The 56615-nt window shown below is 64.3% G+C and carries 51 protein-coding genes (1 of these 51 only partly in view); 18 read left to right on the top strand and 33 right to left on the bottom strand.

Going from position 1 to position 56615, the window contains the following annotated elements; genetic code table 11:
* Positions 1 to 178 precede the first annotated feature (178 nt).
* The 23 genes from CCOS865_RS19555 to CCOS865_RS19445 all read right to left on the bottom strand — a co-directional run bounded on the left by CCOS865_RS19555 (position 179) and on the right by CCOS865_RS19445 (position 25040).
* The gene (locus tag CCOS865_RS19555) at positions 179 to 2623 is read right to left on the bottom strand and encodes a TonB-dependent siderophore receptor (RefSeq protein WP_119143858.1); all 2445 of its coding nucleotides are present in this window, start codon (positions 2621 to 2623) and stop codon (positions 179 to 181) included.
* Positions 2624 to 2779: 156 nt separating this feature from the next.
* Positions 2780 to 3640 carry a dihydropyoverdine dehydrogenase gene (gene pvdO / locus CCOS865_RS19550; RefSeq protein WP_208644554.1) on the bottom strand — a complete coding sequence of 287 codons (861 nt, stop codon included), beginning with the start codon at positions 3638 to 3640 and terminating at the stop codon, positions 2780 to 2782.
* 190 nt (positions 3641 to 3830) lie between these two features.
* Complete coding sequence (locus tag CCOS865_RS19545) at positions 3831 to 6269, bottom strand: TonB-dependent siderophore receptor (RefSeq protein ID WP_119143856.1); 2439 nt, start codon at positions 6267 to 6269, stop codon at positions 3831 to 3833.
* 94 nt (positions 6270 to 6363) lie between these two features.
* Positions 6364 to 7320 (bottom strand): FecR domain-containing protein, encoded by a 957-nt coding sequence (locus CCOS865_RS19540; protein WP_244216141.1) that lies wholly within the window; start codon positions 7318 to 7320, stop codon positions 6364 to 6366.
* Entirely contained in the window at positions 7317 to 7844 is a 528-nt protein-coding gene (locus CCOS865_RS19535) for a sigma-70 family RNA polymerase sigma factor (RefSeq protein WP_119143854.1), read from the bottom strand. The genes CCOS865_RS19540 and CCOS865_RS19535 overlap by 4 nt, the downstream gene beginning before the upstream one ends.
* Before the next feature lie 87 nt (positions 7845 to 7931).
* Positions 7932 to 8402, bottom strand: a complete 471-nt coding sequence (locus CCOS865_RS19530; protein WP_119143852.1) for a DUF4265 domain-containing protein — start codon at positions 8400 to 8402, stop codon at positions 7932 to 7934.
* An 83-nt stretch (positions 8403 to 8485) separates the two neighbouring features.
* Positions 8486 to 9715: a hypothetical protein gene (locus tag CCOS865_RS19525; protein ID WP_119143850.1), complete on the bottom strand. Its 1230-nt coding sequence runs from the start codon at positions 9713 to 9715 to the stop codon at positions 8486 to 8488.
* A gap of 404 nt (positions 9716 to 10119) precedes the next feature.
* Positions 10120 to 11079: a PDR/VanB family oxidoreductase gene (locus CCOS865_RS19520; RefSeq protein ID WP_119143848.1), complete on the bottom strand. Its 960-nt coding sequence runs from the start codon at positions 11077 to 11079 to the stop codon at positions 10120 to 10122.
* A 22-nt stretch (positions 11080 to 11101) separates the two neighbouring features.
* A complete protein-coding gene (locus CCOS865_RS19515) occupies positions 11102 to 12136 on the bottom strand; it encodes an aromatic ring-hydroxylating oxygenase subunit alpha (protein WP_119143846.1) in 1035 nt (344 codons plus the stop codon).
* A gap of 20 nt (positions 12137 to 12156) precedes the next feature.
* Positions 12157 to 12384 (bottom strand): recombinase-like helix-turn-helix domain-containing protein, encoded by a 228-nt coding sequence (locus tag CCOS865_RS19510; RefSeq protein WP_119143844.1) that lies wholly within the window; start codon positions 12382 to 12384, stop codon positions 12157 to 12159.
* Between the two features lie 10 nt (positions 12385 to 12394).
* Positions 12395 to 13363 carry a VOC family protein gene (locus CCOS865_RS19505; protein ID WP_119143842.1) on the bottom strand — a complete coding sequence of 323 codons (969 nt, stop codon included), beginning with the start codon at positions 13361 to 13363 and terminating at the stop codon, positions 12395 to 12397.
* Entirely contained in the window at positions 13360 to 14850 is a 1491-nt protein-coding gene (locus CCOS865_RS19500) for an aldehyde dehydrogenase (RefSeq protein ID WP_119143840.1), read from the bottom strand. The genes CCOS865_RS19505 and CCOS865_RS19500 overlap by 4 nt, the downstream gene beginning before the upstream one ends.
* Positions 14851 to 14859: 9 nt before the next feature.
* Positions 14860 to 15663 carry an aspartate dehydrogenase gene (locus CCOS865_RS19495; RefSeq protein ID WP_119143838.1) on the bottom strand — a complete coding sequence of 268 codons (804 nt, stop codon included), beginning with the start codon at positions 15661 to 15663 and terminating at the stop codon, positions 14860 to 14862.
* Positions 15664 to 15673: 10 nt separating this feature from the next.
* A complete protein-coding gene (locus CCOS865_RS19490; RefSeq protein WP_119143836.1) occupies positions 15674 to 17356 on the bottom strand; it encodes a thiamine pyrophosphate-binding protein in 1683 nt (560 codons plus the stop codon).
* Positions 17349 to 18146 (bottom strand): SDR family oxidoreductase, encoded by a 798-nt coding sequence (locus CCOS865_RS19485; protein WP_119143834.1) that lies wholly within the window; start codon positions 18144 to 18146, stop codon positions 17349 to 17351. Before CCOS865_RS19485 ends, CCOS865_RS19490 begins: the two co-directional genes overlap by 8 nt.
* A gap of 1 nt (position 18147) precedes the next feature.
* Positions 18148 to 18975 (bottom strand): IclR family transcriptional regulator, encoded by an 828-nt coding sequence (locus CCOS865_RS19480; RefSeq protein WP_119143832.1) that lies wholly within the window; start codon positions 18973 to 18975, stop codon positions 18148 to 18150.
* Complete coding sequence (locus CCOS865_RS19475; RefSeq protein ID WP_119143830.1) at positions 18972 to 19832, bottom strand: alpha/beta fold hydrolase; 861 nt, start codon at positions 19830 to 19832, stop codon at positions 18972 to 18974. The genes CCOS865_RS19480 and CCOS865_RS19475 overlap by 4 nt, the downstream gene beginning before the upstream one ends.
* A 4-nt stretch (positions 19833 to 19836) precedes the next feature.
* Complete coding sequence (locus CCOS865_RS19470) at positions 19837 to 20376, bottom strand: cupin domain-containing protein (protein WP_119143828.1); 540 nt, start codon at positions 20374 to 20376, stop codon at positions 19837 to 19839.
* Between the two features lie 15 nt (positions 20377 to 20391).
* Positions 20392 to 21159, bottom strand: a complete 768-nt coding sequence (locus CCOS865_RS19465) for an SDR family oxidoreductase (protein WP_119143826.1) — start codon at positions 21157 to 21159, stop codon at positions 20392 to 20394.
* Positions 21156 to 21932 (bottom strand): ABC transporter permease, encoded by a 777-nt coding sequence (locus CCOS865_RS19460; protein ID WP_119143824.1) that lies wholly within the window; start codon positions 21930 to 21932, stop codon positions 21156 to 21158. The genes CCOS865_RS19465 and CCOS865_RS19460 overlap by 4 nt, the downstream gene beginning before the upstream one ends.
* Before the next feature lie 28 nt (positions 21933 to 21960).
* The gene (locus tag CCOS865_RS19455) at positions 21961 to 22962 is read right to left on the bottom strand and encodes an ABC transporter substrate-binding protein (protein WP_119143822.1); all 1002 of its coding nucleotides are present in this window, start codon (positions 22960 to 22962) and stop codon (positions 21961 to 21963) included.
* Positions 22963 to 22995: 33 nt separating this feature from the next.
* Positions 22996 to 23847 (bottom strand): ABC transporter ATP-binding protein, encoded by an 852-nt coding sequence (locus tag CCOS865_RS19450; protein WP_119143820.1) that lies wholly within the window; start codon positions 23845 to 23847, stop codon positions 22996 to 22998.
* A 308-nt stretch (positions 23848 to 24155) separates the two neighbouring features.
* Positions 24156 to 25040 carry a DMT family transporter gene (locus tag CCOS865_RS19445; RefSeq protein ID WP_119143818.1) on the bottom strand — a complete coding sequence of 295 codons (885 nt, stop codon included), beginning with the start codon at positions 25038 to 25040 and terminating at the stop codon, positions 24156 to 24158.
* Between the two features lie 165 nt (positions 25041 to 25205).
* Here CCOS865_RS19445 and aceK point away from each other — a divergent pair, with 165 nt between their 5' ends.
* Positions 25206 to 26921, top strand: coding sequence for a bifunctional isocitrate dehydrogenase kinase/phosphatase (gene aceK, locus CCOS865_RS19440; protein ID WP_119143816.1), 1716 nt, complete (start codon positions 25206 to 25208; stop codon positions 26919 to 26921).
* A 6-nt stretch (positions 26922 to 26927) separates the two neighbouring features.
* Here the strand turns inward: aceK and CCOS865_RS19435 are convergent, their stop codons facing one another.
* Complete coding sequence (locus CCOS865_RS19435; RefSeq protein WP_119143814.1) at positions 26928 to 27797, bottom strand: DUF6279 family lipoprotein; 870 nt, start codon at positions 27795 to 27797, stop codon at positions 26928 to 26930.
* Between the two features lie 130 nt (positions 27798 to 27927).
* Between CCOS865_RS19435 and CCOS865_RS19430 the strand changes: the two genes are divergently transcribed.
* Complete coding sequence (locus CCOS865_RS19430) at positions 27928 to 28764, top strand: CvfB family protein (protein WP_119143812.1); 837 nt, start codon at positions 27928 to 27930, stop codon at positions 28762 to 28764.
* On the opposite strand, the gene CCOS865_RS19425 is transcribed toward CCOS865_RS19430, so the two are convergent.
* Together CCOS865_RS19425 and CCOS865_RS19420 are read right to left on the bottom strand one after the other, a co-directional pair.
* Positions 28765 to 29145, bottom strand: coding sequence for a hypothetical protein (locus tag CCOS865_RS19425; RefSeq protein WP_119143810.1), 381 nt, complete (start codon positions 29143 to 29145; stop codon positions 28765 to 28767).
* A 253-nt stretch (positions 29146 to 29398) separates the two neighbouring features.
* The gene (locus CCOS865_RS19420; RefSeq protein ID WP_119143808.1) at positions 29399 to 30871 is read right to left on the bottom strand and encodes a right-handed parallel beta-helix repeat-containing protein; all 1473 of its coding nucleotides are present in this window, start codon (positions 30869 to 30871) and stop codon (positions 29399 to 29401) included.
* Between the two features lie 243 nt (positions 30872 to 31114).
* On the opposite strand from CCOS865_RS19420, the gene CCOS865_RS19415 reads away from it, so the two are divergent.
* The 3 genes from CCOS865_RS19415 to def all read left to right on the top strand — a co-directional run bounded on the left by CCOS865_RS19415 (position 31115) and on the right by def (position 32951).
* Positions 31115 to 31294 (top strand): CsbD family protein, encoded by a 180-nt coding sequence (locus tag CCOS865_RS19415; protein ID WP_119143806.1) that lies wholly within the window; start codon positions 31115 to 31117, stop codon positions 31292 to 31294.
* Between the two features lie 164 nt (positions 31295 to 31458).
* Positions 31459 to 32415 carry a YihY/virulence factor BrkB family protein gene (locus CCOS865_RS19410; RefSeq protein WP_119143804.1) on the top strand — a complete coding sequence of 319 codons (957 nt, stop codon included), beginning with the start codon at positions 31459 to 31461 and terminating at the stop codon, positions 32413 to 32415.
* Positions 32415 to 32951: a peptide deformylase gene (gene def, locus CCOS865_RS19405; RefSeq protein WP_119143802.1), complete on the top strand. Its 537-nt coding sequence runs from the start codon at positions 32415 to 32417 to the stop codon at positions 32949 to 32951. Before CCOS865_RS19410 ends, def begins: the two co-directional genes overlap by 1 nt.
* Here the strand turns inward: def and CCOS865_RS19400 are convergent.
* Complete coding sequence (locus CCOS865_RS19400) at positions 32906 to 33274, bottom strand: GNAT family N-acetyltransferase (protein WP_415842572.1); 369 nt, start codon at positions 33272 to 33274, stop codon at positions 32906 to 32908. The genes def and CCOS865_RS19400 overlap by 46 nt on opposite strands.
* 485 nt (positions 33275 to 33759) lie before the next feature.
* Here CCOS865_RS19400 and CCOS865_RS19395 point away from each other — a divergent pair, with 485 nt between their 5' ends.
* Positions 33760 to 34017 (top strand): DUF2790 domain-containing protein, encoded by a 258-nt coding sequence (locus CCOS865_RS19395; protein ID WP_119143798.1) that lies wholly within the window; start codon positions 33760 to 33762, stop codon positions 34015 to 34017.
* On the opposite strand, the gene CCOS865_RS19390 is transcribed toward CCOS865_RS19395, so the two are convergent.
* Positions 34018 to 35379, bottom strand: a complete 1362-nt coding sequence (locus tag CCOS865_RS19390; protein ID WP_244216140.1) for an aminotransferase-like domain-containing protein — start codon at positions 35377 to 35379, stop codon at positions 34018 to 34020. It lies immediately after the preceding gene.
* Positions 35380 to 35455: 76 nt separating this feature from the next.
* On the opposite strand from CCOS865_RS19390, the gene CCOS865_RS19385 reads away from it, so the two are divergent.
* The 7 genes from CCOS865_RS19385 to CCOS865_RS19355 all read left to right on the top strand — a co-directional run bounded on the left by CCOS865_RS19385 (position 35456) and on the right by CCOS865_RS19355 (position 40280).
* The gene (locus CCOS865_RS19385; RefSeq protein WP_119143796.1) at positions 35456 to 36421 is read left to right on the top strand and encodes a threonine dehydratase; all 966 of its coding nucleotides are present in this window, start codon (positions 35456 to 35458) and stop codon (positions 36419 to 36421) included.
* Between the two features lie 72 nt (positions 36422 to 36493).
* Entirely contained in the window at positions 36494 to 36826 is a 333-nt protein-coding gene (locus CCOS865_RS19380) for a type II toxin-antitoxin system HicB family antitoxin (RefSeq protein ID WP_119143794.1), read from the top strand.
* 85 nt (positions 36827 to 36911) lie between these two features.
* On the top strand, positions 36912 to 37556 hold the full coding sequence (locus CCOS865_RS19375; RefSeq protein ID WP_119143792.1) for a LysE family translocator: 645 nt from the start codon (positions 36912 to 36914) through the stop codon (positions 37554 to 37556).
* Positions 37557 to 37710: 154 nt separating this feature from the next.
* Positions 37711 to 38136 carry a YybH family protein gene (locus tag CCOS865_RS19370; protein ID WP_119143790.1) on the top strand — a complete coding sequence of 142 codons (426 nt, stop codon included), beginning with the start codon at positions 37711 to 37713 and terminating at the stop codon, positions 38134 to 38136.
* 57 nt (positions 38137 to 38193) lie between these two features.
* Positions 38194 to 38538, top strand: coding sequence for a YciI family protein (locus tag CCOS865_RS19365; protein ID WP_119143788.1), 345 nt, complete (start codon positions 38194 to 38196; stop codon positions 38536 to 38538).
* An 18-nt stretch (positions 38539 to 38556) separates the two neighbouring features.
* Entirely contained in the window at positions 38557 to 39048 is a 492-nt protein-coding gene (locus CCOS865_RS19360; protein ID WP_119143786.1) for an SRPBCC family protein, read from the top strand.
* Positions 39048 to 40280 carry an RNA polymerase sigma factor gene (locus tag CCOS865_RS19355; protein ID WP_119143784.1) on the top strand — a complete coding sequence of 411 codons (1233 nt, stop codon included), beginning with the start codon at positions 39048 to 39050 and terminating at the stop codon, positions 40278 to 40280. The genes CCOS865_RS19360 and CCOS865_RS19355 overlap by 1 nt, the downstream gene beginning before the upstream one ends.
* Positions 40281 to 40428: 148 nt before the next feature.
* On the opposite strand, the gene CCOS865_RS19350 is transcribed toward CCOS865_RS19355, so the two are convergent.
* Both CCOS865_RS19350 and CCOS865_RS19345 read right to left on the bottom strand, forming a co-directional pair.
* Positions 40429 to 40899 (bottom strand): MaoC family dehydratase, encoded by a 471-nt coding sequence (locus CCOS865_RS19350; RefSeq protein WP_119143782.1) that lies wholly within the window; start codon positions 40897 to 40899, stop codon positions 40429 to 40431.
* Between the two features lie 33 nt (positions 40900 to 40932).
* On the bottom strand, positions 40933 to 41877 hold the full coding sequence (locus tag CCOS865_RS19345; RefSeq protein WP_119143780.1) for an alpha/beta hydrolase: 945 nt from the start codon (positions 41875 to 41877) through the stop codon (positions 40933 to 40935).
* Positions 41878 to 42080: 203 nt separating this feature from the next.
* Between CCOS865_RS19345 and fadD2 the strand changes: the two genes are divergently transcribed.
* Together fadD2 and fadD1 are read left to right on the top strand one after the other, a co-directional pair.
* The gene (gene fadD2 / locus CCOS865_RS19340) at positions 42081 to 43769 is read left to right on the top strand and encodes a long-chain-fatty-acid--CoA ligase FadD2 (RefSeq protein WP_119143778.1); all 1689 of its coding nucleotides are present in this window, start codon (positions 42081 to 42083) and stop codon (positions 43767 to 43769) included.
* 278 nt (positions 43770 to 44047) lie between these two features.
* Positions 44048 to 45745, top strand: coding sequence for a long-chain-fatty-acid--CoA ligase FadD1 (gene fadD1, locus CCOS865_RS19335; protein ID WP_119143776.1), 1698 nt, complete (start codon positions 44048 to 44050; stop codon positions 45743 to 45745).
* 57 nt (positions 45746 to 45802) lie between these two features.
* Here fadD1 and CCOS865_RS19330 read toward each other — a convergent pair whose 3' ends face one another.
* Positions 45803 to 47110 carry an NAD(P)/FAD-dependent oxidoreductase gene (locus tag CCOS865_RS19330; RefSeq protein WP_119143774.1) on the bottom strand — a complete coding sequence of 436 codons (1308 nt, stop codon included), beginning with the start codon at positions 47108 to 47110 and terminating at the stop codon, positions 45803 to 45805.
* Positions 47111 to 47140: 30 nt separating this feature from the next.
* Complete coding sequence (locus tag CCOS865_RS19325) at positions 47141 to 48505, bottom strand: glutamine synthetase family protein (protein WP_119143773.1); 1365 nt, start codon at positions 48503 to 48505, stop codon at positions 47141 to 47143.
* Between the two features lie 508 nt (positions 48506 to 49013).
* Between CCOS865_RS19325 and hrpA the strand changes: the two genes are divergently transcribed.
* Both hrpA and CCOS865_RS19315 read left to right on the top strand, forming a co-directional pair.
* Positions 49014 to 52919 carry an ATP-dependent RNA helicase HrpA gene (gene hrpA, locus CCOS865_RS19320; RefSeq protein ID WP_119143771.1) on the top strand — a complete coding sequence of 1302 codons (3906 nt, stop codon included), beginning with the start codon at positions 49014 to 49016 and terminating at the stop codon, positions 52917 to 52919.
* A 171-nt stretch (positions 52920 to 53090) separates the two neighbouring features.
* A complete protein-coding gene (locus CCOS865_RS19315) occupies positions 53091 to 54212 on the top strand; it encodes a beta-ketoacyl-ACP synthase III (RefSeq protein ID WP_119143769.1) in 1122 nt (373 codons plus the stop codon).
* A gap of 206 nt (positions 54213 to 54418) precedes the next feature.
* On the opposite strand, the gene CCOS865_RS19310 is transcribed toward CCOS865_RS19315, so the two are convergent.
* Entirely contained in the window at positions 54419 to 55663 is a 1245-nt protein-coding gene (locus CCOS865_RS19310; RefSeq protein WP_119143767.1) for a putative porin, read from the bottom strand.
* A gap of 242 nt (positions 55664 to 55905) precedes the next feature.
* On the opposite strand from CCOS865_RS19310, the gene CCOS865_RS19305 reads away from it, so the two are divergent.
* Positions 55906 to 56615: the 5' portion of a GNAT family N-acetyltransferase gene (locus CCOS865_RS19305; protein ID WP_119143765.1), read on the top strand. 418 nt of this gene lie beyond the right edge of the window; only the first 710 of its 1128 coding nucleotides appear in the window; its start codon is at positions 55906 to 55908; its stop codon lies beyond the right edge, outside the window.

Below are 56615 nucleotides of genomic sequence, written 5' to 3'. Positions count from 1 at the left end.
TTGAGGCCGCGTCTCCGAGTTTGTGGTTTTCAAAGATGAACCCAGGTGAGGCCACACTGAAAGGGTTGATTCTTACCGCGTGTTTTGGCCTTAAAAGTAAACGGCGTTGTCCTTTCGAATAACGCCGTACGGTAGGTCGTGGTTTCGCGTCAGGCGGGCAGGCCTGTAACGTGATGACTTAAAAATCGTAACGCAGGTTCATGGTGGCATTACGTGGGTCACCGTAGTGACCGACACTGCCGCCAATCCCCGAATAATATTTCTCGTCGAAGATGTTGTTCAGATTCAGCGTGGCTGCCAGTTTATCCGTCACTTGGTAGCGCGCCATCACGCTTGCCACGCTGTAGTCGTCTTGAGTGGCTCTGGCATTGAGGCTGCTGAAGTAGAGGGAGGTGCTGGAATTCCAGGACACCCCACCGCCCACAGTCAGCTTGTTCCAGTCGCCGGGCAGCCGATACGTATTCCAAAATCGGAAAGTGTCCATTGAAAGCTGAGTCAGCTGGCGCACGCCATCAGCATCTTCAGTACGCGCATGGCTATAACCGGCCTGCACCTGCCAGCCAGGCAGGACCTCACCCGAGATCTCCATGTCAATACCTTTGGTCTCGGTGCCCTTGGCTGCCTTGTAGGCGGATTCATCGAGTGTGCCATCGACAATCGCATCACCGTCCTGCACCGCCAGGTTGTCCCGCTTAATCAGGAACAACGCGGTATTCGCATTCAGACGGCCGCCATAGAACTCGCCTTTCCAGCCAACTTCATAGTTGCTGCCCACGACCGGCTCAAGGATGGCACCGCTGCGATTACGTTGTGATTGCGGCTTGAAGATATCGGTGTAGCTGGCATAGACCGATTGCTCTGGAGTCAGGTCGTAGGTGATGCCGGCGTACGGAGTGACTTCGCCGCGCTCATGCATGCTGGTGTATTGCGGCGCGTAATAGTAGTTGTAGTCATAGTCGGACGTGCGGGCACCGACAATGACATTCAGATCATCCATGATATTGAATTTGAACGCCGCATAGCTACCGCGTTGGCGGCTTTTGATGTTGAAGATCTCACCGATCTCGCCGGTTTCGGTAGGCCGTGGCAGGTAGTTATCCCATTCATAGAAATTGACCGAAGTTACGCCGATGTCATAACCGGTGTGGTCATTTTTGTAATCTTGGTAGTTGAAGCCGGTTATGAACTCATGCGTTCGCCCAAATAGGGAGAAAGGGCCCTGCAATGTCAGGTCCAGACCCCGTTGCGTTTGTTCGGCTACCGCGTTGTAGCGAAGCATACGGGCGGCTCCCGTTTCTTCGTTTATCCAGGCACGGCCTGACGAGGTCTGATAGGACCCGTTGTAGTTTTCGCGGTCGGAATCCATGTAGTTCGCGGCCAGCTTGAGTTGCCAGTCATTGGCGAACTTATGTTCGGCAGCCATGAAGTAGTTGGTGGTTTCCAATTCATCGTACATCCACCGAGCACCGGAGCTGGTCGATCGAGAGAAATCGGTCTGCTTGCCGTTGGTGAAGAGCAATGGCACGCCAGGGGACCCGGTGCCCTTGAACTTTTGGTAGTCGACCCCAAACCGCACCAGTGTGCTGTCGCTCAGGTCGGCTTCCAACACGCCATAGAGAATATCTTTATCCTGCTTGTACCAGTCCCTGAAGCTGCCGTTCTTTTGTTTGGCCGCCACCAAGCGCCCACGCACCGAGCCATCGTCGTTTAGCGGACCAGACACATCGGCCTCACTGCGATAGAAATCCCAAGAGCCGACGCTGCCCTGTATATGTGATTGGAACTCGCGCGTCGGGCGCTTGCGGATGAGGTTTACTACACCACCAGGTTCGCCTGCGCCGGTCATAAGCCCAGTTGCGCCGCGGACGACTTCGACCCGGTCGTACAACGTCATGTCGAGCAAGGTGCTAGGCATGTTCCGCGTTTGGTTTTCTTGGGTCGTGGTAACACCGTCGAGCTGGTAAGTGTTGATGGCACTACCGCGTGAGTAGATGTTGTAGCGCAGACCACCATCCTGAGACATGGTGATGCCGGGCGTCTGGTTGAGCACATCGGTCACGCTGTTGAGCTGTTGATCGTCCATTCGCTGGCGGGTGATGACACTGACCGATTGTGGGGTTTCACGAATCGAGAGGTTCATCTTGGTGGCGGTATTGGTCGAGCCGGTTGTGTAGGAGCCGGTTCCTTCGGTCGTTGCTCCCAAACCCACGCTGTTCACATTGGTCGCGGAAAGCTCCACTTGGCCGTCCCCCGCGGCCGCCCCTGTCACAGTTACAGTATTGCCATCGATCTGATACCGCAGCCCGGTCCCTTGTAAAAGCACACGCAGAGACGACTGCAAGTCATGACGCCCCTTTACTGCTGTAGAGCGCAAGCCGCCGATGTCTTCGGGGCTATACAGCAACTGCGTATCGGTTTGCTTTGCCAACGCCTGCAACGCCGAGTTCAGCGACTGTGCAGGAATATCCAGGGTCCATTCCTGCGCCTGCACTTGTGCAGCCACCGCCATGGACAGCGCCAGGCCCAGGCCGACTTTCGACAGGGCGCGTTGCGGGCGCATCGCGTGGCGGATCAGCAGGGCTTTGGCCAAGGGGTGGAGCACGCTGTGATGCGGGAGAGACATGATTATTTTCTCGTTGGCAGAGGTGTTTTTTTCTATGTGATCTATAAGACGCAACAAGGCTTGAAAACCGGAACGATTCCCATTGACTAAAAAGTTGCAGCGCCCCCAGGCGACGCTCGACCAGCTGTAACTTTCAATCCTGAGGGGTGCCTCTGGTCACAGTTCGCGGGCGACCCGGAAGCCGAGGAAATCACCGCGGGTGGTTTTCAAGCGGTCGTTGCGGTTGCCCGAGCGGGAGAAGATCGGTGGCTCGCCCCAGTCGTTGCCGCGCATGTGCGCGCGGATGCATTGCGGGTCCTGGATCCAGGCGCTGCCATCGGTCGGGGCGCCGTCGTAGCTCTCGTGGTAGCAGTCGGCAACCCACTCGTAGACGTTGCCGTGCATGTCGTACATGCCAAAGGCGTTGGGCGGGTAGCTGCCCACTGGCGCGGTGAAGGTGTAGCCATCGCGTGGGCCGTAGGTGTTGGCGTGCTGGGTTATCTCGTACTTGCCGGGCGCGTCGAACGGGAACGGGAAGGGGCCGCTGGAGCCTGCGCGTGCGGCGTATTCGCGCTCGGCTTCGCTGACCATGCGGTAGGGCTTGCCGGTGTGCTTGGCGAGCCACACGGTGTAGGCCTGGACTTCGTCGTAGTCGACGCACACCGCTGGCTGGCGGGCGCTTTGCTTGTAGGTGGGTTTGCTGGCTTCGCACCAGCGGCCTGGGCGGTCGTCGCCGCTCTTGATGACGGTGCCGGTGGCCTTGATATAAGCGTCCAGTTCGCCGGCGGTGACGGTGTAGCGGCTCATGGCGAACGGCTTGTTGAAGGTCACGGTGTGCAGCGGGCCTTCGTCGGGCTGGCGGCCGGGCTCGTCATCCGGGGCGCCCATGACGTAGCTGCCGGCAGGCAGTACGACCATCTCGGGGCAGTCCTTGCAGTCCTGGAATACCTCACCGGGCTTGGCCGCGTGGGCGTAGGCGCTGAGGAGCAGCAGGCAGGTGATTTGCGCTGGGCGGTAGAGCCAAGCTGATGCGTTCATCGGTGGTCCTCGAAACAGGTGAATGCACGCGGCTAAGGGCCGGTGCTTCGCAGTTCAGACGAGTCGAGGCGGTGAAAAATTAACCAGTGACTGGGTCACGGATCGTGATTGATCCTGAAAAACGGCGCTCTGCTGAGGGGAACGCCGTTTTTCAGGAGGCGGTTACAAGGTTCCGGTTAGGTGGCTCAAATCAGAAGTCGTAACGCACATCCAGCGTGGCGTTACGGGGTTCACCGTAGTGGCCGTAGCTGCCCGCCATGCCGGAGTAGTACTTCTCATCGAACAGGTTTTTTACGTTCAATGTGGTCGAAAGATGGTCATTGACCTGGTAGCGGGCCATGAGGCTCGCCACTGCGTAGTCATCATCCTTGGCCTTGGCATTTTTGACGTCGGTGAACGTCAGGGACTTGCTGGAATCCCAGTTGACGCCACCGCCCACGGTCAGTTTTTCCCACTCACCCGCAAGCCGGTACGTCGTCCACAGACGGAACGTGTCCATGGGTAATTGGGTGGTCAGACGCTTCCCATCGGCGTCTTCGGTCCGGGCATGGCTGTACCCCGTCTGCACATTCCAGCCGGGTGCGATCTCTCCTGCAATTTCAAGATCGAAGCCTTTGGTCTTGGCGCCGTCGACTGCGCGGTAGGCCGATGAGCCTGAAGGCGTCGTCTGTCCTGGGTCGATTTCCGCCAAGTTGTCTCTCTCAACCACGAACACTGCAGCGTTGGCATTCAGCCGGCCATTGTAGAACTCACCCTTCCATCCCATTTCGTAGTTCTTGCCGACCACCGGCGCAAGCACCTGGCCATCTTTGTCTTGAGAAGACTGGGGCTGGAAGATGTCGGTGTAACTGGCGTAGACCGACTGTTCGGGCGTTAGGTCATAGACCACGCCAGCGTACGGTGAGACTTCACCCGTTTCACGCATATGGCGGGGTGTATTGAGGCCGGAGATACGCGACGTGAAGCTGTAGTCGTAGCTGTAATTTGACAGCCTTGCGCCCAACAGCAGGTGAAGCTCATCGGTCAGGTTGAATCGGTTGGCTACGAAATACCCGCTTTGCCGTGTCTTGATATCCAGCAATACCGAGGGTCGATAGCTGTCACGTGCCAGGTAGTTGTCCCATGTGTAGAAGTTGAAATTGGTATTGCCGCCGCTCAGAGAGTCGTGGTTGTTCTCGTAATCCGAGTAGTTGTAGCCGACGACAAGATCATGAGAGCGCCCAAACAGGTCATAGGTGCCCTGCACATTTACATCCACACCTTTCTGGACCTGATCTGCCGAGATTTTTGCCCGCTCGGCACTGGCACCGCCAGTCTGCTGATCCAGGTAGGTCGCGCCAGATGTGCTGCGATACCAGCCCAGGTCAGCATCTCGGTCTACGTCCATGTAATTGGTCACGACCCTGAGCTTCCAGTCGTTGGTCAACTGTTGCTCGAGCGTCGCGGTGTAGTTCATGGTCTCGAAATCATCGTACATCCACCGAGCGCCGGAGCTGGTGGAGCGCGAAAAATTGGTCTGTTGGCCATTGGTGTAGAGCAGGGGAACGCCGGGAGAACCCGTTGAACGGTATTTCTGGTAATCGACGCCGAAACGTACAAGGGTCGTATCGGTCAAATCGGCTTCGACGACTCCGTAGACAATCTCTCTCTTCTGGCCGTACCAGTCCATAAAGGTATGGTTATCTTGCTTGGCTGCGACCAGGCGGCCCCGGATGTTGCCGGTTTCGGTCAAAGGGCCGGACACGTCCGCCTCGCTGCGGTAGTTATCCCAGGCGCCAACAGTGGCTTTGACATAGGATTTGAATTCGCGAGTCGGCTTCTTGCGTATCAGGTTGATCACGCCCCCAGGTTCACCTGAACCGGTCATAAGCCCCGTAGCACCTCGAACGACCTCGATTCGGTCATACAAGGCCATGTCCAGCAATGTGCTGGGCATATTGCGGGTCTCATTTTGCTGACTGGTGTTCACGCCATCGAACTGATAGCTGTTGATGGCGCTGCCACGGGAATAGATATTGAAGCGCTCCCCACCATCCTGGGACATGGTGATGCCCGGGGTCTGGTTAAGCACATCCGTGATACTGGCAAGGTGCTGGTCGTCCATGCGCTGGCGCGTGATGACACTGATCGACTGCGGCGTCTCCCGAATCGACAGATTCATCTTGGTCGCCGTACTGGTCACCCCAGTGGTATACGACCCAGTTCCCTCAGTCGTTTCCCCCAACCCTTTCGACTGAATCGTCGTCGCCCCCAGCTCAACCGCTCCATCCTCCCGCGCCATCTCGATGATCTGATACCCACCATCCCCCAACGCCACCGCCCGCAACCCACTGCTGGCCAGCAACTGATTCAACGCCGCCGCCGGCGTATACCGGCCATGCAACCCAGGGCTGGCTTTGGTCGCCAGCACCCGTTGATCAAACACGATGTTCAAACCCGTAGCCCGGCTCAACTGCGCCAGGGCGCCGTCCAGCGTTCCGGTCTGGATATCGATCTGAATCGCGCTGACGACCGGCTCCGCAGCCTGCACATGGCTGGCAACCAAGCCCAGGCTCAGGCATAAAACGGCGTCACGTACGGCTCGGTTGAGGTTACGCGCAGGGGCAAAAAAGGTGTTTCGCTGAGTCACGACAAGGCTCTCGAAATGGGAGGTGAGTGGACATTCGAAGAGCTATGCCGTCTCAGGATCGAAATCCCCTCAGTGCGCCTGAAACTTTTTCTCCTCAGGCCGGCGCCAGGCGTACCCAGTACCGCGTCAGGCGATGCAGCTGCAAGCGATGCGAGTCGGCGATCAGCTCCACGGCCTGCTCTGGCCGGTCGGTGCTGAAGTTGCCGCTGATGATCATCTGCGCGATCTGCGGGTCGCAGCCCAGGTAGCCGACGCGGTAGCGCCCCAGCTCCTTGAGCACGTCGCCCAGGGGCAGGTCGCGGGCGATGAACATGCCATCGCGCCAGGCACTCTGCTGCGGGTCGGGCGGCGGCAGGCGCAGCGCCTGTGTGGCAGTGATACGCCAGCGCTCGCCCTGCTGGACGGTCAAGGGTTCGGCGCTCGCGCTGCGGCTCACGCGCACCGCGCCGTCGGCCACCGACAGGCAGGTCGCGCCGTCCTGCAGGCGTACCTCGAAGCGGGTAGCGAAGGCCTCGAGCAGGCACTCCGGGGTCTGTAGGCGCAGTGGGCGCTGATCCGCACCGCACTCCAGCGCGACTTCGCCGCGCAACAACGTCAACAGGCGCTGGTCGGCCGCGAAGTCGACGCTGATCGCGCTGTCGGTGTTGAGGTCCAGGACACTGCCATCGTCCAGGGTCCAGCGCCGGTGTTCGCCGATTCGGGTGCTGTAATCGGCTACCAGCCGCTGCCACGGGGTGTATTGCCGGGTACCCCAGGTGGTAACGCCAACGCCGGCCAGCACCGCCAGCAGCTTCAAGGCTTGTCGGCGCTGCAGGCGACCCTCGGGCAGCTTGCTCAGGGTTTTCAGCGCGACGGCCTTGGGCAGGCCGGCGAAGTGGCCGCTCAGGCTCTGCATGCGCTGCCAGGCCTGGCGGTGCACGGGGCTGGCCGCCAGCCAGTGCTCGAAGGCTTGCTGGGTGGCGCTGTCGGGAGTGTTGAAGGTCATCTTCACGGACCAGTCGATGGCCTCGTCGACGACCTTGCCCTGCAGCTCGGTCAGGGGCGTGCTCACAGTGCCTGGGCCTCGAAGGTGGCGCTGTAGCAATGGCGCATGGCCTGGACGATGTAGCGCTCCACGGTCGCCACCGAGATGCCCAGCCGCTCGGCAATCGCCGGGCACTTCAGCCCTTCCAGCTGCGCCAGCAGAAAGGCCTGGCGCACCAGCGGGCGCAACGCGTCGAGCATGCGGTCGATGGTCATCAGGGCCTCGAGGGCCAGCAGGCTGGTCTCGGGTGACAGCGTGTGTTCTTCGGGCAGCTCTGCCACGGCGTCCAGCCAGGCGCGCTCGATATCACGGTGGCGCCACAGGTCGATCACCAGGCCGCGGGCGATGGTGCGCAGGTAGGCGCGCGGCTGGGTCAGCGGGCCGGACATGCGCCGCTGCATGACCCGCATGAAGGTGTCCTGCGCCAGGTCGGCGGCATCGGCGGAGTTGTTCAGGCGGTTGTATAGCCAGCCGCGTAACCAGGCGTTGTGTTTGAGGTACAGCGATTCGATGAGCGCAGGGTTATCGAGGCTGTTATCGAGGCTGGGCATGCCGGATCCTGTGGCTGTCCTAATTGATAAGCCGTCTCATTATCATCGCGTCGCGCGGGATTGGGAAGCCTCGTTGTTGCCCTGTTTTCACCGAAACTCGTCGGCTATGGCGTGGCGCAGCACGCCTTCCTCGAACTCCAGCGTACCGGCCTCGCGCTGGGTCAGCAGGTAGTAGAGCAGGGTGTCCAGCGAAACCGTGGGCGGCACTTCGACCGCGAGCATCTTCACCGCCTGTTCCGCTTCACTCGGGCAGCCGAACTCGAGCAACGCTGCGCGCAGCGGCTCGAGGCTGTCCGGGGTCTTGGCCAGGACCCGGAACACCGAGGCGCCGCCGCTGTGCTGCAGGCGCTCGAACCAGGTGTGCTCGCCGTCTTCGCGGGTACTGATTAGGTCGCCGGGGGCAATGCCGTAGGCGTAGAAGGGAATGCCGTCGAGCCGATAGCCGCCTTCGACTTGTTCGGCCCAGAGGCCTTCGACCGATGCCGGTGGATAGCCTTGTGCGTCCTGCTCCAGGCGGAACAGGACTTTCTTGAAGTGGGGCGTGCTGTCGAGGGTCATGGTCGGGTCTGGGTGGCGATGGGCGTGTGGGCTCCTGTGTATCGTAAGGGGGTTTGGCGACGGTGTCTGCCCGCGATGGCGATCTAGAAGTAGTAGCCGATGTTGATGTTGGTCCGGTAGTACCAGTCGTTGCTGCCGACCGAGCTGGTGCTGGTCCAGCCGGTGCCATTCTCTGCACCGCCGAACGGGTTGGCGTTGCGCGCCCAGGTCAGGTCGACCCAGGCCATGATCGGCATGGCCAGGAACTGCGCGCCGACGGTGAACATCTGTGAATCATCCCAGCCGCGCTGGTCTTTCATCATCCGGCTGTAATCGGTGTACAGCTTGATCTTCTTCAGCTGGCCGAGGCTCGGGGTGTACACGTCATAGCCGAGGTTGACCGCAGCGATTGTGGCCTTCGAGGCGATCAGATAGGCCGGGGTCAGGCCGTTCCCTCCCATTAGGACCGAGTCATTGCTGACTCCTGCGGGGTTTTGCGGATCGTACTGATAACGGATGGCCTGGCCGGTCAGGGTCCACGGCCCGCGATTGACCAGGGCATGCACGCCGCCCGCCCAATAGTCGCCATCGTCACGGGTGGTGGCGTTGTACAGCTCGGCGGCCGCCAACGAGGCGCCGATTTCGGTCTTCCAACCGTCGCCGCTGAAGGTTCGGGTGATGCGCGCGTTGAGCTGGTTGCGCTTTTCGTTGTCCTGGCGGGCCTGGGTGAAGGGCACGGCGTTGTCGTCAAGGTCGGCGTAGCGGCCGACTTCGGGTGAATAGCGCAAGCTGGACGGCAGCATGCGCGGGAAGTAGCCCAGTTGCAGGTCCCAGGCCTGGTCCTTGTAGCTGTACTTGAGGCCCGTGCCGGCACTGACGCCATAACCCATGAAGAACGGGATGTGATAGCTCCAGCCGAACTGCGGATACGGCTCCAGGCCGAACGGCTTGAACGGTGCGCCGAGTTGCAGGTTGGACTGGGGGTTGAAGCGATAGCCGATGTAGCCGCGGTCGATGGAGCGCTTGCCGTCATCCTGGAACCAGTAGCCGACGTCGCTGAACAGTTGGCGGTGAGTGGCCTGGACGTCGATGCGCAAGGTGTCGAAGAGCATCCGGCCGTTGTTCTCGGTGGTGTCCCAGTGTTCATCGCGGTAGTTCACCCGCAGGGCACCGCCGATGTCCAGGCTGCTCTGGCCGTCGTCACTGCGCCAGGCGATATGCGGGATGGGCTTTTTCACCGCGGGCGGCTGGTCGGGGGCGGCCGGGCCGGGTTCGGCGGCGAAGCTGGCACAACTGCTGACGATCAGACCGAGGCTTATCACATATCTGTTCATACCATGCCCTGCAAGGTTGGGTGGTTTCTGCAGGCAACAGCGGGCCCTCGCCCTTGATCGGGCGTTGCGTGAGAACCTTGGGTGCCAGCGGATAACGGGTGAGTGGGTTTTATTGTTTTAGGGGTGAGACGCTGTTTTAAATGGGGTTGCCTGAGTGATAGAGCAGGTTCTGTGCCAGTCTGGTTTGCATATAAAATTACCAACTAAAACAATTATTTATATTTGAAACGGGTGATTTTGTGCCGTACCCGAAACGGCGGCTGGAGGCAGTTACGGAAGTGCCCAGGGATTGTGCGTAAGTGCACGCTACGGGGCTTCATCGCGGGGCAGGCGGAGGTTACCCAAGGCAAAAAAAACCGGCCCAAAAGGACCGGTAAATAACACGCGTGAACCCTACAGCCAGTTCAAAGGTCGAGCACCAGGCGCCGACTCTTGCACCCCGAAACACACACCATCATCGACCCGTTCGCCGCGCGCTCAGCCTTGGTCAACACGCCATCACGGTGGTCGATGTCGCCCTCCAGGACCTTGGTCTCGCACGACCCGCAGACCCCTTCGCGACAGCTGTACTCGATATCGCAGCCGGCCTCGAGCAGCACATCGAGCAGGTTCAACCCAGGTTCCACATCCAGGGTCTTGCCTGACCTGCTCAGCTCCACGCTGTAACGGTCCTGGGCATCGTCCGAGGGTGGCAGCTCCGCCGCCGTGAAGCGTTCGATATGCGCATGCGGGTAACCCAGGTTTTCACAGGCCGCCTCGAAGGCATCGAGCATCGGCGTTGGCCCGCAGCAATAGAAGTGCGTGTCACTCGGCCGCCCCGCCAGGTAGCCCGCCAGGTCTGGTAGGGCGTCCTTCTCGTCGTTGAAGTGGTAGATCACCTTCGCCCCGAGCCCGCTGATCTGCTCCAGCAACGCCGCCTCGCGACGCGAACGGGCGCAGTAGATCAGCTCGGCCGAGCGGCCCTGCGCGAGCAACTGGCGGAACATGCAGTAGATCGGCGTGATGCCGATCCCGCCCGCCACCAGCACGCTGTGGCTGGCGCGGGTGTCGAGGGCGAAGTTGTTGCGCGGCTGCGAGATCTTCAGCTCGCTGCCCACGCGCAGTTGCTCGTGGACGAAGCGCGAGCCGCCGCGGCTGTTGCGATCGCGCAGGATGCCGACCACATAGCGGCCCGGTTCGCTCGGCGCGTTGAGCAGCGAGTAGCTGCGCACCAGGCCGTTGGGCAGGTGCAGGTCGATGTGCGCGCCGGCCTCGAACGGCGCAAACACCGTGTCGCCCCAAGGGCGCAGCTCGACGCTGATGATGCCGTCGGCTTCATGACGCAAGGTATGCACCAGCGCGCTGATGGTGGAAGAGTTGGACATCGGTCACCTCAGGGTCAATGGCTCAAGGCAGTTGTTTGGCGTCGATCAGGGCCAGTTGCTCCTTGGCCTTGCCCTTGAAGTAGCGGCGCAGGCGGACTACCCCGAGGTCGTGCTGGTAGAGGTTCTCGCGCTGGTTGGCGTCGAACTCCATGAACTCCAGCAGCACCCGGTCCTGCTCCAGCACCGCCCAGTGGCGCGCCTCCAGGCGGTTCTTGTAGAGGAACCGCCAGGTGTCGCGCTGCCAGCCGGTCAGCGGCCGTGCGCGCCAGTGGAACACCGCCGACAGGGCGCGGCTGCTCGGCGTGTAGCTGCCGATGATGGTGAAGTTGCCGCCCGGGCCCCCGGTCTTCGGGTAGGGGATCTCCAGGCGCAGCCAGTGGCAGCCGTTGTCGAGGAATTCGGTCCAGTCGAAGTTGACCCCGCGCTGGCCTTCCTTCTCGAAGACGAAGCCCTGCTCGGTATCGCGGGTGACGAACTTGGCGGTCGCCTCGCCCTCGCTCATCGAGTGCGACATCTTGTGCAGGTAGGTGCCGTGCATCGGGTCCATGACGTTGTCGAGCACGTAGCGGTAGTCGCCTTTCCACTCCGTGTAGCAGAGGAAGCTGCTCCACGCGGGCGAGGTCAGCTGCTCGGGGAGGACCAGGTCCGGTGGCGTGTCCAGGTGCGCATCGCTGGCGTTGAACAGGAAGATCGCGCCCGCCGCCTCGCGGGTATGGAACATCCGCGTCGGCCGGCTGCCTTCCAGCTTGCAGCCAGGGCTGCCCGGGACCTTGGTCACGGTGCCGTCGCAGCGCACTTCGACGCCGTGGTACGGGCACTGCAGGCGGTCGCCCAGCACCGGCCCCTGGGACAGCGGTGCGCCGCGGTGCGGGCAGTGGTCTTCAAGGGCGTGGACGCTGCCGTCGTTGTCGCGCCACAGGGCGATCTTGTAGCCCAGGCGGCGAATCGAGACGGGTTTGTCTGCCAGCAGTTCCGACGGCAGGACCGGGAACCAGAGGTCTTTCAGGCCATTGGCCAGGTGTTGCTCAACAGGGTCGACGGTTATGTGCATGTTCATCGTGTTCTACCTCCGGAGGGTCATTCGCCCAGCCGAGCCATCAGGGTTTTGTAGGCGTCCGCGGTCCACTCTCCGGTGGTCAGCGGGCAGGGTGGGCCGGCCAGGTTGAGGTGGGCGAGCAACTCGCCCAGCTCGCTCACGCCGTTGCCGAAGGCGCGCTCGATGGAGTCGCCGAGCAGCTCCTCGAACGGCGTATTGGCGCGTTTGCGCGCCTGGTGCGGCTGCAGGTAAACCTCGGGTGTACTCATGGGAGCGACCTCAATTGTTGTTCGGCTTGTCGGTGAGGAATTTGCCTTGCGGCGCGTCGACGTGTTGCTGGCGGCGGGTGTTGCCATCGATGCCACCGGCGATCGCCCATTCGGCGAACACCGTCGGCCCGGGTTCGAACTCGCGGGGTTGCCAGTCGCCGGTCAGTTGGTCTTCGTCGGCGTAGTACTCGACCAGGGCGCCGGCCGGGTTCTTGAAGTACCAGAAGAACGCCGACGACACCGGATGGCGGCCAGGGCCGATTTCGGTGGACCAGCCGCAGCGCGAGATGTGCATGCCGCCGCCGAACACTTCGTGCAGGTCGCGCACGGTGAAGGCGACGTGGTTGAGTCCAGCGCGCGGGGCCGGCAGCTGGAGCATGAACAGGTCGTGGTGGCCGCCTTCCTCGGCGGTGCGCAAGAAGGCCCCGCGGTTGGGGTAGCGGTCCGAGGCCTGGAAGCCGAAGCGCTCGTGGTAGAACGCCTCGCAGGCGTTGACGTCCTTGACGAAGAACACCACGTGGCCGACTTCGATCGGCGTGGCGCGCTCATACACCGGTGCCGGCTTGTTGATCCGGCCCTTGCTCTGCCAGGTGTTGTGGCCGCTGCATTCGAGCTCCAGCGGGCGTTTGCGGGTCACTTGCAGGCGGATCGCCAGGCCGTTGGGGTCGGTGCAGCCGATCCGCCCATCGCCTTCGACAAAGCCTGGGTCGTTGGCGATGCGCTGGCTGTACAGCGCCAGGTCGGCCGGGTCGGCCACGCCCCAGACCACTTCGCGCACGGTCGAGCCGGGCTCGATGGCTGCCGGCAGCCCTGGCTTGTCGAGGGCAGCGAGCACTACCCGGCAGCCATTGAGGGTTTCGAAGATCACCTCGTCTGGCTGTTCGCTGACCTTGTTCAGGCCCCAGTCGGCGAAGAACCGCACGCAGCTGTCGAGGTCCTCCACGCCGTAGGTGACTTCGTCGATACCGAGAACGCTCATTGCCCTGCCTCCACGCCGGCCCACGCCAGCGGTTGTGGGTTCATGCCCCAATAGAGGCTCTTCTGTTCCATGTACTGGAGGATGCCCAGGCGGCCTTTTTCGCGGCCCAGGCCGCTGTCACGCCAGCCGCCGAACGGCGTCGAAATGGAAAACTGCTTGTAGGTGTTGATCCACACCGTGCCCGCCTGCAGCCTGCGCCCCAGGGCCCAGGCGCGTTTGTAGTCGCGGCTCCAGATCCCGGCGGCGAGGGCGTACAGGCTGTCGTTGGCCTGCTCCAGCAGATCCTCTTCGGTGTCGAAGGGCAGGGCCACCAGCACTGGGCCGAAGATTTCTTCCTGGCAGACCTGCTGGTGATTGCCCAGGCCTTCGAGGATGGTCGGCGGGTAGAAGTAACCCTGCTCGAACAGCCCGCCGCGGAGCCGCTCGCCGCCCAGGCGCAGGCGGCCACCTTCGGCCAGGCCGAGGGCGACATAACGCTCCACCGATTCACGGTGGCCAGCGCTGATCAGCGGGCCCATCTGGGTCTGCTCATCGGCCGGATCGCCCACCCGCAGTTGCGCGGCCGCGGCGGTCAGGCGGGCCATGAAGGGTTCGTACAGGCTGCGCGCGACGAACAGCCGCGAGCCGGCGATGCAGGCCTCGCCCGAAGAGCTGAAGATGCCGTACAGCACCCCCGCCACGGCGTGATCGAGGTCGGCGTCTTCGAGCACGATGGTCGGCGATTTGCCGCCCAGCTCGAGCGACACCGGCATCATCTTGTCGGCGGCGATATGGGCGATGTGCTTGCCGGTGCGGGTGCCGCCGGTGAACGACACGCGCTTGACCAGCGGGTGACGGGTCAGCGCATCGCCGAGCAGCGAACCCTTGCCCGGCAGCACGCTGATCAGCCCTTTCGGCAGCCCGGCCTGTTCGCAGAGACGCGCCAGTTGCAGGGCCAGCAGCGGGGTGATTTCAGCCGGTTTGATCACCACCGCGTTGCCACCGGCCAGGGCCGGCGCGACCTTTTGTGCCTCGCTGGCGATTGGCGAGTTCCACGGGGTGATCGCCGCGACCACGCCCATCGGCTCGTACACGCTCATGCTGACGAAATCGCCGCGTGACGGGGTGATGGTTTCTTCCAGCGTTTCACAGGCCGCGGCGAAAAACTGGAAGGTCCCGGCTGCACTGGCGACCAGGGCACGGGTCTCGCTGATCGGTTTGCCGTTGTCCTGGCGCTGCAGCTGGGCCAGCTCTTCGGCCTGTTCGCGGATCAGCGCGGCGATGCGGTACAGCACGGCGGCGCGCTCATGCGGTTTACGCTGGGCCCAGCCGCTGTGCACGAAGGCCTGATGGGCGCCTTGTACGGCGGCCTCGACGTCGTCCAGGCTAGCGGCGTTGAGCCAAGCCACGGGCTCGCCGGTGGCCGGGTAGTGCGTGGCGTAGCGCTCGCCGCCGCCCAGGCGCCAGGTGCCGGCGATGCAGATGGGTAAGCTCTGTTCCACAGTCATGGCAGTCCCCTAGATGGAAATGGCGTGTGCGTGGTTGCCCAAGGCACGGACCACGCTGTAGACGGTCAGCGCCGAGGTCTTCGGATTGGCCTGCAGCGGCTTGCCGCGCAGGCTCATCTCGAAGCCGCCGAAGGCGCCCTTGGCCGCGAACTGGTGAACGTTCTCCTCGCTCGATGGGTCGGCGATCAGCGTCACCCGCGTGCGGTCCAGGCCAAGCCCTGCCAGCGACAGGGTGGCAGCGACGTTGGCGTTCTTCGGGTACAGCCGCGCGGCTTCACGGGCGCTGCCTTCGAAGATCACCGTCGGCTCGCTGAGCGTGTCCAGGTCACAGACCTGCTCGGCCGGGGTGTGCTTCCAGGCCCGCGCCGGCTTGCGGCCGACATAGGCGACCGAGTCGAGGCCGCCGAGCTTGGCTGCCGACAGTGCATCGATGCCGCCGATGGCGCCGGGCAGCAGCTCGATGCGGGTATTGCCGCGCGCCGCTGCGGCTTCCAGGCGCTCGACCAGGCCGACCTCCGACAGCGCGCCGACCGAGACGATCAGGCAGGCGATGCCGCGCTCCAGCGCTGGCAGCACATGCTCTTCGATGGCCTTGTGGCCGGCGCACTCGACCAGCAGGTCGGGACGTGCCTCGGCCGGCAGGGCAGTGAGCACCTGCGGCGGCTGGCGCAAGCTGGCCAGGCGCTGGCGCACCAGGTCTTCGGAACCGGCCGAGGCGATCACCGCGTCGACGCACAGCTGCGGGTCTTTCTCCAGCAGCTCGAGCACGCCGACGCCAATCGCGCCGCAGCCAATCATGGTGATGTGCAACATGACAAAGTCCTCAGGCGGTGGCTTTCTGCGCCTTGGTTTCGCTGTTGGGCGGGCCGGCGAACTGGGTGGCGAAGCCGCCGACACTGAGCATGTCGACCTCCAGCAGGAACGGCCCGCGGTCGTTCAGGGCACCCTCCAGCACGCGGCCAAAGTCCTGCATGTCGCTGACCAGGCCATGGCGCAGGCCGAGCGAGTCGGCGAGCTTGCTGTAGTCCGGCGTGTGCAGTTCGACATAGGCGTGGCGGGCGCCGTACACGGCGTCCTGGATATTGCGGATGACCCCGTAGCGCTGGTCGTTCATCAGCAGGATGACCACGTTGGCGTTTTCCTGGACCAAGGTCGCCAGCTCGCCGAGGTTGAGGATGAAACCGCCGTCGCCGGCCAGCGCGAAGACCTTGCGCTCGGGCGCGTTCTGCGCCGCCGCCACCGCCGCGCCAATGCCCATTGCCAGGCCCTGGCCGATACCGCCACCGAGGGCGTGCACGCCGGCCAGCGGGTGATACAGGTTGAGCAGGCGGTTGCCCCAGATGCTGTTGGACAGGGTCACGTCGCGCACCCAGGTGAAGTCGCGGCCGGTCTGCGCCTGCAACTGTTCGACCATGGCCGAGTACGGGCCGAGGTCGGCGACCAGTTGCTGGCGCGCCTGGCTGCGCACGGCCTTGAGTTCGGGAAGGAAGTTCGGGTCGATGTTCAAGCGGCCCTCGAGCCGGTCGGCCAGGCCATCCAGTGCCAGCGCCGCATCGCCGCAGATGAACAGGTCGCTGGGGTAGCTGCGGCCTTCGGTGGCCGGGTTGACGTCGATGCGCAGGGTGGTGCGCGGCAGCTTCAGGGCGTACTTGAAGGTCTCGTTGCTGCGCAGGCGCGAGCCGGCCACGACCAACGCGTCGCAGGTCTGCATGAAGCCTTCGACCAGCTTGTTCTGCGAGAACGCGCCGAGGCAGCGCTCGTCGTCTTCGTTGACCACGCCGCGGCCCTGGGTCGAGGTGATCACGCCGACGCCCATCGCCAGCAGGCGTTTGACCTGTGCCCCGGCATGCCGGGCGCCGCCGCCGAGCCAGAGCAGCGGGCGGGTGGCGCTGGCCAGGCGCTCGGCAACCAGGTCGAGGGCTTCGGCCGCGGGGGGGGCGACCGGGATCGGCAACGGCGAAAGGTCGCTGGGCATGGCGATGTAGGTCGACTGGATATCGATCGGGATCTCGACGCTGACCGGGCCGGTGGGCGCGGTCAGGGCGGTCTGCACGGCCAGCTTCAGGGTGCTCAGCGCGGTTTCGACGCTGCGTACGCGGAAGGCCGCCTTGGACACTGCCTTGAGCATGGTCAGCTGGTCGCGCGCCTCGTGGATGTAGGCCAACTCCTGGTCCAGGTACGGCGTTTCGATCTGCCCGGTGAGGTGCAGCAGCGGGGTGCCGGCGGTGAGTGCTTCGACCATCGCCCCGGCGGCATTGCCAGCTGCGGTGCCGGTGGAGGTCAGGCACACGCCGAGGCCACCGCTGCTGCGTGCGTAGGCATCGGCCATGTTGGTCGCCCCGGCCTCGCCGCGGGCCATGACGAAGCGGATGTTGCCGCGTACGGCAAAGGCATCGAGGATCGGCATGTTGTGGATCGAGATCACGCCGAACGCAGCCTTGACCTCGCATTGTTCGAGAAACGCAGTGATGACAGCACCCACGGTGACAGTGTTTTCATTACGCATGGCGGGACAGGCCTCCGGATACATCGATATGACTGCCAGTGGTGTAGGCCGACAGCGGTGAAGCCAGGAACAGAATGGCCTGGGCCGCTTCTTTCGGCAGGCCGAGACGGCCCAGGGGGATGTGTTTGCGTTGGGCGAGCTGGGCGGTCCATTGCGACCAGTCCAGCGCGCGCTCTTCTCGGGCTTCGAAGCGGCGGCGCCATTGGCCGGACTCGACCAGGCCGATCAGAATGCCGTTGACCCGGATGGCGTCAGCGGCGAACTCGAAGGCCATCGACCGCACCAGGTTTTTCAGGCCGGCGCGGGCTGCCGAGGTGGCGACCATGTGCGGCTCGGGCTGGTTGGCCAGCAGCGAGTTGACGCAGACGATCGAGGCGTTCGGCTGCCCCTTGAGTTGGCTCATGAAGGCGCGCACCGGGCGGATCACCGAGAAGAACTTGAGCTGCAGTTCGTCGTTCCAGGCGTCGTCGGTGGTGTCGGCGAAGGTCGACACGCGGCCTTGGCCGGCGTTGTTGACCAGCGCCTGGGCGGGGCCGAGGGCGGCCTGGCTGGCGGCAGCAAAGGCACTCAGCGAATCGGCGTCGAGCACGTCGCACACCTGGGCCAGCAGTTGCGCCTGGGGGAAGCGTTCACGCAGCTGCGCTTCGGCACTGTGCAGGCGGGCCTGGTTGCGCCCGCAGAAGGCCACCCGCGCGCCGGCTTCGAGCAGCAGCTCGACGCAGGCATAGCCGATGCCGGACGAGCCACCGGTGACGATCACCGTGCTGTCGTGGAGTTGGTAAGGGTTCATCTCAATCCCTCATCAAGGCAGTGACCCGGCCGTGGCCGGCATTGGGCGTGTAGTTGAGCAACCGCGACAGCTCATCGGCGCTGCCGCGCACCTGGCCGAGCAGGTTGTCGAAATTGACGTGGCCGATCTGCACGGTGGGGATGGTCAGGCCCAGTGCGGCGACCACCTGGCCGCTGGCGTCGCGCACCGGCGCGGCGACCGTGGAGATGGTCGATTCGAAAAAGCCTTCGCCGTTGACGTAACCGCGCAAGCGGTCGGCCTGGACCAGGTCGAACAGCTCCAACACGGTTTTCGGCGTGCACGGCGAGTACCGCTCCAGGTGTTCTTCGGGGTACAGCTCGCGCAGTTCGGCCAGGCTCAGGTCGGCCAGCAGGATGCGCCCGAGCACGGTGGCGTGGGCCGGCAGGCGGGTGCCGACGGTGACCGCGCTGGAGAACACCGAAGGCGGCGAGACCTTGGCCACGTAGACGATCGAGCGGCCATCGCGGACCACCAGGTTGCTCGGGTAGTTGAGGTGATCGCAGAGCCGGGCCAGCAGCGGTTGGCCGAGCTCGGTCAGCTCCAGCGAGGCGAGGTATTCAAAGCCCAGGCGCAGCACCGACATGCCCAGGCGGTACTCGTTGCCGCTGCGGGTGACGAAGCCCATGGTTTCCAGGGTGGTCAGCAGGCGGAAGATGGTCGAGCGCGGCAGCGACAGCCGGCGGGCCAGCTCGGGTGCGGTCAGGGTGCGGTTCTGCCGGCTGAATTCACACAGCAGGAGCAGGCCGCGTTCCAGGCCAGGGACGATGTACTTGTCCTGGTTTTCCTTCAACGAATCCGTATCGTTCATAGCACGCTACCTGTGAGAGAGGCCTCCAGTGCCCGGGCCAGCAGCCCGGTCACCGTTGCCGGTTGTTCGATGGCGCAGGCATGGCCGGCGCCGTCTATCAAGTTGAAGGGCGCCGCCAAGGCGTGCGCCAGGGCCTGGCAATCGTCAGGCCGGGTAATCCCGTCGGCGCTGCCGCAGTGCACGTCGCAGGGCACCGTTTGCGCGCTGTAGCGCAGCAGGTAATCGCCGCACAGCAGCTCGATGGCCTGGCGGTAGCCGTGGGGCTGCAACCGCGCCATGTTCCACTGCACCCAGGCCAGCGCGGTGGCGCTGGCGCTTGGCGAGAGCAGGTGAGCGCTGCGTTCAGCGGCCAGTTGCGCGATGCCCAGCTGCTCCAGGCTGTGCAGGCGTTTGTCACGCACTACATGGCCCTGGGCGGCCTGCTCCGGCGCGCCGTAACCGCGTGCCGGGCTGAGCAGCACCAGGCGGCTGAGGCGCTGCGGATGCGCCTTGGCGAACGCCATCGCGGTCAGCGCGCCGAGCGAGTGGCCGACCAGCAGGCAACGCTCGATGCCCAGCACGTCGAGCATCTGCAGCAGGCGCCTGGCGTAGTCCTCGGCGCTGGGCTTGGCCATCGGCAACGGTGCCGACTGGCCATAGCCTGGCGCTTCCCAGGCAATCACCCGGGCCCGCTGGCTCAGGTCCATGGCCACCTGCAGCCAGCTGGCCGCGCCCGAGCCGATGCCATGCAACAGCACCACGGCCTCGCCGCGGCCGGCCTCGCGCAGTGCCTGCACGCCGTCGTCCAGGCGCAGCAGGCGCTCGGCGAAGTGCTGGTCGAGCAGCGGCGCGAGCAGGTTGTCGGACACCGGCGTCATCGGCTTACCCGCGCTTGATCGAGGCCAGCGGGTGCGCTGGCGGGTAGGTCGGGGTGACCGGCTTCTTGGCGCCGAGCATCACGCACATCAGCGCGTCTTCGTCGCCGACGTTGATCTCTTCGCGGTACACCCCTGGCGGCACCGAGATCAGGTCGCGGTCGGTGAGAATGGTCTCGAAGCGTTCGCCGTCTTTTTCGATGACCACCTTGAGCTTGCCGCGCAGCACGAAGAACACTTCCTCGACGTCGGTGTGCAGGTGCGGCGGGCCTTCGTGGCCGGCCGGGATGACCATGGTCGAGAAGGTGAAGTGCTCGGACGGGATGGTGTTCATGTCGGTGTTGACGCCGGTGCCGCCGGTGCCCACGTAGCGCATTTGCGCGCGGCGGAACTTGGGGTCGTGGTCGGCCTGGAATTTGAGCGCATCCCAGTCGTAGCGACGCGTCTCGTAGCGGGCGATGCGGGTCTGCATCCAGCTGGCCAGGTCGGCGTCGGCCGGGCGCTCCCAGGTTTTCGGGGTGTCGGGTTGAACGTTAAGGTCGGTCATGAACGGTCTCCTTGCTCAGGGCATGACGAACCCGCCGTTGACCGGCAGGGTTTGTCCAGTGATGAAGCGCGACAGGTCGGACAGGGCGAACAGCACCGCGCCACTGACGTCATCGGGCAGTTGTGGGCGCTGGATCGCGCGTTGTTCGGTGTACAGGCGGTGGCGCGCCTCGGGCACATAGGCGGTGGCTTCGACCAGCACCAGGCCAGGGGCGATGGCGTTGACGGTGATGTTGGCGTTGCCCAGTTCGCGCGCCAGGCTGCGGGTCATGGCGATCACCGCGCCCTTGCTGGCGACATACGCGAGCAGGTTCGGCGCGCCCCACAGCGGGGTGTCGGAGGCCAGGTTGATGACCGCGCCGCGGCCGCTTTCACGCAGCGCGGGCAGGGCCGCGCGGGTCATCAGCCAGGTGCCGCGGACGTTGACTTGCATGACCTGGTCCCAGGTCTCGATGTCCAGCTCTTCGCAGCTCTTGCCGCCGGAATTGGTGATCGAGGCGTTGTTGACCAGGCCGTCGAGGCCGCCCAGGCGCATCAAGGTGCGCTCCATGCAGGCGTCGATCGACTCGGGGCTGGCCAGGTCGAGGGTCACCCCGCTGACATCCAGGCCCAGCTCGCTCAGTTCGCAGGCGGCCTGTTGCACGCGGCCGGCCAGTACATCGGCGATCACCACGCGGGCCCCGGCCTGGGCGATGGCCTGGGCGAAGGCGTAGCCGAGGCCACGGGCGCCACCGGTGACCAGCACCCGGCGGCCTTCGAGGAGGTTGTTGAAGGCAGTCATCATTGAGTACTCAGCATGGCTTTGGGCAGGTAGTGGAGAACGCGCTTCTCGGCCCAGACCACCGCGCCGTAGGCGAGCACGCCGATCAGGGTGAGCATGACGATGGCGACGAATACCCCGGCGGTGTTGCCTTGGCCTTCGGCGTCCACCAGCAGGAAGCCCAGGCCCTGGTTGCCGCCGACCAGCTCGCCGACGGTGACCCCGATCACCGCCAGGGTCGAGGCGATGCGCAGGCCGGAGAACAGCGCGGCCATCGCCGAGGGGAACTCCACCAGGCGGAAGATCTGCCAGCGGCTGGCGTTCATGGTGCGCACCAGGTTGATCATGTCCGGGTCGACCGTGCGGATCGCCGAGAGCACGTTGATCATCACCGGGAAGAACACGATCAGGATGGCGATGAGGATCTTCGGGTAGATGGTGTAGCCGAGCCACATCACGAACAGCGGTGCAAAGGCCACCTTGGGGGCGATCTGCAGGGCCAGGATGTACGGCGAGAGCATGGCCTCGGCCGACGGCGAGAGTCCCAGCGAGACGCCGATGGCGACCCCCAGCAGGGCGCCGAGGGCAAAGCCGACGATGATCTCGAAGGCGGTGATCAGGGTGTGCTCGAGCAGGTTGCCGGACTGCCACATGAGCAGGCTTTCCTGGGCAACCCGGCTCAGTTGCGGCATGACGAACTCGGGCATGCCGACCAGCCCCGGGCCCCATTGCCAGAGCACCAGGAACAGGGCCAGCAGGGCGAGGCTGCCGAGCATGGACGGATTGAGGTTTCTCATCGGGCGGTTACCTTGTTATGTCCGGGCGTCACTTGGCCGCGGTCGGGGTTTCGATGAACTGGTTGCTGTAGAGCTCGTCGAGCGGGGTGTCGCGGGGCACGATGCGTTCGCTGACATAGAACGCGCGCACGGCGTCCAGGCGCGCCGGGTCGATGCGGCCAAGCACCGGCTGGCCGGCATAGACATGCTCGACGTAGAGGCGCAGGGTCTTCTCCAGCGACGCTTGCTTGTCGGCATAGGCCGGTACCGCACGGGCGAAGGTGGCGGCGGCGGCCTTGGGGTCGTCGATGATGTCCTGCAGGCCGCGCAGGGTGGCCTGGACCACGCCGCGGACGATCTGCGGGTGGTTTTCGATGGCGTCGTCGGAGGCAAGGATCGCCTGGGCCATGCTTTCGAAGACTTGCTCGCGAGGGATCAGGTCGTACTTGAGGCCGGCGTCCTCGGCGTTGATCACCCAGTCCGGTACGCCGGCCATGGCTTGCGCCTTATTCGCCGAAAACAGCTGCCAGACGCCCGACGGGCCAGCAGCCTGGATGTCGACGTCGTCCTTGCTCAGGCCGGCCTTGCGCAAGGAGGCGAGCAACGCGTAGTAGGTGGTGTCGGAGTACGACATCACGGTCAGCGTCTTGCCTTTGAGCTGGCTGATCGAACGGATGTTTTCGCTGGCATTGGTGGCGATCATGGTCACCCCGCCGCCGCCGAGTACGGCCACGGTGCGCACCGGGATGCCGTTGGGGCGGACAATGATCGGTGTGTCGCCGATGGCGCCGCCGACCAGCGCGTTGCCAGCGCCGATCTGCTTGGCCACATCGACCCCGCCCTTGGCGGCAATGAACGTCAGGTCGAGGCCTTCGGCCTGGTAGTAGCCCTTTTCCTTGGCGATGATCCACGGCGCGAACGCCGGCAGGCTGGGCGGTGCGGGCAGCAGGTAGGTGACCTTGGTCGGCTCGGCCTGGGCCGTAACGGCCAGGCTGAGGGCGAGGGCGGCCACGGCGCTGTGTGCCACGCGCTTGAAGTGTGTGCTGAACATGCTAACTCCCGAAACGATGAGGGGTGGCGTCGGTCAGTGCAGGTCGAGGTCTTCGCCGACCTTGAGCAGATCCATCAGGCGGCCGGCAAGCGGGCCGATTTCCGGCAGCTTGCGGCGTTCCAGCGGGTTGTCGCGATGCGGCAGGTCGATCTGGATTTCTTCGATGATGGTGCCGGGGCGTGCACTCATCACCAGCAGGCGGTCGGACAGGGCGATGGCCTCGACCAGGTCATGGGTGATGAACAGCGCGGTCTTCTTTTCCTGGAAGAGCATCTGCGCGAGGTCTTGCTGGAGGATCATCTTGGTCTGCGCATCGAGGGCCGAGAACGGCTCGTCGAGAAACAGCACCTGCGGGTCGATCGCCAGGGTGCGGGCCAGTGCAGCGCGCTGGCGCATGCCGCCCGACAGCTGGAACGGGTAGTGGTCGGCAAAGCCTTGCAGGTGGCAGCGATCGAGCAGACCTTCTGCAATCACCTTGCGCTGCGCGGCGGGCATGCCCTGGATCTCCAGGCCCAACTCGACGTTGCGGCGGATGCTGCGCCAGGGCATGAGCAGGTCTTTCTGCAGCATGAAGGCGACCTTGGACACCGGGCCGTTGACCGCCTCGCCGCTGACCAGCACCTCGCCTTCGGTGGGGCGGTAAAGGCCCGAGCCCATGTTCAGGATGGTGCTCTTGCCACAGCCGGAAGGGCCGATGATGGACACCACTTCACCGCGGCGGATCTTGAAGTTGACGTCACGGATGGCGAACGGCGCCTCGGTCTGGCCCTTGGCGGGGAAGGCTTTGCCGACCTGGCGGAATTCGATTTCCGTTGGGGCCTGATCGTCCTTGGGGTGCGCGGCATTCCACTGCGGGGCGATTGCGTACATCTCTTTCACAGCCATGGGAGAGGTCTCTGGTCTGTTTTATAGGTGATACGCCGTTTAGTGCATGAACAATGCCAGTTGTAGGAAATTTCTTATTTTATTGAAAAGTGGTTATTTATTAATTAGTTAGGAAGTTTGGTTGTTTTTCCTATTGTTTTATATATGAAACATGGTTTTCTATATGGCACGGAAATGCACAGGAACTGCGCAGTCGAAGGGTTTCGTGCGAGGCGATTGTGCGTTTGAGGTAACGCAGGAGGGGGCGGTTTCACAGGTGAAACCAGGGTGGAGCGGGGGGCCGCACAGCGGCCCCGTGGGGTGGGCGATTAGGGTGAAGTCACTCGCGCGGGCTTGAGCACCAACCACAACGCCGCGCCAATCAGCAGCCCGCCGTACAGATGCCCCATGGACAGCGACTCATCCAGCAGCCAGGCCCCCCACAGCACTCCGAACACCGGGATCATGAAGGTCACGGTACTGGCCTTGACCGGGCCGATCTCGGCCAGCAGGCGGAAGTACAGGATGTAGGCAAACGCCGTGCACAGCAGGCCCAGGCCCAGCAGCGACAGCCACACCTGCCAGCCGCCCCAGCTGGCCGGTGGCTGGGTCAGTGCGCTCCAGGCGAACAGCGGCGTCAGCATCAGGGTCGCGCCGAGCATGCTGCCCAGTGCCGACAGCCGGCTGTCCAGCCCACTGACCCAGCGCCGCGCAAGGTAACCGGCAAAGCCGTAGCAGGTGGTCGCCGCGAGGCAGGCCAAAGCGCCTTGCAGCAGGGCCAGGTCCAGCGCCACCGGCCCCGCGCCGCTGAGGATGCCGACGCCGAACAGGCCGAGGAAGATCCCGCACAGCTTGCTGGCGGTCATTGGCTCGCGGAAGAACAGCGCGCCGATCAGCACGCCCATCAATGGCGTGGTGGCATTGAAGATCGCCGAATAACCGGCCGGCAGCACCTGCGCCGCCACCGAATAGAAGGTCGCCGGGATCCCCGAGTTGATCATGCCCAGCAACAGGCAGGCGCCGAGCTTGCCGTTGAAGTCCCAGCGTACCCGTGCGGCGGCGACGATCGCGACCAGCCCCAGGCAGGCGATCGACACCCGGAAGAACGCGGTCGGCACGGTGCCAAGCTCAGGGGCGATGATGCGCATGAACAGAAAACTCGCGCCCCAGACGGCGGCAAGGGTCAACAGGCGGGCAAGGGCGATGGGGCTCACAACGGACTCCGGTAACAGGGCAGGGCGCGAGTGTACGTCACCGGGGTGGGGGGTTCTTGTGCTTTCTTGCTCTGTCTTTGAAGGCCTCTCGCGAGGCGCTGGAATTCACCAAAAACGCCAGGCGCTACTAAGCTGAGCCCTTGAACCCCGCGCAGAGGCTCTTGTATGACCCAGTCCTGGCCGGCGACCGAGATCGCCCGGATGATCCTCGATGGCTTCGACAGCTACCGCGAGCACTTTCGCGGCATCACCCTGGGTGCCCGCGAGCGCTTCGAGCAGGCGCAGTGGCAGGAGATCCAGCGTGCCGCCGGCGCGCGCATCACCCTCTACGAAGAGAAGGTCAGCGAGGTCAATGGCTGGTTGCGCGAGGGGTTTGCCGCCGCTGTGCTGCTCGACGTCGAGCAGTGGCCGCTGGTCAAGAGCGCCTACATTCGCCTGATCGACCCGCGGCTGGACGATGAACTGTCCGAGACCTGGTACAACTCGCTGTTCTGCAGCCTGTTCAGCCACGACCTGATCAGCGACGGCTGCATGTTCATCCATACCACCCGGCCGGCCATGCGCAGCCATGTGCGCGCTGCGCAAACCCGCACCTATCCACTCGACGGCAACCTCAAGGGGCTGCTGGGGGCGATCTTTGCCGATTACCCGTTCAGCGTGCCGTACGGTGACCTCGAGGCTGACCTGCGCCGGCTCGAGGAGCAGCTGCGCGAGTGCCTGCCCGACTGGGTGTGCAAGGACCCGGCGCTGGTCGTCGAGCTGTTCTCGCCGGTGCTGTACCGCAACAAGGGTGCCTACCTGGTCGGCCGCCTGTTCACCCAGGATGAACAGTGGCCGCTGGTGATCCCGCTGCTGCACCGCGAGGGCCATGGCATCGAGGTCGATGGCTTGATCACCGACGAGGCCGAGGTGTCGATCATCTTCTCGTTCACCCGTTCGTACTTCATGGTCGATGTGGCGGTGCCGGCGGAGTTCGTCAACTTTCTAAAGCGGATCCTGCCGGGCAAGCACATCGCCGAGCTGTATACCTCGATCGGCTTTTATAAACACGGCAAGTCGGAGTTCTACCGGGCGCTGATCAACCACCTGGCCAGCACCGATGACCGCTTCATCATGGCGCCCGGGGTGCGCGGCATGGTCATGAGCGTGTTTACCCTGCCGGGTTTCAATACCGTGTTCAAGATCATCAAGGACCGCTTCGCACCGTCGAAGACCGTCGACCGCGCCACGGTGATCGACAAGTACCGCCTGGTGAAAAGCGTCGACCGGGTCGGGCGCCTGGCCGATACCCAGGAGTTTGCCGATTTTCGCTTTCCACGGGACAAGTTCGAGCCCGAATGCCTGGCCGAGTTGCTGGAGGTGGCGCCGTCGACCGTGGCGCTGGAGGACGAGACGGTGCTGATCCGCCATTGCTGGACCGAGCGCCGCATGACCCCGCTCAACCTGTACCTGGAGCAGGCCAGCGAGGCCCAGGTGGGCGAGGCGCTGGAAGACTACGGCCAGGCGATCAAGCAACTGGCGGCGGCGAATATCTTCCCCGGTGACATGCTGCTGAAGAACTTCGGCGTTACCCGGCATGGTCGGGTGGTGTTCTACGACTATGACGAGATCTGCTTTTTGACCGAGGTGAACTTCCGCCATATCCCGCCGCCGCGCTACCCGGAGGACGAGATGTCCGGGGAGCCGTGGTACTCGATTGGCGCGCACGATGTGTTCCCCGAGGAGTTTCCGCCGTTCCTGTTTGCCGATATCGGCCAGCGCAAGTTGTTCAGCCGCTTGCACGGCGAGTTGTACGACGCCGATTACTGGAAGGGCCTGCAGGCGGCAATCGAGAGCGGCAAGGTCATCGACGTGTTTCCCTATCGACGCAAGGCGCGCTGAGGCGGCTCAACTCTTCAGGCACTTGAGCTCGCTGAAGCTGGTGCGCACCTTGGCCAGGCGCTCCTGGAGGAACTGGCGCTGTGCTGGGCTGCTGTCCTTGATCAGGTCCACCAACAGGCTGCGTGCCTGCTGCTCGGTATTCTGGAATGCCAGGCGATACTCCGGCGTCCACAGGGTCTCCTTGCGTTGCAGCAGCTGCGCCAGGCGCGGCTCGAAGCTCGGTGTGGCGCGCTGGTCCATGGCCAACATCAGTTGCTGCTGCCAGTGCGCGCGGTTGGCGATCCACTGGCGGTTCTGGTCGCCGAGTGCCTGCGACCAGGTCATCACCCGCAGGCGTTGCGCGGCATTGAGTTCGCCGAGCCAGGGTTTCAGGCGTTTTTCCATGCGCGTGGCGCGGTTCTGGATCTGCTTGGGCAGTGGCGTTTCGACGTATTTGGCCTGGCGCTCCTGGATGTCCTGACGAAACGCCTGGCGCATCTCGCCCACTTGCTGGTCATCCATGCCGCGCAGCAGCTCGGTGGCCGACGGCGTGATCGCTTCGGTCACCCGGCTGATCGCCTGGCGCGCTTCGGCGGTACGCTGCTGCAAGGCCTGGTCGCTGACCTGATCGTTGGCGACCATGGCGCGCATCTGGTCGAGCCAGTCGAGGTAGCCCGGCAACTGGGTCTTGCAGTGCCACGCCAGGTGCTGCTGCAACCGTTGGTCGAGCCAGCTCTTCTGCTCGCGGTTCATGTCCAGGTAGTCGCCCAGCGACCACGGCACCAGCGTGTCGAGGTTGCGGTAGGCCAGGTCGATACGGCTGCAGGCCGCCAGCGTCAGGGCGCAGACGACGGCGACAAGGCTGCAGCGCAGGGCGTTGCTGAGGCACACAGGCATGAGCGGATCCTTGCAGAGGCTTGCCAGGGAGTAGACGCAAGGGCACCCTGGCGGTTCCCTCGAACCCGCAGGCGGGCGACGCGGCGGGTTCAGGTGTAGAATAGCCGCCTTGTCTTGAGGAACATCGCAAATGGCTCTACTTGGGCGTTACAACAGTCTGCAAATCGTCAAACACGTTGAATTCGGCCTCTACCTGGATGGCGGCGCGGACGGCGAGATTCTCCTGCCTCGGCGTTACATCCCCAAGGACACGCCCACCGAGCTCGACGACTGGCTCAACGTGTTCATCTACCTGGACAGCGAAGACCAGCTGATCGCCACCACCGAGAAGCCCAAGGTCCAGGTCGGCGAGTTCGCCAGCCTGAAGGTCAAGGACATCAACGGTGCCGGCATCTTCCTCGACTGGGGCCTGAGCAAAGACTTGCTGATGCCTTACTCGGAAGAAAAGCGTTCGCTGAAGATCGGCGACTATTGCGTGGTCCATGCCTACCTGGACAAACGCACCCGTCGTATCACCGCCACCGCGCGCCTGGACCGCTACCTGGACCTTACCCCGGCGCAGTACACCGCGGGCCAGCCGGTCGAGCTGCTGGTGTGCGACGAGACCGACATGGGCTTCAAGGCGATCATCAACAATCGCCACTGGGGCTTGATCCACAAGAACGAAGTGTTCAAGTTCCTGCGGTCGGGCATGCACGAGAAAGGCTTCATCAAGGAAGTGCGCCACGACGGCAAGCTCGCCTTGAGCCTGCAGCCGGTCGGTCAGGCGCTGGCCGATACCCTGCAAGAGCAGATCATGACGCGCCTGGACGCCGAAGGCGGGACCCTGGCGGTGTGTGACAAGAGCGATCCGCAGGTGATCAGCAAGATGTTCAACGTCAGCAAGGGCAACTTCAAGAAGGCCATTGGTGCGTTGTTCAAGGCGGGCTTGATCGTCATCCATGACGACCGTATCGAACGCGCCTGATCAGGGCTGAACGAAGGTGCGGAAGTCCAGCTGCTCGCCGCCTGGGCGGGTGTCGCGCAGCAGCGAGTCGCGGTCGGCGCTCAGCGCCAGGCTGATGGTCGAGCGGCGCTTGCCGGGCTTGCGCACTTCCATCTGCTCTTGATGCGCGCGCAGGAAGTTGATCGGCACCTTGAGGTGCTGCAGCTCGTCGGACTCGGGGGTGTGCAGCAGCAGGTTGACCCAGTCGGGCTGACCTTTGCGCAGCAGCCCCACCGGCACGTCGAACCACCACAGGTTGCGTTTGCTGTCGAGGATGGCGAACAGAGAGTTGTCGCTGTTGAGCACCGGCTTGGCCAGCGCTAGGTTGCGCCGCGCGATGGCGCTGGGTTTGTCGAGTTTCATGCAGGTTCCTGCGGGTTGACGCTTGGATGACCCGACATTGTGCGGGGTGGCGCTCGGGCGAGCAAGGTTTGCCATCGGTGCCGACTTCATAGCAGGTAAGCCCCAATGCCAGTCAGTTAGCGAATTTGCTGCCTGTGCTGACGCTTTCGCGGGTAAACCCGCTCCCACAGGGACCGCGCAAACCTTCAGATCAGCGCTATCCCTGTGGGAGCGGGTTTACCCGCGAAGGGCCGCACAGCGGCCCCTGGATGCATCAGCGCCGCAGCGGCTGGCTCAACTCCGAGGTCGCCCCGTCGGCGGTAGTCACCGTCGCCGTAAAGCTGTTCAACCCTGCCGCGTTCTCCAGCAGCTGGGCAAACCGTGCCTTGCCGTGCTCGTCGCTGTTCACCAGCACCTCCCCCAGGTATTGCTCGGCTTCACTGGCCTGCGCCGCGGCATTGCCGAACAGCTCGATGCGCAACAGGCTCGACGCCGGCCCCTGCACTTCGCCGCGCAAGGTGTTTTGCTCGAGGGCCGTCAGCTGTGGCGGTTGCTGGTTGTGGTTAGGCAGCGGCAGGCACGGCTTTGGCTCGCCCTTGGCGTCGCAGATGATCGCCTGGTCCTTTTTCGCAAGCTCCGCCCCGACCCCGCGCGAGCCCACGTACAACGCGTGTGCCTGGGCCGGCACGCCGAAGATGATCGCCCCGGTACGTTGATCCGGCACGCACGATCCGCCCGCCTCGCAGCGGCGAATGTCCTGGCTGTTACCCCAGATGCGGTTAGCGGTCAGGCGCGTACGGGTGATGTCCGGCTCGGCGCGCACGGCCACGCCGATGCGGTTGCCGTGGATCAGGTTGCCATCGAGGATGTTGCCCTCGCCGGTGATGCTGACGCCGATCGAGTTGCCGCTGAAGGTATTGGCACCCAGGTAGTTGCGCTTGCCCCAGTTGATCTGCAGGCCGTCGGAGTAGTTCTCGAAGCGGTTGCGCACCACGCTGTTGTCGTTGCCGAGCAGGATCTCGATGCCTTGCGAGGGCTCCGGGTTGGCTGCGGTCGAGCGGAACAGGTTGTCGGCCACCAGGTTGAACGCCGCGCCGCGGGTCAGCTCGAGGCCATCGCCATTGTCGATCAGCTGGTTGCGCAGGACCTTGTTGTTATTGGTGGTGGTGGCGGTCGGGTTGCCGGCACCGTCGTCGCCGGTGAGCATGATCCCCGCACCGCCCTTGTTGGCGATGATGCGGTTGTCTTCGATGACGTTGGCGCTGGCGCGGTTGACCAGGATGCCGATGCAGAAGTTGCGCACCTCAAGCCCGCTGATGTGCACGCCTTGGGTATCGCGCAGGACCAGCCCGGGGTGGGTGGTGGTGCGTACGTTGGTGCCGAACTGGCCGGGCAGGGCGCCGGGGCAGGTGCGCACGCCCTGGTCCTTGATGTAGCCCGAGCCGTCGATGGCGATGTATTGCCCGTCGCGTGCCCAGGACTGGCCGGTGATGCGCACCGGGCCTTTGATGTCAGGGAGTGCGCGGGTTGGGCGGATGACATACGGCGGCTGGCCGATCGCGGCGATGTCGATCTGGTAGTGGCCGGGGTTCTGGTTGTTGGTCTCGATCGCCCAGCGCAGGCTGCCGGGCTCGCCGTCGTCGGCGTAGCGGTTGACCTGCAAGGTCTCGGTGGCGGGCTGGGGCGTGGCGATGGCGGTCAACGGGAGCAGCGGCAGCAGGGCTGCCAGCACAGGCATTAGGCGCATGGGTGCGGGGTTCCGAAAGCTGTTGTTGTTATCAGGGCCACCTTCGTTGGGCGGACGTTGGCAGCGATTCTAGGCAAGCGTTGGCAGCTTGCGCAGCGCCAGGGAGCGATTCGGGGCGATATTCGCACGCTGAATGCCGTTGAGCGAACGCTCTGCAAATCAATTGAAACTCTCGACAACCGGCAGCAGTCGATCCGTATGTCGACACGTTTTCTCGTGTCTTTGCCTCAAGGAGATTTCCCCATGAGTGGCACCAAAGACAAAGCTAAAGGTTTGGCCAACGAAGCGGTGGGCAACATCAAGCAAGGTGTTGGCAAGGTCACCGACAACGACAAGCTGCGCGCCGAGGGCAAGGCCCAAGAGGTCAAAGGTGAAGCCCAGCAGGCAGTGGGCAAGGTCAAGGATGCCGTGAAGAAGCCTTGATCGATTGCCGTGTAGGAAAACGGCTGCCTGCTGGCGGCCGTTTTCTTTAGTGGGGCGATGGGATGCAACGGCCCGCGCGTGGTCTATTAGACTGCATGCATTGAACAAGGCCTGCCCGGCAAGCCGGCCTGCACCCAGTTGATCGAGCGGCGAAAGGAGACGCTATGATTTTACCTGCCCTGCAGGGCCTCCCCCTGCACCGTGTGCTGGTGCGCACCGTCAGCGAGTTTCTCGATGACGAGATGTCCACCTATGCGTCGGCACTGGCCTACCAGATGCTGTTTTCGCTGTTCCCGTTCCTGTTGTTCCTGATTGCCCTGATCGGTTTCTTGCATCTCCCGGACTTTTTCTCCTGGCTGCGCCTGCAGTCGGAGCTGGTGTTGCCGCCCCAGGCGCTGGAGCAGGTCAATCCGGTGATCGACCAGTTGCAGCAGTCCAAGGGTGGCTTGCTCTCGGTGGGTATCGTGATCGCCCTGTGGACCGCCTCGGCCGGTGTGCGGTTGATGATGAGCGCGATGAACGCCGCCTACGACGTGCCCGAGGGGCGTCCCGTGTGGAAGCGCATTCCGCTGTCGATCTTCTACACCATCGGCATCGCCGGCATGCTCCTGGCCGCCGCGGCCCTGATGGTGCTTGGCCCGCAGGTGATGGAGTGGATCGCCGCGCAGATCGGCATGCAGGAGTTCATCGTCACGCTGTGGACCATCCTGCGCTGGCCGGCGATCATCATCCTGATGATGGTGGCGGTCGCGCTGATCTATTACGTCATGCCTGACGTCAAACAGAAATTTCGCTTCATCACCCCGGGCTCGGTGCTGGCCGTGGTGGTGTGGATCATCGCTTCGCTGGGGTTTGGTTACTACGTCAAGACCTTTGCCGACTACAACGCCATGTATGGCAGCATCGGTGCAATCATCGTGCTGTTGCTGTACTTCTACATTTCCGCCGCCGTACTCTTGCTCGGCGCCGAGATGAACGCGGTGATCGAGCACATGTCGGCGGAGGGCAAGAACCCCGGCGAGAAGGATTTCGACGGCAACAAGCCGCAGGAGACCATCACCGTGCTCGGCCATGAGCACCCGGCCGCCGCCGAACCCCAGACCAGTGAGCCGAACCCCTGATGATCCGAGACATCCTCAAGATGGGCGACGAGCGCCTGCTGCGCATCGCCCCACCGGTACCTGAACACATGATCGGCAGCGCCGAGCTGCAGCAGCTGATCGACGACATGTTCGAGACCATGCACCACGTCGGCGGCGTCGGCCTGGCCGCACCGCAGATTGGCGTCGACCTGCAACTGGTGATCTTCGGCTTCGAGCGCAGCGAGCGCTACCCGGATGCCGAGCCGGTGCCGCAGACCATTCTGCTCAACCCGCTGATCACGCCGCTGGCGACCGAGGTCGAGGAGGGCTGGGAGGGCTGCCTGTCGGTGCCTGGCCTGCGCGGTGTGGTTGCGCGCTACAAGCACATCAGCTATTCGGGGATCGACCCCCAGGGCAATCCGATCAACCGCTTTGCCGACGGCTTCCATGCCCGCGTGGTGCAGCACGAATGCGACCACCTGATCGGCCGGCTGTACCCCTCGCGGATTCAGGATTTCGCTCGGTTCGGCTATACCGACGTGCTGTTCCCTGGGCTGGATGTCGGCGACGATTGATCGCGGACCAGCGCCATCAGGCGTTTGCTCCGCTGGTAACGCGCCAGGCGCATGGCCAGGGCGTCGGGCAGTGAATCGGCAGGGCTGAAGGCCAGGCGCTGGTAGAAGGCTTCGAGGTCCGGGTGGCAGAACAGCCAGGTCGGGCCATGGGTCGCGGCCAGTGCGGCTTCGATCAGCTGCCCGGCGACGCCGCGGCCGCGCCATTGTGGGTCGACCAGCAGGCCGGTGAGCCAGTGGCCATGGGCGACCGGGCTGAGGCTCAGGCCGGCAATAACGCCCTCGGCGCGTGCCACCCACAGCTCGCCGTCGGCGGCGGGGCGCATGCGCGAGCCTTGCTGGCGGTAGAAGTGCTCCAGCAGGCGGCGTTGCAGGCCGCTCAGCGGGCTGATTTCAAGGTCGGGCATGGTTGTTCCGGTGGGGTGGTGTCAGTGCTGGCCCTTTCGCGGGGCAAGCCCGCTCCCACAGGTTCTCCACGCATCTCAAGGAAGGCAGTGAACCTGTGGGAGCGGGCTTGCCCCGCGAAAGGGCCGGATCTGACAACAGCAGCGGGTGGCTCTAGCCCCGCTGTTGCAGTCAATTCGGTTCGCGCGCTTTGTCGCAGATTGTTGCAAATCCCGCAAGGGTGATTGTCCGAGTGCGGGGTTCAACTATTCCAGGCCAGGCGTAAAATTTCACTCATTCCCTCCAGCAGTACGACAAAGCGGGAACGGTACTTCGTGTCATCTCGCAGTTGATGACAACTTCTCCGCGCCATTGACGGCATATTGAAGTCAATCGATCAGCGTGATTGCCTTGAAGGCCACACACCATGAAAGCACTTATGATTCTTGCATTGGCCGGGATGTCTTCGCTCGCCCTCGCCAATGAGGTCCAGCCTGTCTCGAGCCAGCCCCACGTCATGCAATATGACTACTCCACCAACCTCGATATCAAGCGTGTGATCAGCCTGTCGACCCTCCCCAATGTCTGCGAGGTGGTGCCCGCCACCATGACCTACGAAGACCACCAGGGCCAAATCCACACCCTGCAGTACCGGGCCATGGGTGAAGGCTGCGGCCAGGGCTGATCAGCCCAGCCCCAAGGCTTGTCGCACGGCCTCCAGCCCTTGTTTCAGCTGTACTCGACTGGTGGCCGCCGACAGGCTGATGCGTACCGCCCGGACTTCCTCGACGCCAATGGCGAAGACACTTGCCGGCACCACTTCGACCCCGCGTTCGCGGCACTCCCTGGCCAGCGTTTGCGCGCTCTCAGGGGTTGCTACCCAGACGTGCGGCGATGCTTGGCCGCCGCTCAACAGCGCATCGCCCAGCAGGCTGCGCGCCAGGCGCCAGCGCTCGGCGGTTTCTGCGCGGTTCCAGGCCAGCCGGCGGGCCGCCGTGCCGTCCTCGATCCACTGGCAGGCAATGCGCAGGTTCAACGGCGAAACCGGCCAGTGCGTGGCCTGGGTGTGCGGGTCGATCTGCGCCAGCAGGGCTGGCCGGGCGACGATCCAACCCAGGCGCAGGCCCGCCGCGACGGTCTTCGACAGGCTGCTGATGAGAATGCCCTGACCGTCCAGCAGCGGGTACAGGGGAGGCTGGTCGGTCAGCGCGCCATACACGTCATCCTCGATCACCAGGAGTTGATGGCGCTTGGCTACCTCGGCAATCGCCTGGCGCCTCGCCGCATCCATGCAGCTGCCGGTCGGGTTGTGCAGGGTCGGCGTGATGACCAGCACGCGTGCGCCACTGGCACGCGCGACGCGGTCCAGTTCGTCCGGTCGCAGGCCGTGCTGGTCCAGCGCCACGCCGTGTACCGGCAGGCGCAACTGGCGGCAGGCCGCCTTGATCCCGGGCGCGGTCAACGCCTCGACCATCACCGCCTCGCCGTCCTGGCACAGCGACTGCAACACGCTGCCCAGCGCCTGCTGGGCGCCACCGCAGAGCAGCAGTTCGTCCGGCGCCAGGGTCAGGCCGCGGTTGGCCAGCCAGCGCGCGCCCTGCAAGCGGCCCAGCAGCAGTTGCTCAGGGCCCAGATACTGCTCGAGCAGGGCCAATTCGCTTTGATCGAGCAAGGTGCGCAAGCTGTCCTGCAGGTCGTGGTTGTGCGGATCGATCACGGGCACGTTGGTCGACAGGTCGATCACCTGGCTTGGCAGGTCATACCGCTTGAGGCGAAACAGCGTCGCCTCTTTGCTCCCCGCCAGTACATAGGTGCCGCGCCCGACCGCACCGGCGACCAGGTGGCGGGCGGCGGCCTCGCGATAAGCCTGTTGGGTGGTGCTGGGATTCAGCCCGAGCGCCCAGGCCAGGCGTCGCTGCGGCGGCAGCCGCTCGCCGACTTTCAGGTCGCCGCACTCGATGGCCTCGGCGATCGCCTCGACCAAGGCAAGATAGCGCGGTTGGCCGTTGTCACTGAGCTGAGGAATCCACACGAAATTGCTACCCATGCAATATAACGATTTACCCATACAATGCCCCGCGCCTAGGATCGGATCAACCTCTGACCGATGAAGGATGATCGCCATGTTCGACCTGCCAGCCCTGCGCGAAGCCGCCGCGTTTGTCCACCAGCACATGTCTGCCACTGCCCAGCACGCCTGGCCGCTGCTCGCCGAACGGGCGGGTTGCCAGCTGTGGGTCAAGCACGAGAACCACGCGCCCACCGGGGCATTCAAGGTGCGTGGCGGGCTGGTCTACGTGCGTTCGTTGCTCGCCAGCGGCCACCCACCGCGCGGGTTGGTGACCGCTACCCGGGGTAATCACGGCCAGAGCATGGCGCTCGCTGCGCGCCAGGCGGGCATCCCCCTGGTGATCGTGGTGCCCGAGGGCAACTCGCGAGAAAAGAACGCCGCTATGCGCGCCCTCGGTGCCGAGTTGATCGAGCACGGCGCGGACTTCGACGTGGCCCGTGAGCACGCGGCGCGCCTGGCGCAGGCGCTGGGCTACGACATGGTGCCAGCGTTCCACCCGGAGCTGGTGCGCGGCGTGGCGACGTATGCCCTGGAGTTGTTCGAAGCGGTGGCCGACCTCGACTGCGTGTACGTGCCGATCGGCATGGGTTCGGGCATTTGCGGGCTGATCCAGGCGCGCAACCTGCTCGGCCTGAACACCGAAATCGTCGGCGTGGTGTCCAGCGCCGCCGATGCCTACGCGCAGAGCTTCGAGCAAGGCCGCATCGTCACCACCGCCACGGCCGAGACCTTTGCCGACGGCATGGCCTGCCGCATGCCGCATCCGGATGCGTTCGCGCTGATCCGCGAGCATGCCGCGCGCATCGTCCGGGTCACCGATGAAGAGATCGCCGCGGCCATGCGCCTGTACCACGAAACCACCCACAATACCGCCGAGGGCGCGGGCGCCGCCGGCTTGGCGGCGCTGCTACAAGAGCGCGAGCGGCAGGCGGGCAAGCGTGTGGCGGTGGTGCTCAGCGGGGCCAATGTGGACCGCGATCGGTATGCGCGGGTTTTGACCGGGGCTGAAAAATTCTGAATGGATATCGGGCCGCTGGTGCTATCTAAATTTGATAGCATCCCCCGATACCTTTCGGGCAGGAGTGCGGATATGAGTTGCATGCGTTACAAAGGCTATGCCGCCCGTGTCGAGTACGACGAGCGCGATGATATTTTTGTCGGCCGGGTGCTGGGCATGCGCGACATCATCAGTTTTCACGCCAGTTCGGTGCCCGAGTTGCATGAGGCATTTCGCGGGGCACTGGACGACTACCTGGCGGACTGCGCCGAGCGGGGCGTAACGCCCGAAAAACCGGCTTCAGGCAAGGTCATGCTGCGTATACGTCCCGAAGTACACGCCGCTGCGAGTGTTGCCGCTCGGGCTGCGGGCAAGAGCTTGAATCAATGGGCTGATGAAGTATTCGAACAGGCTGCGATGGCCTAATAGACGGCAATCTCTTGCAGTACAGAGGGTTACGGCTCTGGCATGATAATGGGCTGTCCTTCTCCGTCGTTGCTAATGAGACCCCATGCCCTTTTCCAACGGTTTTCTCCTCAGCTTGTCCCTGTGCCTGGATATCGGTATTGCCAATATCGCCATGATCACCCTGGCCATGCAGCGTGGCTTCCTCCAGGGTTTCTGGCTGGGGTTGGGGACCTGTGTGGGGGATTTGCTCTATGCGGTTGCAGCATTGGCCGGTATGACCGTGCTGCTGCAGTTCGAGACCGTGCGCTGGACCTTGTGGCTAGGGGGCTCGGCGCTGCTGGTGTGGTTTGCGCTGAAGATGATGCTGGCCGCCTGGCGGGGTGGGCACGTGGATGCCCAGGCCGAGGTGGTGGTCGAGTCGGCATGGCGCGAGTTCTTGCGCGGGATCTTTCTGGCGATGTCTTCGCCCACCGCGATTCTCTGGTTCGCTGCGGTCGGTGGCGTGCTGATCTCTCGCTCCGGCGGCGGTAGCCTGCTCGAGGCAGGGCTGTTCTTGAGCGGTTTCTTTGCCGCAGGGTTGGTCTGGTGCGCGGGCATCTGCGGTATCGCCAGCCATGGCGGGCGGCTGTTGGGGGACCGCTTGCTGACCTGGTCGTATGTGCTGTCGGCGGCGATCTTCTGTTACTTCGCGGTCTACGTGATCGTGTCCGGCTACCGCGAGTTCATCCTCGCCACACCGGCGTTGTAACCGGCTAACAGGTGTGCGTGGCCGGTGCTGTCGGCTAGCCCACACGTCCGACATCCACAGATTATTTCTCTGCGTGTGTCGATTCCTCAGCGTGTCGTTCGACCAGTAATGAAGGCGTAGGACACACCTGCGCCATGTTGCCGAGAATCGACCGATGAACACCTCAGCCGAAACCGAGCTCCGTCAACTGATCGATACCTGGATGCAGGCCGTGCGCGAGCGCGACGTGGACGCCATCGTCGCCCCTTATGCGGACGACATCGTCGCCTTCGACGCCATCAAGGCCCTGCAATTCAAGGGCAAGGCCGTTTACCGCGAGCATTGGCAGATGTGCATGGGCATGTGCACCGGGCCGATGGTCTTCGAGATGGAACAACTGACCGTGCACGCCGAGGGCGACCTCGGCCTGGCCCACTGGCTCAACCGTTGCGGCCCGGCGGACGATGACAGCCAATGCGGCTTCATGCGCGCTACCGTCGGCTACCGGCGTTCGGCCGGGCACTGGCAGGTCATCCACGAGCATTGGTCGGCGCCGTTCGACATGGAAACCCAGAAGGCTCTGTTCGACCTCAAGCCCTGAGCTGAAAACCCCCCGGTTTATCGCCAAACGCACTGTGCGCAAGCGCTGGAGACGACCATGAAATACCTGTGCCTGGTCTATTGTGACGAAGGGCTGCTGCACAGCTTGCCGGAGAGCCCCGCCGACGCCGAGTGCATGGCGTACGCCGAATCGCTGCACGGCTCCGGCCGCATGCTCGCGGCCGAGGCGCTCAAGTCGGTGCAGACAGCCACCACCGTACGCGTGCGGGCAGGCCGCATGAGCCTCACCGACGGGCCCTTCGCCGAGACCAAGGAGCAGCTGGCCGGGTTTTACCTGGTCGATGCGCGCGATCTCAACGAAGCGCTGAACATTGCCAAGGGCATTCCCGCCGCGCGGGTTGGCAGTGTCGAGGTGCGCCCGGTACGCGAACTGCAACCCTGACTGCGGAGCACGACAATAATGACCCTCGCTCAACCTGGCCACGGACCGGCGCAGCATGAACTGTCCATCAGTCGACTGATCGACGCCCCGCCGGCCAAGGTATTTCGCGCCTGGAGCGAGCCCGAGTGGCTCATGCAGTGGTGGGGACCCCACGGCATGACCACCCCGGAATGCGAAATGCAACTGTGGGTCGGCGGCCTGTTCCGCACCCTGATGCGTGCCCCTGACGGCACCGAATACAACAACCAGGGGGTGTTCCTGGAGATCGCCGCACCGCGCCGGCTGGTATTCACCGATGCCTTCAAGCCGGGTTGGGTGCCGTCAGACAAGCCTTTCATGACCGCCGTGGTGACCTTCGACGAAGAACACGGCAAGACCCGCTACACCGCCCGTGCCTGGCACTGGAGCGCCAGCGATTGCCGCGCCCATGAAGAAATGGGCTTTCATCAGGGCTGGGGCGAGAGCCTGGACCGCCTCGTGGAGGTGGTCACCCAGCGGATGCCCGACTGATGCCGGCGGCGTTGCGCGAGCAGGTGGAGGCGGTCTACCGGCGTGACTCGCGGCGGATCCTGGCCACCTTGATCCGCCTGCTGGGCGATTTCGACCTGGCCGAGGAAGCCATGCACGACGCCTTCTTCATCGCCGTGGAGCGTTGGCAGCGTGATGGTGTCCCCGCCAATCCGCGCGCCTGGCTGGTATCCGCGGGTCGCTTCAAGGCGATTGACGCGTTGCGCCGGCGGGCGCGCTTCGACCGTTCCCAGGCGGACCTGATCATGCTGCTGGACAGTGAGGGCGGTGACCCGAGTGAGGAGGAACTGTTGAGCGACGACCGCCTGCGGCTGATCTTCACCTGCTGCCACCCGGCGCTGGCGGCCGATGCCCAGGTGCCGCTGACCCTGCGCGAAGTCTGCGACCTGACCACTGAACAGATCGCGCGCGCCTTCCTGCAAAGCCCGGCGACCATCGCTCAGCGCATCGTCCGCGCCAAGGCGAAGATTCGCGATGCGCGAATTCCCTACCAAGTGCCGGAGCTGGCCGAGTTGCCGGAGCGCCTGGAAAGCGTGTTGCGGGTGATCTACCTGGTGTTCAACGAAGGCTATTCGGCGTCTTCGGGCGAGGACCTGGTGCAGGCCGAACTGTGCGACGAGGCCATCCGCCTGGGGCGTCTGCTCGCCCAGTTGTTGCCCGACCCAGAGGTGCTGGGGTTGTTGGCGCTGATGCTGCTGCAGGCTTCGCGTCAACGCGCGCGCACCGATGCCGAGGGCGAGTTGGTGTTGCTCGACCAGCAGGACCGCACGTTGTGGCATCACCCGCAGATCGCCGAGGGGTGTCAGCTGGTGCAGCAGGCGCTGCGCAGTGGTCAGCTGGGGATGTACAGCGTGCAGGCGGCGATTGCGGCGGTGCATGCCGAGGCGGCGCGGGCCGAGGAGACCGACTGGGCAGAGATCGTTGGGCTGTATGACCTGTTGCAGCGGCACTGGCCTTCGCCGGTGGTCGAACTCAACCGGGCGGTGGCGTTGGCCAAGCGGGATGGGGCGCAGGTGGGGTTGGCGGCGGTTGAAGCGATTTTGGCGCGAGGGGAGTTGCTTGATTATCACCTGGCCCATGCTGCCAGGGGCGAGCTGCTGGGGCAGTTGGGGCGGGTCGAGCAGGCAAGTGAGGCTTGGCGACAGGCGCTGGCGCTGACCCGGCAGGGGCCTGAGCGGCGGCACATCGAACGACGGCTTGGTGAGTTGGGATGATTTGCTGGGTGTCAGCTGTGGCCTCTTCGCGGGGCAAGCCCGCTCCCACAGGATCCTCGCGTTACCCAAATGTTGAGCACTACGTCAAACCTGTGGGAGCGGCGGTGCGACTTGCCCCGCGATGAGGTCGGGCCTGCTGCTGCAGGACTCAGCTGGCGACGAAGTTCGGCGGCGACACCAGTTCAACGGTCTGCTGCTTGCGCGGTGCCAGGATCTCGGCCTCACCCGCGACTACCTGCTCACCGTTCTGGTTGAACACGTTGGTGGCGATACGCACCTTGAACTTGGGCAGCTTTTCCAGCACTTCCAGGCGCACGGTCAGGGTGTCGCCGATCTTCACCGGCTTCTGGAAGCTCATCTGCTGGCCCAGGTAGATGGTGCCCGGGCCCGGCAGGGTGCAGGCCACGGCGGCACTGATCAGCGCGCCGCTGAACATGCCATGGGCAATACGCTCGCGGAACATGCTCTTGGCGGCAAACTCGGCGTCCAGGTGCACCGGGTTGTGGTCACCCGACATCGCGGCGAACAGCTGGATATCGCGTTCTTCCACGGACTTCTCGAATGTGGCGGTCTGGCCCACTTCGAGGGCTTCGTAGGGGGTGTTGGTGACCTGGGTCATCAGGGCTTCCTTATTGGCGGACGGGCGTGCCTATCATTCACTGCGGGCAGGGCGGCCAAGGGCCAGCGCCTGCTCGAGCCAGCCGAGGATATCGGCGCAGACCTCGTCGCGATTGGTTTCGTTGAGCAGCTCATGGCGTGCCTGCGGATACAGGCGCAGCTGCACATTGCGGTTGCCGGTCGCGCTCAGGGCGGCGGCCAGATGGGTGAGACGCTTGCCGGCACTCACCGGATCACATTCGCCGCCGATTACCAGCATCGGCAGGTTCGGATCGATCTGCGCAAGGTTGTGCGGCCGGCTGATCTGCGCCAGGCCCTGCAGCAGGTCGAGCCACAACTGGTTGCTGCAGCGAAAGCCGCACAGCGGGTCGGCGATGTACTTGTCGACCTCGGCCGGGTCGCGGCTCAGCCAGTCGAACGCGGTGCGGGTCGGCTTGAAGGCGTTGTTGAACGTGCCGAACGACAGCCATTCGATCAGCGCGCTCTTGCCCAGTGCGCCCTGGCGCCAGGCTTCGACCCGGGCGATCGCCGCCGCCGCCCGGTACAGCGCGGGCGGCTGGAAATTCGAGCCACTGAGAATCGCCCCCTGGACGCTGGCGCTGTGGTGCAGCAGGTACGCCTGGGCGATGTAGCTGCCCATGCTGTGGCCGAACAGGAACACCGGCGTCGCCGGAAAGGTCTGGCCGATGTGCTGGCTGAGCAGGCCAAGGTCGTTGACCACGGCATTCCAGCCATGCTGGCGGGCAAACAGGCCGAGGCGGCCCAGCTCGGCGGTGCGGCCATGCCCGCGCTGGTCGGCACCGATCAGCGCAAAGCCGGCATCGCTGAGGGCGTGGCCGAGGCGCTGGTAGCGCCCGGCGTGCTCGGCCATGCCGTGGGCCAGCAGCACCACGGCCTTGACCGGGGTGCTCGGCAACCACTGGTGGACATACAGGCTGCAATGCTCGCTGGCGGGCAGCCAGAAGGCGTCATGGGGCATGGCGGGTCCTTTGCGCGCAGGTTCGCAGACAGTGTATGCACAATCCGCGAGATTGCAGGAAGGGCACAAATAAGATTCACGATGTTAATGGCGGCCATTGGCGTGTTTGCCACCTCCGGGTTACCTGCTAACGTCGGCTGAACCCCTTTTTGCCGATTGGCAATCAGGTCAAGGACGCTCCAGGCAAAGAGGAACAACAATAAATGCAAGCCGACTTCTGGAATGACAAGCGCCCGGCGGGCGTGCCTTCAACCATCGATATCCATGCCTATCGCTCGGTGGTCGAGGTGTTCGAGCGCTCCTGCAAGCGCTTTGCCGACCGCCCGGCCTTCAGCAACCTCGGCGTGACCCTCAGTTACGCCGAGCTCGAGCGGCACTCGGCGGCGTTTGCCGCCTGGCTGCAGCAGCACACTGACCTGAAGCCGGGTGATCGCATCGCGGTGCAGATGCCCAATGTCCTGCAGTATCCGATCGCCGTGTTCGGCGCGCTGCGCGCCGGCCTGATCGTGGTCAACACCAACCCGCTGTACACCGAGCGCGAGATGCGCCACCAGTTCAAGGACTCCGGGGTTCGCGCGCTGGTCTACCTCAACATGTTCGGCAAGCGCGTCCAGGAGGTGCTGCCCGAGACCGGCATCGACTACCTGATCGAGGCGAAGATGGGCGACCTGCTGCCGACCGCCAAGGGCTGGCTGGTCAACACCCTGGTCGACAAGGTGAAGAAGATGGTCCCGGCCTATCACCTGCCGCAGGCGATATCCTTCAAGCAGGTGCTGCGCGAGGGCAGGGGCCTGACGCACAAGCCGGTGGAACTGAACCTCGACGACATCGCCGTGCTGCAGTACACCGGCGGCACCACCGGCCTGGCCAAGGGCGCGATGCTCACCCACGCCAACCTGGTGGCGAACATGCTGCAGGTGCTGGCGTGCTTCTCCCAGCACGGGCCAGACGGGCAGAAGCTGCTCAAGGACGGCCAGGAGGTGATGATCGCGCCGCTGCCGCTCTACCACATCTATGCGTTTACGGCGAACTGCATGTGCATGATGGTCACCGGCAACCACAACGTGCTGATCACCAACCCGCGGGATATTTCCGGCTTTATCAAGGAGCTCGGCAAGTGGCGCTTCTCGGCGCTGATCGGCCTCAATACCCTGTTCGTCGCGTTGATGGATCACCCGGGCTTCAAGTCGCTGGATTTCTCAGCGCTGAAGGTCACCAACTCGGGCGGCACCGCGCTGGTCAAGGCCACCGCCGAGCGTTGGGAGAGCCTCACGGGCTGTCGTATCGTGGAAGGCTACGGGCTGACCGAGACCTCCCCGGTAGCCAGCACCAACCCCTATGGCGCGCTGGCGCGGATCGGTACCGTGGGTATTCCGGTGGCGGGCACGGCGTTCAAGGTGATCGACGACGACGGCAACGAGCTGGCCCTGGGCGAGCGCGGTGAGCTGTGCATCAAGGGGCCGCAGGTCATGAAGGGCTACTGGCAGCAGCCCGAGGCGACTGCCCAGGCGCTGGACGCCGAGGGCTGGTTCAAGACGGGTGATATCGCGGTGATCGACCCCGATGGCTTCACCCGCATCGTCGATCGCAAGAAGGACATGATCATCGTCTCGGGCTTCAACGTGTACCCCAATGAAATCGAAGACGTGATCATGGGCCACCCGCAGGTGGCCAACTGCGCGGCGATCGGCGTGCCTGACGAGCGTTCGGGGGAGGCGGTGAAGCTGTTCGTCGTGCCGCGCGAGGGCGGGGTGAGCGTCGAGGAGCTGAAGGCTTATTGCAAGGCCAACTTCACCGGCTACAAGGTGCCCAAGCACATCGTGCTGCGCGACTCGCTGCCCATGACCCCGGTCGGCAAGATCCTGCGCCGCGAACTGCGCGACATCGCGTGAGGGCAGCGGCAAGCCAGGGCGCTCGCGGAGCGCTTTGGCCTGCTGTTCCAGGCGTGCAGAAGGGGGATTAAAGTTAAAACTCTAAAAATGACCAATAATATTCAATGAGTCATAATTGTGACCATAAAGCCCGTTTTGGGCTCTAGGCGACCCCTGGTAAAGCTGTTACTCTCGGCCCGCTTTCAGAGGATACGGTTTGCAATGGACCGTTCTCTCATATCAATAATAAACGCATGAACGCGTGATGAATTTCGCTGTTGCTGAAGGAGTTGGCTTCCATGATCGAAAATTTTTGGAAGGATAAGTACCCAGCCGGGATAACGGCGGAAATCAATCCTGACGAATTCCCCAATATCCAGGCAGTGCTCAAGCAATCCTGCCAACGCTTTGCCGATAAACCCGCCTTTAGCAACCTGGGCAAGACCCTCACCTATGGCGAGCTGTACGCCTTGTCGGGTGCCTTTGCCGCTTGGCTGCAACAGCATACCGACCTCAAGCCGGGCGATCGGATTGCGGTGCAACTGCCCAATGTCCTGCAATATCCCGTTGCCGTGTTCGGTGCCATGCGCGCCGGGCTGATCGTGGTCAACACCAACCCGCTGTATACCGCGCGGGAGATGGAACACCAGTTCAACGATTCCGGCGCCAAGGCCCTGGTGTGCCTGGCCAACATGGCCCACCTGGCCGAGAAGGTCGTGCCCAAGACCCAGGTCAAGCACATCATCGTCACCGAAGTGGCCGACCTGCTGCCACCGCTCAAGCGCCTGCTGATCAACAGCGTCATCAAGTACGTGAAGAAGATGGTCCCGGCCTACCACCTGCCGACGGCCGTACGCTTCAACGATGCGCTGGCCAAAGGCGCCGGCCAACCGGTGACCGAGGCCAACCCGCAGCCCAACGACGTCGCCGTGCTGCAGTATACCGGTGGCACCACCGGTGTGGCCAAGGGCGCCATGCTGACCCACCGCAACCTGGTGGCCAACATGCTGCAATGCCGCGCGCTGATGGGCGCGAACCTGCACGAAGGCTGCGAGATCCTCATCACCCCGCTGCCGCTGTACCACATCTATGCCTTTACCTTCCATTGCATGGCGATGATGCTGATCGGCAACCACAACGTGCTGATCAGCAACCCGCGTGACTTGCCAGCGATGGTCAAGGAGCTCGGCAAGTGGAAGTTCAGCGGCTTTGTCGGCCTCAACACCCTGTTTGTCGCCCTGTGCAACAACGAAGCCTTCCGCGCCCTCGACTTCTCGGCGCTGAAGATCACCCTGTCCGGTGGCATGGCCCTGCAACTGAGCGTGGCCGAACGCTGGAAGACCGTGACCGGCTGCGCCATCTGCGAAGGCTACGGCATGACCGAGACCAGCCCGGTGGCGGCGGTCAACCCGGCCGAGGCCAACCAGGTCGGCACCATCGGCATCCCGGTGCCGTCGACCCTGTGCAAGGTCATCGATGACAGCGGTCGCGAGCTCGGCCTGGGTGAAGTCGGCGAGTTGTGCGTCAAGGGCCCGCAGGTCATGAAGGGCTACTGGCAGCGCGAAGACGCCACCGCCGAGATCCTCGATCAGGACGGCTGGCTGAAGACCGGTGACATCGCCTTGATCCAGCCTGACGGCTACATGCGCATCGTCGACCGCAAGAAGGACATGATCCTGGTCTCGGGCTTCAACGTGTACCCCAACGAGCTCGAAGACGTGCTCGCCGGCCTGCCGGGCGTGCTGCAGTGCGCGGCGATCGGCGTACCGGACGAGAAGTCGGGCGAGCTGATCAAGGTGTTCATCGTGGTCAAGCCAGGCATGACCCTGACCAAGGAGCAGGTGATGGAGCACATGCGTGCCAACGTCACTGGCTACAAGGTGCCGCGCTATATCGAGTTCCGCGATGCGCTGCCGACCACCAACGTCGGCAAGATCCTGCGCCGCGAACTGCGCGATGAAGAGCTGAAAAAACAGGGCCTGAAGAAGATCGCCTGATCTTGCAGGGACTGTGTGCGCAACGTGGGGGCAGACTTGCCCCCACGTTGTCGTCTGTCAGCGGAGTTTTTCCAGCATCTGGTAGTACCACATCCCCGCCGCCAACAGCGGATTCCCCAGCAGGTCCCCCATCGGCACCTTGATGTGCTTGCAGCCGGCAAACGTGTCGAACTTTTCCAGCGTCCCGGTCAGCGCCTCGGCCATGATCTCGCCCATGATGTGGCTGGTGGCAACGCCATGCCCCGAATACCCCTGGCAGTACCAGACCGTGTCCGAGAGCTTGCCCAGCTGCGGGATGCGGTTGACCACGATGCCCATCGCGCAGCTCCACTGGAACTCGATCGGCACGCCCTTGAGCGCCGGGAACGTGCGCTCGATGCACGGGCGCAGCTCACCGGCGATGTCCCGCGAATCCTTGCCTGAATAGTTGGCGCCGCCTCCGAACAGCAAGCGTTTGTCTGCCGTCAGGCGGTAGTAATCGAGGACGAAGCGGCAGTCGTACACCGCCAGGTCCTCGGGGTTGATCTGCGCGGCCAGGTCACCCAGCGGCGCCGTGGTGACGATGCCGCCCATGGCCGGGAAGATCTTGCCCTTGAGCTGGCGCTTCTCCAGTTTGTGGTAGACGTCGCCGGCCAGCATCACCTGGCGCGCCTCGATCCGGCCCTGGGCAGTGACCACTGCCGGGCGCGGGCCATGGACGATGTCCAGCACCTCGGAGTTCTCGAAGATCAGCGCGCCCAGGCTGTGCGCGGCGCGGGCCTCGCCCAGGCACAGGTTGAGCGGGTGCAGGTGCAGGTTGCGCAGGTTCTTCAGGCCGCCGAGGTACAGCGGGCTCTGCAGGTGGCGGGCGACCGCCTCGCGGTCGAGCAGCTCGACCTGGTCGGCCATGCCGCGGCGCTCTGCCTCGGCCTGGAAGCCACGCAGCTCGGCCATGTGCGCAGGCTTCATGGCCGTGTGCAGGTGGCCGCGCTTGAGGTCGCAGTCGATCCCGTAGCGCTGCACGCGCTGCTCGATGATCTGGTGCCCGCGCCAGCGCAGGTGCCAGATGAAATCGTCGACTTCGGCGCCGAGCCGGTCGCGCATCTGCGTGCGCATGGCTTCATCGCCAGACAGGCTGCCGGTGACCTGGCCGCCATTGCGCCCGCTGGCACCCCAACCAATGCGATTGGTTTCGACGATGGCCACCTTGAGGCCGCGTTCGGCCAGCTCCACGGCGGTAGCGACGCCGGTAAACCCGCCGCCGATGATCGCCACGTCGACCTGGTGAGTGCCCTGCAAGGTCGGGTACTGGGTCTGGTCGTTGAGCGTGGCGCTGTAATAGGACGGCGCGCGCTGGGCCGGTCCGGTCTTGACTGCTGCGTTCATGGGTGTTCCTTGACGTAAAGAGGGTAGGGCTCAGGCCTGGTGCAGGTACCAGCGCCAGTCCTGCTCGCCGACTTCGGCCATGAACTGGCGGTATTCGGCACGCTTGACCTTGAGGTAGACGCCGAGAAACGCCTCGCCCAGGGCTTCCCTGGCCCAGGCGGACTGCTCGAGTGCGTCGAGCACGGTCAGCCAGTCGGTCGGCAGGTGCTCGGTGGCTTGGGCGTAGCCGTTGCCTTGCACCGGTGCGCCGGGGTCGAGCTGCTGGCGAATGCCCTGGTGGCTGGCGGCGAGGATCGCCGCGGCGGCCAGGTACGGGTTGGCGTCGGCACCACAGATACGATGCTCGACATGCCGGCTGTTGGCCGGCCCGCCGGGCACGCGCAGGCTGACGGTGCGGTTGTCGACGCCCCAGGTCGGCGCCAGCGGCGCGTAACTGTTGGCCTGGAAGCGGCGGAACGAGTTGGCGTTGGGGCAGAACAGCAACAGCGATTCATGCAGGTGGCGGAGCATCCCGGCCACCGCCTGACGCAGCAGCGGGGTACCGGCCGGGTCGCTGCTGGCGAACAGGTTGTTGCCCTCGCCATCGGCCAGGCTCAGGTGCATGTGCATGCCGGTGCCGGCCAGGTGCGAAAACGGCTTGGCCATGAAGCACGCCTGCATCCCGTGAGCGTGGGCGATGCCTTTGACCAGGCGCTTGTAGCGCACGGCCTGGTCCATCGCCGCCAGCGCATCGCCGTGTTCCAGGGTGATCTCCACCTGGCCTGGCGCGTATTCGGAAATCGCCGTACGCGCCGGGATGCCCTGGGCCTTGCACGCGGCATACAGGTCAGCAAGGAACGGCTCGATCTGCTCCAGCTCGCGCAGGCCATAGACCTGGGTGGCGCGGGGTCGGCCGCCGTCGTTGTCGAGCGCCGGCTGCGGTCGGCCGTGGGCGTCGCGCTGCTGGTCGAGCAGGTAGAACTCCAGCTCACAGGCCATCACCGGGTGGTAGCCATCGGCCTTGAGCGCCTCGATGGTGCGCAGCAACACATGGCGCGGGTCGGCGACGCTGGCCGGCAAGCCTTCGCTGGGGTGCATGCTGACCTGCACGGCGGCGGTCGGCACGCGCCGCCAGGGCAGGCGCACCAGGCTGCCTGCGAGCGGGTAGGCGCGGCAATCGATGTCGCCGACGTCCCAGACCAGGCCGGAGTTTTCCACGTCATCGCCGTTGAGGGTCAGGCCGAGGATGGTGCTGGGCAGCGGACGGCCGCTCTCGTATACGGCCAGCAGTTCGTCGCGGTGCAGCAGCTTGCCGCGCGGTACGCCGTTGGCGTCGAGGATGAACAGCTCGATCAGGTCGATATCGGGGTTGTCGGCCAGGAAGCCTTTGGCCTGCTCTAGGGGAGCAAAGTGCATGATGGATACGCTCGTGCATAGGACACCACCGCAGCGGCTGCGGCAGGTCGTACCGGGTCAATCGGCCTGGGGTCGGCCGGTAGGGGTCAGTGAGCCGGGAGCGAGCGGTCCGGTGGGCGCGCGTGGCGGCAGTGCCACAAGGCCCAGAAGGCGAGGATGATGTGCACCAGCGGATTTTCGCCGACAAGCGCCCGGGCCTTCGCCAGGGAAGGGCGTGACGGCGGGCGGGCGGTGCTGGGGAGGGCGGTCATGGCTCGATACTCCCATGCGCTGTAAGGTTGATTAAATCAGTGAATGGCGACCTTCAGTTCGTGCTCGGCTAAACATTGGCGCCGATTGCTTTGCGGGTAAGCCCGCGCCCACAGGGATCACGCTGAGCCTTGTGGGAGCGGGTTTACCCGCGAAGCGGCCGGCGCAGACAGCAAACTGTCGGCAAATCTGCGACAATCGCCCCCCTTCGAATGCCGATCATGACAAAGCAGGCTCACCTGCATCACTAAAAAGCCCCATGACAGACCACGCCATCGACCAGCTGCTGAACAACCTCGACCACGCCATGATCGCCGACCGCCATCGTCTGCGCCGCCAGCTGCATGAGCTGCGCAAGCGCCCCGACGAGGCCAAGCTCGCCCAGTGGGTGGAGAAGGTCCAGGCGTCGTTCGCCAAGGTCACCGCGCGCCAGCAGAGCGTGCCGAGCATCCGCTACGACGACAACCTGCCGATCGCCGCCAAGCGCGAGGAGATCAAGAAGGCCATCGCCGAGCACCAGGTGCTGGTGATCGCCGGCGAGACCGGCTCCGGCAAGACCACCCAGTTGCCGAAGATCTGCCTCGAGCTGGGCCGTGGCCGCCATGGCCAGATCGCCCACACCCAGCCCCGCCGGATCGCCGCACGGAGTGTCGCTGCGCGGGTCGCCGAGGAGCTCGGCACGCCGCTGGGGGCGTTGGTCGGCTATCAGGTGCGCTTCGAAGACCAGAGCGATGCCAATACCCTGGTCAAGCTGATGACCGACGGTATCCTGCTGGCCGAGACCCAGCACGACCGCTTCCTCGAACGCTACGACACGATCATCGTCGACGAAGCGCACGAGCGCAGCCTGAACATCGACTTTTTGCTCGGCTACCTGAAGACCCTGCTGCACCGCCGGCCTGAGCTGAAGCTGATCATCACCTCGGCGACCATCGACCTGGAGCGCTTCTCCAAGCATTTCGACGATGCGCCGATCATCGAAGTCTCCGGCCGCACCTATCCGGTGGACACCTGGTACCGGCCGCTGACCAGCGAGCAGGACGAGGAAGGCAACCGGGTCGAGGACGACCTCACCGTCGACCAGGCGATCCTCGCCACCCTCGACGAGATCGCCGCGCACGAGCGCAGTGCCGGCAAGGGGCCGGGCGATGTGCTGGTGTTCCTGCCCGGCGAGCGCGAGATCCGCGATGCCGCCGAGATCCTGCGCAAGGCCCAGCTGCGTCATACCGAGATCCTGCCGTTGTACGCGCGGCTGTCGCCGGCCGAGCAGCAGAAGATCTTCCAGTCGCACCCGGGCCGGCGGGTGGTGCTCGCGACCAACGTCGCCGAGACCTCGCTGACCGTGCCGGGTATCCGCTACGTGATCGACACCGGCACCGCGCGGATCAGCCGCTACAGCTACCGCGCCAAGGTTCAGCGGCTGCCCATCGAAGCGGTCTCGCAAGCCAGCGCCAACCAGCGCAAGGGCCGCTGTGGCCGGGTCGAGCCGGGCATCTGCATCCGCCTCTACAGCGAAGAAGACTTCAACGGCCGGCCGGCCTTTACCGACCCCGAGATCCTGCGTACCAACCTGGCCGCGGTGATCCTGCAGATGCTGCACCTGCGCCTGGGTGACATCGACGCCTTCCCGTTCATCGAGCCGCCGGATGGCAAGGCCATCAGCGACGGCTTCAACCTGCTGCAGGAGCTCTCGGCGGTCAACCGCGAGAACCAGCTGACCCCGCTCGGCCGCCAGCTGGCGCGCCTGCCGATCGACCCGCGGCTGGGCCGCATGCTGCTCGAAGGCGCGCGCCTGGGCAGCCTGCAGGAAGTGTTGATCGTCACCAGTGCGCTGTCGGTGCAGGACCCGCGCGAGCGCCCGCCCGAGCGCCAGCAGGCCGCCGACCAGGCGCATGCGCAGTGGAAGGACGTCGACTCCGACTTCGCCGGGCTGGTCAATCTCTGGCGTGGCTTCGAAGAGCAGCGCCAGGCCCTGACCGCCAACCCGCTGCGCAACTGGTGCCGGAAGAACTTCCTCAATTACCTGCGCCTGCGCGAATGGCGCGACGCCCACCGCCAGCTGGCGCTGATCTGCCGTGACCTGCAACTGACGGTCAACAAAGAAGCAGTCGACTACCAGCGCATGCACAAGGCGATCCTCAGCGGCTTGCTCAGCCAGATCGGCCAGAAGACCGAAGAAGGCGACTACCTCGGCGCGCGCCAGCGGCGCTTCTGGATTCACCCGTCGTCCGGTATCGGCCGCAAGCGCCCGCAGTGGGTGATGGCCGCCGAACTGGTCGAGACCACCAAGCTGTACGCGCGCATGGTGGCCAAGATCGAGCCCGACTGGATCGAGCCGCTGGCCGGGCACCTGATCAAGAAGAACCACTTCGAGCCGCACTGGGAGAAGAAGCGCGGCCAGGTCGTCGCCTACGAGCAGATCACCCTGTACGGGCTGATCCTGGTCGGGCGCCGGCCGGTGCACTACGGGCCGATCGACCCGGTGGTGTCGCGTGAGCTGTTCATCCGCGAAGGCCTGGTGGGCGGCGAGATCCAGTCGCGGGCCAAGTGCCTGACGGCCAACAAACGCCTGCTCGAGCAGCTCGACGAGCTGGAAGCCAAGGCGCGTCGGCGGGATATCCTGGCCGACGAAGAAACCCTCTACGGCTTCTATGAAGCGCGCCTGCCGGAGGAAATCCACCAGACCGCGACCTTCGATGCCTGGTACCGCATGACCAGCCAGAAGGACGCCAACCTGCTGATCATGCGCGAAGAGGACGTGCTCGCCCGGGAGGCCAGCGAAGTCACCGCCGCGCAATACCCCGACAGCCTCAAGGTCGGCGAGTTGAGCCTGACCCTGAGCTATCACTTCGAGCCCAATCACCCGCGTGACGGGGTGACCGTGCGGGTACCCGCGCCGTTGCTGCCGAGCCTGCCCGGCGAGCGCCTGGAATGGCTGGTGCCGGGCCTGCTCGAGGCCAAGTGCATAGCCCTGGTGCGCAACCTGCCCAAGGCCCTGCGCAAGAACTTCGTGCCGGTGCCGGACTTCGTCAAGGCCGCGCTGTCGCGGATGACCTTCGGCCAAGGCGGCTTGCCCCAGGCGCTGGGCCAGGAACTGCTGCGCATGACTGGCGCGCGGGTGCCCGATGACGCCTGGGCGGAAGCCGCCGGGCTGGTCGAAAACCACCTGCGGATGAACATCGAAGTGGTCGACGGCGACGGCAAGTTCCTCGGCGAAGGCCGTGACCTGGCCGAGCTGACCGCGCGCTTCGTCGCCGCCAGCCAGGCCGCACTGGCCATGCCACGCACGGAAAAATCAGCCCAGCCGGTGCAGGCCAAGGCCTTCGCCCAAGTCGCCGAAAGCGCCCAGCAGAAGATCGCCGGGCTGTCGATGACGGTCTACCCGGCGCTGGTCGAAGAAAGCGGCAGCGTGCGTGAAGGGCGCTTCTCGACCCATGCCGAGGCCGAGTTCCAGCACCGCCGTGCGCTGCAGCGCCTGCTCCTGCAACAGCTGGCCGAGCCGGCCAAGTTCCTGCGTGGCAAGCTGCCCGGGCTGACCGAGCTGGGCCTGCTGTACCGCGACATGGGCCGGGTCGAGGCATTGGTCGAAGACATCCTGCTGGCCAGCCTGGACAGCTGCATTCTTGAAGGCGAGACACCGTTGCCGCGTGACGGTGCCGGCCTGGCGTCGCTGGCCGAGCGCAAGCGTGGCAGCTGGACCGAGCATGCCGAGCGCCTGGCGCGGTTGACCCTGGAGGTGCTCAAGCTGTGGCACGGCTTGCAGAAGCGCTTCAAGGGCAAGATCGACCTGAGCCACGCGGTCGCCCTGAACGACATCAAGCAGCAGTTGGCCAACCTGGTGTACCCGGGCTTTGTCCGCGACACGCCGGGGGTGTGGTTCAAGGAGCTGCCGCGTTACTTGAAGGCGGTGGAGTTGCGCCTCGAGAAGCTCGGCAGCCAGGTGCAGAAGGACCGCGTCTGGAGCGGCGAGTTGAGCAACCTCTGGGCCCAGTACAAGGCGCGGGCCGACAAGCATGCCCAGGAAGGCAAGCGCGATGAGCAGCTGACCCTTTACCGCTGGTTGCTGGAAGAGTACCGGGTGTCGTTGTTCGCCCAGCAGTTGGGCACCAAGGTCGCGGTTTCTGATAAACGACTGAGTAAACAGTGGAGCCTGGTGGAAGGCTAAACTTCCACAGTTGTGGCAAACTTGTGGGTGTTTACGGGGTCGCTTGGCGGCCCCTTTCGCCCGCTTGCGTACAGGCAGCGAACGATCTGCAATTGGTACCAAGGTGCCAGTATGATGCCCCCATTCCCGGCCAGCGCCACAGGGCGATGGCCTCTGACCAGAGGAACGACCGTGCATAACGTCGTGATCAGCGGCACCGGCCTGTATACCCCGGCCCAGAGCATTTCCAACGAAGAGCTGGTGGACTCCTTCAATACCTGGGTCAACCAGTACAACCAGGACAACGCTGACGCCATCGCCCGTGGCGAGGTCGAGGCGCTGGCCGAGTCCAACGCGGCATTCATCGAAAAGGCCTCGGGCATCAAGAGCCGCTTCGTCATGGACAAGGCCGGCATCCTCGACCCGCAGCGGATGAAACCGCGTCTGCCCGAGCGTTCCAACGACGAGCCGTCGGTGCTTTGCGAGATGGCCGTGAACGCCGCGCGCCAGGCCCTGCAGCGTGCCGGTCGCACGGCGGCCGATGTCGATGGGCTGATCGTCGCCTGTTCCAACCTGCAGCGGCCGTACCCGGCGATCGCCATCGAGGTGCAGGCTGCACTGGGCATCCAGGGCTTTGCCTTCGACATGAACGTGGCCTGCTCGTCGGCCACCTTCGGCATCCAGACTGCTGCCAACAGCGTGCAGTTGGGCCAGGCTCGCGCAGTGCTGGTGGTCAACCCTGAGGTGTGCACCGCGCACCTGAACTTCCGCGACCGCGACAGCCACTTCATCTTTGGTGACGCGGCCACCGCGGTGTTGCTCGAGCGTGCCGACCAGGCGACCTCGGCCCAGCAGTTCGAGATCGTCAGTACCAAGCTGCTGACCCAGTTCTCCAACAACATCCGCAACAACTTCGGCTTCCTCAACCGCGCCGCGGAAGAAGGCGAAGGCACTGCGGACAAACTGTTCGTCCAGGAAGGCCGCAAGGTGTTCCGTGAGGTGTGCCCGATGGTGGCCGAACTGATTGGCCAGCACCTGGCGGAAAACGACCTGCAACCCGCTGATGTGAAGCGCTTCTGGCTGCACCAGGCGAACCTGAGCATGAACCAGCTGATCGTCAAGAAGCTGGTCGGGCGTGATGTGGCTGAAGAGGATGCGCCGGTGATTCTCGACCGCTACGCCAACACCAGCTCGGCGGGGTCGGTGATTGCCTTCCACCTGTACCAGGAAGACCTGCCCAAAGGCGCGGTGGGTGTGTTGAGCTCGTTCGGTGCGGGCTATTCGATTGGTAGCGTGATCCTGCGTAAACGCTGATCACCTCTGGGGCTGCTTTGCAGCCCATCGCGGGCAAGCCCGCTCCTACAGGTACCGTGCGGTATTTCAGGGTGCGGTTACCTGTAGGAGCGGGCTTGCCCGCGATTGGCTCAAAGCAGCTCCAAGTTTTCTTGGATAGACAAAAAAGCGAAAAGCGCCGGATGGGGTCGGCGCTTTCCGCTTTTGTACCGCAGTGGAGCTGAAGCTTAGAACTTGGCTTCCAGATCAACCTGCAGGGTGTCGACATCAGCGTTGCTGTTAGGCAGCTGCGACAGGTCGGTCTTGGCCATCAGGTAGGCAGCGCCCACCGAGAAGTTCTTGTCGATTTCATAACCGACCTTGAACTTGTGACCACGCGAGCCGGTGTAGCCGTTACCGAAGTCAGAGTCGGTGAACAGGCTGACCACGGCGTTACGCTGCACATCGCGGTAGTTGTAGTCCAGGCTCCAGGCACCCAGCTTGGTCTTCAGACCGGCCAGCCAGGCCTGGTCTTCGCCATCGGTGCTCTCGGTGTTCTTCACGTACTGACCATAGGCCGACAGCGGCACGGCCAGGCCGGTCAGGTCGATCTGACCGAAGCCTTCCACCAGGTTGAACTCGTTGGTGGTGTTGCCGAACGACTGCAGAATGGTCGCTTCCTTGTCGTTGTCGAAGCCATAGATGCTGGCACCGACGGTGACCTTGAGCACGTCTGCCGGGGCAAAGCGTGCGCCCAACTGGCCGTGGTAGAGCTGGGCGTCGTGCTTGTACTGCACGCCGTCGCCGTCGACGTTGTCCTTGAGCGTGTACTGACCGGCACTGGCGAACAGCTCGGCGCCGCCCAGGTCGGCCTTGTAGGTGGCCGCAACGCCTTCAGGGTTGATGTCGCTGTCCCAGATGATGTCGCCCATGCTGACCCACGGCTGGGCCATCTTGCCGCCGATCAGGTGCAGGCCCGGCAGTGCGGTCGGGTGCCAGTCGAGGTAGGCCAGGTCGACCCACAGCGATTTCTTGTCGAAGTAGTTGTCCAGGCTCTGGTTGGTCGAACGGCGGTCGGCGCTGCTGCCGGTGGCGATACGGACGCCAGCGTCGACCTGCGGGTTGATCTCGCTGTAGAAGCCGACGCGAGCACGCACGCGCTGGCGGTCCTGGTTGCCGCTGCTGGCGTTCGGGTCGTCGACGTTGACGTCTTCGTAGCGCAGGCGCACATCGCCCTTGATCTGGGTCTTGGCGGCCCAGGCGACTTTCTGTTCAAAGGAGCTCAGTCGCTCGGACTGGGCCTTCTGGTCTGCCTTTTCCTTGGTTTCCTTGGACAGGTCGGTCTGCAGTTCGTTGTACTGCGCCTGGTTGATCGAGCCATTGGCACGAAGCATCTCGAGCAGCTTGGCGTCGACTGCGGCACTGGCTGGAGTACTCAGAGCCAGCATCAGACCGGTGAGGCTCACTCCAGTAAGTGTAGAAACAAGACGCATACGGTTCTCCCTGTTGGAAAAGTGTGGGGAGGCTGTTGCGCCCACCCCCGAGTTGGCAAGTCTTCGGAAAATGCCTGAATAGACAGGTCGCTTGGGTTCCGGAAAACAGGCGCAAGTATTGCGAGGGGGGATTACAGAATAATGTCTATTTGATGGCGTTGGGGTTAAGAACACCGTTGGTCATTTGTCAGGCGCGGCTTCCTTCCCGGATACTGGCGGCCTCCTCATCGTGAGTTGAAACCGTGATCAGTCTGTACAGCCTTGCCCGTTTGAGCGACCTGCCCGCGGCGACCTGGGACGCCCTGGTGCCTGCTGGCCAGCCGTTTCTGCGGCATGCCTTCCTCAGTGCCATGGAAGACAGCGGCAGCGTTGCCCCGGCCACCGGCTGGGCCGCCGAGCACCTGGTGCTGGAGCGCGACGGGCAGGTGCGGGCGCTGCTGCCGGCGTACCGCAAGTGGCATTCGTTCGGCGAGTACGTGTTCGACCATGGTTGGGCGGAGGCCTGTGAACGGGCCGGGATCGCCTACTACCCGAAGCTGCTCGGCGGCGTGCCGTTCAGCCCGGTCAGCGGCCCGCGACTGCTGACGGCCGACCCTGCCGATGGCCTGCTGGTGCTGCAGGCGTTACCGGAGTACCTGGGCAAGGGCGGGTTGTCCGGCGCGCATATCAATTTCACCGACAGCGTCCTGGATCAGGCGATCGATGGCCTGCCGGGATGGCTCGAGCGGCTGGGCTGCCAGTTCCACTGGCGTAATCGTGGCTATCGCGACTTCCAGGACTTTCTCGACACCTTGAGCTCGCGCAAGCGCAAGCAGATGCGCAAGGAGCGCGAGCAGGTGCTGGGGCACGGCATCGACTTCCAGTGGTACCGCGGCGATCAACTGAGCGAGCAGCAGTGGGACTTCGTCTACCTCTGCTACGCCAATACCTACACCGTGCGCCGGCGCGCGCC

The organism is Pseudomonas reidholzensis (assembly GCF_900536025.1).
GTDB lineage: Bacteria > Pseudomonadota > Gammaproteobacteria > Pseudomonadales > Pseudomonadaceae > Aquipseudomonas > Aquipseudomonas reidholzensis.
This window is presented reverse-complemented; position numbering and strand designations above follow the sequence as displayed.

Coding starts and splice junctions, on each gene's coding strand:
- CCOS865_RS19470 (WP_119143828.1), bottom strand. CDS start 20,376: ATGACCGACCTTAACGTTCAACCCGACACCCCGAAAACCTGGGAGCGC.
- CCOS865_RS19485 (WP_119143834.1), bottom strand. CDS start 18,146: ATGAACCCTTACCAACTCCACGACAGCACGGTGATCGTCACCGGTGGC.
- CCOS865_RS19370 (WP_119143790.1), top strand. CDS start 37,711: ATGAACACCTCAGCCGAAACCGAGCTCCGTCAACTGATCGATACCTGG.
- CCOS865_RS19410 (WP_119143804.1), top strand. CDS start 31,459: ATGATTTTACCTGCCCTGCAGGGCCTCCCCCTGCACCGTGTGCTGGTG.
- CCOS865_RS19515 (WP_119143846.1), bottom strand. CDS start 12,136: ATGAACATGCACATAACCGTCGACCCTGTTGAGCAACACCTGGCCAAT.
- def (WP_119143802.1), top strand. CDS start 32,415: ATGATCCGAGACATCCTCAAGATGGGCGACGAGCGCCTGCTGCGCATC.
- CCOS865_RS19350 (WP_119143782.1), bottom strand. CDS start 40,899: ATGACCCAGGTCACCAACACCCCCTACGAAGCCCTCGAAGTGGGCCAG.
- CCOS865_RS19480 (WP_119143832.1), bottom strand. CDS start 18,975: ATGAACGATACGGATTCGTTGAAGGAAAACCAGGACAAGTACATCGTC.
- CCOS865_RS19475 (WP_119143830.1), bottom strand. CDS start 19,832: ATGACGCCGGTGTCCGACAACCTGCTCGCGCCGCTGCTCGACCAGCAC.
- CCOS865_RS19380 (WP_119143794.1), top strand. CDS start 36,494: ATGAGTTGCATGCGTTACAAAGGCTATGCCGCCCGTGTCGAGTACGAC.
- CCOS865_RS19555 (WP_119143858.1), bottom strand. CDS start 2,623: ATGTCTCTCCCGCATCACAGCGTGCTCCACCCCTTGGCCAAAGCCCTG.
- CCOS865_RS19360 (WP_119143786.1), top strand. CDS start 38,557: ATGACCCTCGCTCAACCTGGCCACGGACCGGCGCAGCATGAACTGTCC.
- CCOS865_RS19415 (WP_119143806.1), top strand. CDS start 31,115: ATGAGTGGCACCAAAGACAAAGCTAAAGGTTTGGCCAACGAAGCGGTG.
- pvdO (WP_208644554.1), bottom strand. CDS start 3,640: ATGAACGCATCAGCTTGGCTCTACCGCCCAGCGCAAATCACCTGCCTG.
- fadD2 (WP_119143778.1), top strand. CDS start 42,081: ATGCAAGCCGACTTCTGGAATGACAAGCGCCCGGCGGGCGTGCCTTCA.
- aceK (WP_119143816.1), top strand. CDS start 25,206: ATGACCCAGTCCTGGCCGGCGACCGAGATCGCCCGGATGATCCTCGAT.
- CCOS865_RS19310 (WP_119143767.1), bottom strand. CDS start 55,663: ATGCGTCTTGTTTCTACACTTACTGGAGTGAGCCTCACCGGTCTGATG.
- CCOS865_RS19430 (WP_119143812.1), top strand. CDS start 27,928: ATGGCTCTACTTGGGCGTTACAACAGTCTGCAAATCGTCAAACACGTT.
- CCOS865_RS19535 (WP_119143854.1), bottom strand. CDS start 7,844: ATGCCCAGCCTCGATAACAGCCTCGATAACCCTGCGCTCATCGAATCG.
- CCOS865_RS19425 (WP_119143810.1), bottom strand. CDS start 29,145: ATGAAACTCGACAAACCCAGCGCCATCGCGCGGCGCAACCTAGCGCTG.
- CCOS865_RS19510 (WP_119143844.1), bottom strand. CDS start 12,384: ATGAGTACACCCGAGGTTTACCTGCAGCCGCACCAGGCGCGCAAACGC.
- CCOS865_RS19395 (WP_119143798.1), top strand. CDS start 33,760: ATGAAAGCACTTATGATTCTTGCATTGGCCGGGATGTCTTCGCTCGCC.
- CCOS865_RS19330 (WP_119143774.1), bottom strand. CDS start 47,110: ATGAACGCAGCAGTCAAGACCGGACCGGCCCAGCGCGCGCCGTCCTAT.
- CCOS865_RS19325 (WP_119143773.1), bottom strand. CDS start 48,505: ATGCACTTTGCTCCCCTAGAGCAGGCCAAAGGCTTCCTGGCCGACAAC.
- fadD1 (WP_119143776.1), top strand. CDS start 44,048: ATGATCGAAAATTTTTGGAAGGATAAGTACCCAGCCGGGATAACGGCG.
- hrpA (WP_119143771.1), top strand. CDS start 49,014: ATGACAGACCACGCCATCGACCAGCTGCTGAACAACCTCGACCACGCC.
- CCOS865_RS19400 (WP_415842572.1), bottom strand. CDS start 33,274: ATGCGCCCCGCCGCCGACGGCGAGCTGTGGGTGGCACGCGCCGAGGGC.
- CCOS865_RS19490 (WP_119143836.1), bottom strand. CDS start 17,356: ATGCGTAATGAAAACACTGTCACCGTGGGTGCTGTCATCACTGCGTTT.
- CCOS865_RS19455 (WP_119143822.1), bottom strand. CDS start 22,962: ATGTTCAGCACACACTTCAAGCGCGTGGCACACAGCGCCGTGGCCGCC.
- CCOS865_RS19495 (WP_119143838.1), bottom strand. CDS start 15,663: ATGTTGCACATCACCATGATTGGCTGCGGCGCGATTGGCGTCGGCGTG.
- CCOS865_RS19500 (WP_119143840.1), bottom strand. CDS start 14,850: ATGACTGTGGAACAGAGCTTACCCATCTGCATCGCCGGCACCTGGCGC.
- CCOS865_RS19465 (WP_119143826.1), bottom strand. CDS start 21,159: ATGATGACTGCCTTCAACAACCTCCTCGAAGGCCGCCGGGTGCTGGTC.
- CCOS865_RS19450 (WP_119143820.1), bottom strand. CDS start 23,847: ATGGCTGTGAAAGAGATGTACGCAATCGCCCCGCAGTGGAATGCCGCG.
- CCOS865_RS19460 (WP_119143824.1), bottom strand. CDS start 21,932: ATGAGAAACCTCAATCCGTCCATGCTCGGCAGCCTCGCCCTGCTGGCC.
- CCOS865_RS19420 (WP_119143808.1), bottom strand. CDS start 30,871: ATGCGCCTAATGCCTGTGCTGGCAGCCCTGCTGCCGCTGCTCCCGTTG.
- CCOS865_RS19435 (WP_119143814.1), bottom strand. CDS start 27,797: ATGCCTGTGTGCCTCAGCAACGCCCTGCGCTGCAGCCTTGTCGCCGTC.
- CCOS865_RS19390 (WP_244216140.1), bottom strand. CDS start 35,379: ATGGGTAGCAATTTCGTGTGGATTCCTCAGCTCAGTGACAACGGCCAA.
- CCOS865_RS19365 (WP_119143788.1), top strand. CDS start 38,194: ATGAAATACCTGTGCCTGGTCTATTGTGACGAAGGGCTGCTGCACAGC.
- CCOS865_RS19385 (WP_119143796.1), top strand. CDS start 35,456: ATGTTCGACCTGCCAGCCCTGCGCGAAGCCGCCGCGTTTGTCCACCAG.
- CCOS865_RS19505 (WP_119143842.1), bottom strand. CDS start 13,363: ATGAGCGTTCTCGGTATCGACGAAGTCACCTACGGCGTGGAGGACCTC.
- CCOS865_RS19530 (WP_119143852.1), bottom strand. CDS start 8,402: ATGACCCTCGACAGCACGCCCCACTTCAAGAAAGTCCTGTTCCGCCTG.
- CCOS865_RS19375 (WP_119143792.1), top strand. CDS start 36,912: ATGCCCTTTTCCAACGGTTTTCTCCTCAGCTTGTCCCTGTGCCTGGAT.
- CCOS865_RS19345 (WP_119143780.1), bottom strand. CDS start 41,877: ATGCCCCATGACGCCTTCTGGCTGCCCGCCAGCGAGCATTGCAGCCTG.
- CCOS865_RS19525 (WP_119143850.1), bottom strand. CDS start 9,715: ATGAACAGATATGTGATAAGCCTCGGTCTGATCGTCAGCAGTTGTGCC.
- CCOS865_RS19355 (WP_119143784.1), top strand. CDS start 39,048: ATGCCGGCGGCGTTGCGCGAGCAGGTGGAGGCGGTCTACCGGCGTGAC.
- CCOS865_RS19520 (WP_119143848.1), bottom strand. CDS start 11,079: ATGTCCAACTCTTCCACCATCAGCGCGCTGGTGCATACCTTGCGTCAT.